The sequence below is a fragment of the Gemmatimonadota bacterium genome (assembly GCA_026702745.1).
Lineage (GTDB): Bacteria > JAAXHH01 > JAAXHH01 > JAAXHH01 > JAAXHH01 > JAAXHH01.
On sequence record JAPPBT010000030.1, the window covers coordinates 1 to 46,849 of the forward strand.

Here is a 46,849-nt window from a genome sequence, read left to right on the forward strand (position 1 = left end):
GTCCTGGCCAGCAGGGCGTTGCGCTCGAACACCTTCTCCCAGATGACCAGGTTCACGAAGCCGGTCTCGTCCTCCAGCGTCATGAAGGTGACGCCCTGGGCGGTCCCGGGGCGCTGGCGGCAGATGACCAGGCCCACGTAGCGGACCGAGCGGCCGTCCGGCATGCCGTTGAGTTCCCGGGCGGTGGGCAGTCCCCGGGCGGCGAGTTCCGCACGCCGCGGCTTGAGGAGGTGGCCCTGCACGCTGTGGCCGGCGGCCTGGTGGTCCCAGAGGATGGTCTCCAGGCTGTTCAGGGACTGGAAGCGGGGCTGGGCGCCGCGGGATTTCAGCGGCAAGGGGGGCGGACCGCCGGTTTCGGTCCCCAGGACCTGCCATAAGGCGCCGCGGCGGTCCGGGCGGTCCGGGCCAAACGGGCCGAAGCACGCGAAGGCGCCCGCCTCAGCCAGGGACTCAAGCTTGTCCTCGCTCAGGCCGCTCCGCCGAGCGACGTCGGCGATATCGCGGAAAGGGGCCTGCGCCATGGCCGCTTCCAGCCGCGCGCCGTCCCCTTCCCCCAGTCCGCGGACATAGCGCAGGCCCATGCGGACCGCGAAGGGGAGGCGGGGCTTGCGGCCGCCTGCTCCGGCGGGGCCACCACCCCTGTCCTCGCCGACCGCGCCGCGGCCCGAACCCGCTCCGGCCGCGCCACCACCACCTTCCCTCGCGATCTCTTCCAGCGTGCAGTCCCAGCGGCTGCGGCGCAGGCTCACCGGGCGCACCTCCACCCCGTGTATCCGGGCGTCGTTGACGATGGAGGAGGGCGAGTAGAACCCCATGGGCTGGGCGTTCAGCAAGGCGCAGGTGAACTCCGCCGGGTAATGGCAGCGCAGGTAGGCGGTGGCGTAGGCGATGTGGGCGAAGCTGGCGGCGTGGCTCTCCGGGAAGCCGTACTCGCCGAAACCGCGGATCTGCATGAAGACGTGCTCGGCGAATTCCTCCGCGATGCCTTTCTTGATCATGCGCGAGACCAGCCGTTCCCGGTGCCGCTCGATCCGTCCCGACCGCCGCCAGGCAGCCATGTCCCGCCGGAGCTGGTCGGCCTCGCCGGGGGTGTAGTCCGCCGCCACCATGGCCAGCTGCATCACCTGCTCCTGGAAGAGGGGCACGCCCAGGGTCTTCTCCAGGACGGGCACGAGGCTTTCGTGGGGATAGGTGACCTCTTCCTCTCCGTTGCGCCGCCGCAGGTAGGGATGGACCATGCCGCCCGTGATAGGCCCGGGGCGGACGATGCTGATCTCGATCACCAGGTCGTAGTAGGTGCGGGGTTTCAGGCGCCCGAGCATGGCCATCTGGGCCCGGCTCTCGATCTGGAACACGCCCACGGTGTCGCTGCGGCAGATCAGGTCGAAGGTGGCGGCGTCCTCCCGGGGGAGCGTGGCCAGGGAGAGCTCCATCCGGCGGTGCCGCCGCAGGAGGTCGAAGCCGAGGTGCAGCAGGTTGAGGGCGCCCAGGCCCAGGAGGTCCACCTTGAACAGCCCCGCGTCCTCCACGTCCTCCTTGTCCCACTGGATCACCGTCCGCCCCTCCATGGTGGCGTTCTCGATGGGCACCAGTTCGTGGACGGGGTGGTGGCCCAGCAGGAAGCCCCCGGGGTGGATGGAGAGGTGGCGGGGGAAGTCCTGGATCTCCAGCACCAGGGCGGCCAGGTGGCGCAGGGCCGGGTTCTCCGGGTCGAGGCCGGCCTGGCGGATGAAGTCCTCGTCCCAGTGCCCGTGGGACACCTGCCGGGCCAGGCGGTCCAGGCCGGTGGCCGGGATCTCGAGGACCTTGCCCACCTCCCGGATGGCGGACCGGTGGCGGTAGCGGACCACGTTGGCCACCATGGCGGCGTGGGTACGCCCGTACTTCTTGTACACGTGCTGGATCACCTCCTCCCGGCGGTTGTGCTCGATGTCCAGGTCGATGTCCGGCGGCTCGGCCCTTTCCCTGGAAATGAAACGCTCGAAGAGGAGGTTCACCTGGGTGGGGTCCACGCCCGTGATGCCCAGGGCGAAGCAGACGGCGGAGTTGGCCGCCGACCCGCGGCCCTGGCAGAGGATGCGCTCGCGGCGGCAGTACTCCACGATCTCGTGCATGGTCAGGAAATACCCCTCGTACTCCAGCTCCCGGATCAGGGCGAGTTCCTTCTTCAGCTGGGGGACCTGCGTTTCGAACTTGCCGCCCAGGCGGCGGGCCGCGCCCTCGAAGGTGCGCTCCTCCAGGTACTGGAAAGACGTCTTTCCCTTCGGCAGGCGCTCCAGCGGGTAGCGGTAGCGCAGTTCCCCGAGGGAGAAGGTGCAGCGGGCGGCCACCTCGCGGGTCCGTTCGAGGGACGCCGGGTCGTCGGCGAAGAGGCGGGCCATGTCCTCCGGCCCCTTGAGCGCGTGCTGGTCGTTCGGCCGGAGGAGCCGCCCGGCCGCGGGCAGGGTCACGCCCTCCCGGATGCAGGTCAGCACGTCCTGCAGGGGGCGCCGTCCGGGCGTATGGTAGAGGACCTCCACGGCGGCCACGGTGGGCAGGCCGAACCGGGCCGCCAGTTCCCGCAGGCGGATCTCCTTCAGGGTCTCCTCCGCCCGGCGGTGCCGGGCCAGGACCACGTACAGGCGGCCTTCGAAGGCCGCGCGGAGCGGTTCGGGGAAAGGGGCGGGGGCGGGCGGGCCCGGTAGGTTCGAGGTGGCCGCGCCGGCGTCCGGGCCCGACGCGACGACGGCGGACGTGTCGTCGCGGCCAGCCGGGCTGGCGTTCCCGGAGACAGCCGGCCCGATGCCAGCCGACCCCGTTCCCCCGATCCACAGGGCGATCAGCCCCGGGCTGTGGCGGCACACCTCCTCCCAACTCACCCGGCAGTTCCCCTTGGCGCCGCGCAGGTGCCCGGCGGTCAGCAACCGGCAGAGGTGGGCGTAGCCTTCCCGGTCCTGGACCAGCAGCAGGATCTCCGAGCCGTCCCGGAGGCTGACCTGCGACCCCACGACCAGGTGGACGTCCAGTTCCCGGGCGCGGACGTGGGCCCGCACGATGCCGTACACCCCGTTGCGGTCGGTGAGGGCCAGGGAGGGAAGCCCCAGGCTCCGGCAGGCCTCCACCAGTTCCTCGGGATGGCTGGCCCCTTCCAGGAAGGAGTAGTTGCTCTTGCACCAGAGGGGCGCGTAGGTGCTGGCGCCGTCCGGGGGCGTGGGGTTCGAAGGTGCCGGCTCCGCGCCGGGCCGGGGCGGGTCTGGAGACGCAAATCCATTCGAGGGCGCCGGCTCCGCGCGTTCCCGCATCATTCCACCCGGCCCTGGACGTACCAGCGGTCGCTCCCGTGGTCGTAGTAGATCCAGAGGGTTTCGCCCCGCGCGGTGTCGACGAAACGGTAATCCCTTCGGACCTCCCGGACCCACCATTCGCCGCTGACCAGGTGCTCCGGGGGCGGGCCGGGGCCCGAAGGCGCCTGCCAGTTCACGGGCTGGCCTTCCAGGAGCCGGGGACTGGCGTGGGCGCGGCGCACCAGGGCGCGCACGGTGACGGGCCGGGGGGAGGCCGCGGCGAGCTTGCCGAAGGGCTGCCACCCGAAACGGGCTTCCGGGAGATGCCCCGACGCCAGTTGCGCCGTGAGGACCGAACCGGGGCCGAACTCGGCCCGGACCCGCGCCAGGGCCCGCATGGCCGAGCCGGTGTCGCGGTCCGGATTCTCCTGCAGGAGGTTCAACTTGTCAGCGGTGACGGGCACGCCCTCCACCTCGAGAGCCAACTCCACCGGGGGGAAGGGGAAGGAAATCGTTTCCAGGCGCAGGCCCACCAGTTCCAGCAGGACCCTGGCATCCAGCGTCGGTTCGGCCGCCTGGACCCGGCAGCTGTGGCGCGTGCCGTTCTCCTGCCGGAACGCCAGCCGGAGGGCGGCGGCCGCCTGGTATCTTTCGCCCGCGGCCTTCAGCAGGGGCGCCAATAGCTGGGACACCCGGAACTGGAGGCCCCGGGCGTCCGATTCGTTCGCGTCCAGTTCCATCCGGGCGCGGAGCGGTTCGGAAAGGCCCCGCGGCTGCAGGGGCAGGGACCGGTCTCCCGCCGCGAAGCGGTAGAGGGCCCGGGCCTGCTCGCCGAGATGCCGGGCGATCCGCTCCCCGGGAAGGGCCAGGAAATCCCCCACGGTATACACGGCCAGCTTGTCCAGCCTTTCCCGCAGCTTCGGCTCGAGTTGCAGATCGAGCAGCCGTACCTTTCGGCTCTCGGCTTCCTCGGCCGCCACGGTGGGGAGCACGGCCACCGTGTCCCTCGCCTTGGCGACGGCATAGGTGCCGAAGCGGCCGAAACCGACCGCGATGCTCGCCGGCAGTTCCAGCCCGGAGAGGGCGGCGTGCATCTGCCCGGCCCAGTCCTCGAGCGACGCGTAGAGCCGGTCCAGGCCTCCCGCGTCCACCCAGAAGATCCCCGGCTCCTCGGCGCTCGGCTCCACCCGGGGGCTGAAACGGCCCAGCGCGCCGTGGACCTGCCGGACCGCCGCCCCGACCTCCTCCTCCGAAACCGTCCCGGCGCACAGGCCGCGGTCCAGGGAGAGGGCCGCGGCGTACTTCATGCCCGGCCGGATCCCGCCCCGGACGGCCGCGGCGTTGAGCCACAGGATGGGACTCAGGGGCTTATCCTCTTCCACCACCGCCACCGGCCGTTTCCGCCACTGCGGATGGCTCCTCAGCAGGAGCCGGAGCGGCAGTGCCCGGATGTTAATGCAGGCCGTTCGGATGTTAATGCAGGCCGTCCGGCCCGCGGCAGATTTCGGTGTGGCGCCAGCCCGGTCCATGACGTTTGTCCTTCAGGATTTCGATTTCGCATTGAAAACGGTCCACCGCCAGGCGGCGGCAGGAAGTCTGGCCCCTCAGGGTGACCATCGGCCCCAGCGAAGGCGCCTCGCGGGACTTGGCGGTGAGGCACAGGAGGGCGGCATGGTGGTCCCGTGCCTGCCGGGCCAGGCGCACCTGCAGGGGCACGGGGACCCTGGAATCGGCGTGCAGGTCCATCACCACCAGGCCGAAGCCGCCCGAACGCAGGACCCGGTCCGCCGACCGCGCCGCGGCCCGCGCGTCCGGTACGCGGATGACCACCAGGGCGTCCAGGTCCACACCGCTCTCCGCCGCGTCCGGCGCGAAGAAGGTGTCCGGCGTCGCCGTGATCCAGGCCGCCGGCTCGCCCTCGAGCTGGGCGTCCAGCACCAGCCGGAAGGCGGCCGTCAGCAGGGCGGCCCCGGGGACGGACGAGAGCTCGCAGAGGCGCCCGGCCAAATGCGCCCGCGACCAGCACGGCCGCTCCTCCCGCTTTCCGGCGGGCATCCGCGTGAAATAGGGTTCGAGATCCTGCAGATCCCGGTCCTGCAGATCCCGATCCTGCAGGGACGACATGATGATTCCTTCGTTGTGCGATGTGTTGTTTTATTCGACGCGCCGGCCCGGCCGTCCTACTCAACGCTCCGCCGTATCTCGATGACCTTGCCCAGCAGCGAAAAGGGGGCGCCGTCCTCCCGGGGGATGATCGGGTCGAAGGCCTCGTTCTCCGGATGCAGCTCGACGCGGCCGTCCCGCTCCCGGTACCGCTTGACCGTCGCCTCGTCGCCCACCAGGGCCACCACGATATCCCCCGGACTGGCCGTCGGCTGCCGGCGCACGATCACCATGTCTCCCGGCAGGATGCCTGCATGAAGCATGCTCTCCCCCTCCACGGTCAGGGCGAAGAGTTCATCGTCGTCGAAACGCGTCTGCACCATGATGTACTCCGGCGGATCCTCCATGGCCTCCGTCAGTTCGCCCGCCTGTACGCGCCCCAGCATGGCGATCAACTGGGTGGGACTGGCCTTGCCGAACTCCGGAAGCCGGTAACCCCGGGATCGGCCGTCCACCTTGGCGAGTTTCCCCTCGAACACCAGCTTCTCCAGGTGCTGGCGGGCGGACTGGACCGCACGGAACCCGAAGGCGCGCTGCACGTCCCGGGTCGTGGGCGGGGTCCCGCTCAGGATACGCTCCCGCACGAAATCGTAGATCTTCTCCCTGGTCTTCCCAGGCGATGTGTAGGCCATGATGATCTCCTCGGTCCGGGGATGAGGAAAACGGGACGGCGCGCCAAAACGCACCGGATCGCGCCAAAACGAGCGCCTGAAAATCCATAAAACAGACATTTGTCTGTTATGTCAAGCAGTTTTTAGGGAATTGGGGATTGGAACAGGTGAGCGCCATTTGTGGAGTAGTGGAGTGGGAAACTACAAAAGCGAGTCGGGAGCGGCTTATGGAATGGCAATCATGCGTTAATGGGCTATTTCAAGGTAAGTGGATTTAGCTGTGGGCTCGGGTATGGGATACCCTTCTTCTTCATCCTGTCGAGATGAAACTCGATACGGTCCGTAACGAACGCCGACACTAAACCAGTGACGCGACGTCTTGATCTCTCTTCGCGTCACAAACCAAAGGCATTTTTCAATAATACGCCTTGTCAATTAACACAATTAACGTTAATTATATCAATATGATGACAGAATTATACATTCCTCAGGCGCAACTCTCCAGGCTCGTACACCTGGTCATACCGGGAAAAGTCGTCGTGGTCTACGGTCCCAGAAGAGTGGGCAAGACCACGCTGATCAAACGCTACATCCGGGAACACGACCCCGACGCCCTGCTCGTGACGGGGGAGGATATCGTGGTCAGGGAGTATCTCGAGAGTCAGTCCCTGGCTAAATTGACGTCCTTCGTAGGCCGACGCCGTACACTGATCATAGATGAAGCGCAGCATATCCGGGAAATCGGACTGAATCTCAAGCTGCTCGCCGATCACGTCGAGGAGCTCCAGATCATTGCTACGGGCTCGTCCTCTTTCGACCTGGCTCATCAAACCGGAGAGCCCCTGACCGGCCGCAAGTATACCCTGTTGCTACTGCCCCTCGCACAACTGGAAATCCAGGAAAGGGAGTCCGCGCACCAGACCAGGGCCCACCTCGAACAAAGGCTGATCTACGGGTCGTATCCTGAAGTCGTCCTCATGGACTCGAACGAAGACCGGCAGTTCTATATAAAGGAACTGATCGCATCCTATCTTTTCAGAGACATACTCCAGCTGGAGGGCATACGCCATGCGGACAAGCTGCTCAGGATGCTGCAACTGGTTGCTTTCCAGATCGGCCACGAGGTGTCGACTTCCGAACTGGGTACACAGTTGGGCATGAATTCAAACACCGTTGATCGCTATCTCGACCTGCTGGAGAAATCCTATATCCTCTACAGCCGCCGTGGATTCAGCCGCAATCTGCGTAAAGAAATATCCAAAAGCCGGCGATACTACTTCTACGACAACGGCATTAGGAACGGATTGATCAACAACTTCAACCCACTGACCATGCGGGATGACGTTGGGGAATTGTGGGAAAACTACGTCCTGGTGGAGCGATTGAAGTACAACCTGTACAACGGCCGCCTGGCCGAAAGCTACTTCTGGCGTACCTACGACCGCCAGGAGATCGACCTGGTCGAGGAGTGGGGGGGCAAACTTCTTGCCGCGGAACTGAAATGGCCTGCCAAATCAAGCCGGGCACCGAGTGCATGGCGCAAGGCCTATCCGGACAGTTCGTTCCAAGTCGTTCATCCGGAGAACTATCTCGAGTTTATAACAGGCTCCTAGCTAATTACTGGCTTTGCGCAATAACCGTCTCCGCCTCGTGATTCACCGGACAACTCACGGACCGGGCGATGAAGCACATAGCGTTGGCCTTCTCGTGCAGCCGCTCCGCGACGGCCGCGTCGCTCTCCGCCGAAATCGTAACGCGGGGCCTGAGGGTCACGCGCGCGAACTGGCCCGAGCCGTCCGGATTCAGTGCCAGCACGCCTTCCGCGCGGTCTTCGTAGGCGGTCACCACGACCTTGCTCACCGTGCAGAGATGGAGATACCAGAGCATGTGACAGGCCGAAATAGAAGCCAGCAGCATGTCCTCCGGATTATGGCGCGCGGCGTCGCCCTGGTAGCCGGGGTCCGCGGAACCCTTGACCACCGGCTTGCCCTCGCATGCGATGTCGTAATCCCGCGTATAGCCCCTGTACGAACTCGTGCCATCACCCTGATTACCCGTCCATGTTATTCCGACCTCGTATGAATGTTGCCTGTTCATGATGCCTCCGATTATCAGCCGGATAAACCGGGCCGACTGTGACCGACGCGTTGTACCAATCATAACTCATACCGTTCTGGCTTATCCCAATTAGGCGGCATGTTGATGATTTTGAAAGTATATTGGTAACATGGAATCAAAAGACAGACAGGAAACCTGGACGCAGACCAACAGTCTCCTGCTCCTGGGCATAGTCGACCTGCTCGAAGAGAAAGGGCTGCTGGACAAGGACGGTTTCCTTGAGCGTCTGGCCGCGTTCAAGGACGAATCCATCGATATCGGCCTCTTCCGGAACACGGAAGACGAACTGAGGGGAGACGCGGGTTATCACTGCGGCGGGCAACAGGCCACGTTGCGCATTGCTGAGCGGATCGGCCTTTCATCGGAAGACCTGGTGCTGGATGCGGGGTGCGGTGCGGGCGGACCGGCCAGACACCTGGCGGAAGCATGGGGCTGTTCGGTGATCGGACTGGACCGGGAATACGACCGGCTTCTCATCGCGACCGTCCGTACGCGCTTGATGGGCCTGCTGGACAAGGTACGTTTCAAGTTTGGAGATGCGGCCGCGATGCCCTTCGAGGACAACCGCTTCGACGTGGTATGGAGCCAGGGGGCCTTGCCCTTCACCGGCGATGTGAAGAGGATCTTCCAGGAATGCTATCGCGTATTGCGACCGGACGGCCGACTCGCGGTACAGACTTCTTTTTTCACCGCCCGCCACACCGCCGAAGACGATCGGCGCCATCCCGATTTCCTGCCTATAGGACCGCGGAACTACCTGGAACCGACCCTGGACTCCCTGAAAGCCGTGGGTTTTCACCAGGTCGAATCCGAATGGGTTGAGGAATCGATCGCCTTCTACAGCGAAAGGTATCCTACAGCGTCCGCCTGGTTCCGCGATCGAAAGTACGGTTCGTACATGGTAACCGCGAAAAAGTCCTGAACGGGTGAGGAGATGATGCATAAAACCTCTAAGAACCAGGTATGGGGAGTTTCCGTTACGACAGCGCTCCTGTTGATGTGGGGAGGATGTATCTTCAGCCCCACAGAGGCCACCGAGCCCATCCCAACCACGATCAATGTTTCTTCGACGCTTCTGTACCTTGGAATCGGCGAATCCGTTTCCATTGAAGCCGTCGTGCAGGATGAGAACCGATTGCCGATCGAGGACGCGCCATTGAACTGGTCAAGCAGCGAGCCCGAGATTGTCAGTGTGAACAACCAGGGGGTTCTTACCGTCCATTCGTTCGGGAGAGCGGACATTACCGTGAAGTCGGGTGCCAGTGAAGCGCCCGTCGTGGTGATCGTCAGCAAAGACCGGGCGGCGCTGGTTGCCATCTACAACGCCCTGGGGGATCCGCCTGGGAGAACGGCGCGAACTGGGCGAGTTCGTTTCCTATCAGCGCCTGGCATGGTGTGACCGTCAGTCCGGACGACCGTGTAACAGAATTGAATCTCTGGGGCAACGGTCTGAGCGGGGAACTTCCGGCGGCGGTGGGAGACCTTGAAGAACTCAGAATCCTGGAACTTGGCGGGAATTCGATCACCGGGAATATCCCCGGTGCCGTCGGGCAGCTTCGCAACCTCGAGGAATTTCAGATCGCCCACGCCAATTTAAGTGGTGAGATACCCGCGTCCCTCGGCAACTTTCCCAAACTTCGGATATTGGCTTTAGGTAAGAACGATCTAAGTGGTTCAATTCCTTCGTCATTGGGTAACCTCGTCAATCTCGAGGGATTATGGTTGTACGAGAACGCACTGAGTGGAGAAATACCGGGATCTATAGGCCGACTAGAAAACCTTGTTGAATTATCTCTAACATCCAACCGCTTAACAGGAAGTATTCCTTCGGAGATGGGTAACCTGTCCAGGCTACGGTTCATGTCACTGCAGAATAACGGGCTCAGTGGACAGATTCCCCCGGAATTGGGTAACCTGGCGGTGCTCGAAAGGTTAAGACTTTCGAATAACCTGCTATCGGGTTCGATTCCTCCCGAATTGGCCAAGTTGGGTAACCTGCGGTTACTGGGGCTCTATAACAATACACAACTGACGGGGGCCTTGCCGTTGGAACTCACCGGACTCACCAGGCTCGGGGGGTTTGATTTAAGAGGCACCGGACTGTGCGCGCCAAGCCACCCCGATTTTCGCGCCTGGCTGGAAATGGTAGAAGGTGAATTTAGCGGTACGGTTCGAGGGGTTGTTTTCTGTTCGGGAAACTGAACGAATCGATAACCTGCTGCGGCTCTCCACGTATACGCCGGTAAACATCACCAGGCTCGTGACCACCGCCATTGTAAGCGCCGCATCGCGGCCGTATCCGGTGATTTCCTGAATGAGGTGTGAGCTACATAGCTAAAGGAGCGACTACATGGAAATCTGGCGTGAAACCACCTTTAATGTCGAGTCTCAGGAAGCCGCTGCGCTGGTTATCGAAGATGATCGTGCAGATGTCATCCTCGATCCTCTACGCTGGCGTATCCTCGAGATCCTCGAAGCGGGAAAATCGATCACGGAAATCTCGGAAGCCCTCGATGTTACGGATGCCCGGGTACTGTATCACGTGCAGAGGCTGGCGGAGACGGGCGTCGTACGTCTGGTAGGTGATGGAGCGGAAGACTCCCGTGAATGGCGGTGTCTGCCCGCGGCGGGAGGGATCCGCGTCCGGGCGGAGCGGGCGGCGCACAGCCAGGCGGAATACGCCATCCCAGCGGACGTGGCCGACCAGTTCAACCAGGCACTCCGCGAAGTGGCCGAAGGGATGTATGGACCTTCCTCCCAGGTGTCGATCAACCACAACCGCGCACGGCTGTCGGAAGTCCAGGCCGCCGAATTCAACCGCAGGCTGCTTGCGCTAATCGAGGAGTACTTCCCGCCCGGAAAAGGAGACCAGTCGGGCGTCAAGTACGGATTTTACGGCGTGTTCACGCCCATTGATCTGCACCCGTTTGGGGATGCTGTTTCAGATGACTAGTTGGACCTGAACGGCAACGATCCTCAACGAGGAAGCATCTCCCGGAAAATAAAAACGTCAGGCAGCCGGATTTCCCATCCATCTCGCACCTCACGGAAGGTCATTGCTGGTGCTCGACCGCCTGCCGGCGCACCTCGTCATTCATCAGGACATCGGCGACGATCGCCACGATATAGAACTTTCCTTCGAGCAGGTGTTCGTTGCTGTAAATGGGTTCCAGTTTGATCCACCTTCGAAGATTCAAGTTCCCCCGGACCGTGTTGAAGATCACGTCGTAAAACTTCTGTGTATCGTCAAACACCCAGTCCTTCGTAAAAATGATCCAGAAACCGATCTCTTCCGGTATGCCGTCCCAGTCGTTCGCGACCGCCCAGTTGATCTCGATTTCCGGGTCGCTGTCGTATTTGATGGATTTCGATTCCGTGCCCTTGACGATGCGGATATGCAGATCCATATCGTTGATCCTGCTGAGCACGCCGTTCACGTCCTCGATGATGGCCATTTACGCTCCCTGGTAAGTCAGATTCATCCGATTCACGGTCCTTCCCACGGCCGTATCCTCGGTATCCAGCGCGGCACGTTTGCCTTGTACAGCCGGTAGGGTTCACCGAAACGGCGCTCCAGGCCCGGTTCCTCGTGGAGCGGGAAGTAGATCGCGCACACCACGAAGAACACGCACATCCAGCCCGCCAGGTGCCATGAGCCGAAGAGCAGGGCCTCGGCGCCGAGGATGAGCAGCATGCCCGAATTCATGGGATTTCGCAGATGGCGGTAGGGGCCGAGGACGACCAGCTTCTCGGGCGGTGCCCAGGGCGCCGGCGTGCCCTTCCCGATCCGGTCGAACAGTGCCATGGTCCAGGCTGCCAGAACCAGGCCGTCCAACGCCATCGCGATCCCGATCCAGAATCGGAACTGGTTGGGCTCCGCCGGCGATACCGCGCCCGGTGTGTCGGCCAATACCCACAGTATCAAGCCCGGAACGTAGATCGTAGCCGCCGCCGGAAGGAGGACGACGGCTTTCGCGGTGGTCCATTTCACCGGTAGCGCTCCTGTCTGAATTCATGGTATTCGACACGTGCATGGCGACCGTTTTTTTCCAATTGCCCACCGGCCGCCCGATGAAATTCGATCGCGGGTTCCGGCACCCATGACAAAGAGGTAATAAACGGCTCATGTCAAGCGATTGTAACCGTGTGACTTGGCCCTCGGCCTTGTCCCTCAGCCTTGTCCCTCAGCCCGGTCACCTGAAATAAACGACTTGCAAACGTTTGTCATTCATGGCAAATTACTTCATTCAATCTAACTTATACGGGCGGAATGCCTTAATCCGGGCACCGGAAGCAAGTGCGGTCCTGATTGCCAATCCTTCTCCGATCCACACAGCCGGGGGTAAAGCGTGCAAAATGCCGGAAACGACAATCCATTGGAATACGAACGGACTCCTGCAGACGGCCAGGACGAACAGACACGTGTCGACGGCCTGGACCGGGCGGACCCGGCGGACCCTCCGAACGGACAACACCAGCCGGCCAAGGCGGAACAGGCTGTTGACGATACGATCCGGCTGAACTGGCGCGAGAAGTTGGTCGAAGGTGGCCTGGTAATGGCGATGGCCATGGTCGGGACGCTGATCGGGGTATTGGTTGCTGTGACTTCTCTGATCGCCATACGCAATACCCTGGAGGATTTGGCGCCGGGTCTCACGGAGGCGGGATCGATCCCGTTCATCATCCTGGTCGTCGTGGCCGTGGCCATTGGCAATGTCTGTTCGTTCAGCTGCGCGCCTTACATCATACGTCTCCTCTATCGTGGCAACGAGTTGAAAGATGAGCGGATGGACCGCGCCGTGAAGCACTTGATATCCGTGACCGGAATGGACATCAGGGCCGAAAGGATCTACGCCATAAAGGGCAAGACCGCCAACGCCGTCGTGGCCGGTCTTTTCCGTAAGGGCCAGTACATCTTCTTTACCGACAAGCTCCTGGAACGAATGAGCGAAGGAGAGATCATGGCGGCCCTGGCCCACGAACTGGCCCATGGGCGGCACCGGCACATGACTTGGATGTTCCTGGTTCTCCTGCTATGGACCCTCGTCGTCCAGGTATTCCTGAGTCTGATCGACTATTATGCCTACTTCGATTCGATCGGAGAGTCCTGGAAAATGTGGGTATTTTCCGGAATAAACTTAGTGAATATCTACCTGCTTATGTTCCTCGTCCTGTTCCCGCTTTCGAGGCGTAACGAATACCAGGCGGACGCGACCGCCGCCCTGTGGGTGGGCACGGCCCTGTACAAGCAGGCCCTATACCGGCTGCATCAGATCAACGACAAGTTGAAACCGCCGCGAAAGTTCCTGGCGAAGCTGGGCACCCATCCCACGTTGCAGGAGAGGCTGGAGCGGGTGGGGAGCCTTGGATAGTACGCGGTTGGCGCGCTCCGCAGCCGATTCGCTCGGGTTTTCCAGGTTCACTCCTGGTTCATCGCATCCACCGGACTCAGTTGCGATGCCTTCAAGGCCGGATAGATACCGGCGCAAAGGCCTATGGCCAGTGAAATCGCCAGCGACACGAGGATGTTCGAAACCGAAGCTCCGCTCGAGAAAGCAAGGTCCCACACCTGATTCAAGACAAACGAGAAAACCAAACCGATACCCAGTCCCAGCGATATCCCCAGTATCCCGCCTAAAGCGCTGATACAGGTGGCTTCCAGCGTAAACTGATTCACGATATCGACATGTCTTGCCCCGACTGACTTCCTGATGCCTATTTCCCGCCTCCGTTCAGTGACAGAGACCAGCATCATGTTCATGATCCCGATTCCGCCCACCATCAGCGAGATGCCCGCTAATGCGGCAATCGAAGATTTGACGGCGTTGATCACGCCTCCGATCTGGTCCATGGCGTCCTTCCCGCTGACGATGTCGAATCCGGCCTCGTCGCCGTGGATTGCTTTCAAGGCTGCCTGGATGTCGCCCACCGCACGGTCCATGACACGCGCATCCGCCACCTTGATGGACAGAAGATCGAAGCCTTCATGGCCAAGCATCCGTTTCTGGACCGTTGTAATCGGTGCGAAGACCCGGTTTCCCCAGCGCTCATTGAAAACCGTCTTTGGCTCCATGACGCCGATCACGGTAAACCGCTGACCGTTCAGTTTCAGTTCCTTGCCGACCGGGTCGGCATCGTCAAACAGTTTAGTGGCCAGCTCATCCCCCAGCACGCATACTTTGCGCCAGCGTATTACGTCGCGGTCGATAATGAACCGGCCCGTGGAAACCGGCCACTGGTACAGGTCCGGAAACGTTGGCGTCGTGCCGTACACCATCCCGCCATAGGACGTTTTCGCGTACCTGAGATCCGCGTTCAGCGTCGCGGCCGGGACCACCTGGCGCACGGCATTCGATCTTGTACTGATTTCCAGCACGTCCTGCCAGACGAGATGTTCGTAATCCGGTACCTCCAGCCACTGTCCGTCCCGGTTTACGAATCTCGATGGACTCACCCATACCATGGTGCCGCCGTGCACGGATTCGAACTCCTTCATCACCATGTCGTGAAGCCCTTCGCCGATCGCGATGATGGCGGTTACGGCGCCGATGCCGACCGCGATCCCGAGCAGCGTCAGGACTGAACGCAACCTGTAGTGGGCGAGATTGGCAAACACGGTCTGGATATGGTGCGGTATGGACACGGACGACAGGGTCCTTTAAGGTTAAGGGTGTATCGCGGTCAGCGCGGCATGAACCGCTCGGGCATCCAGTGCGATGTGCGCGCCGGGTTCAATACCGGAAAGGATCTCCACGTTTTCGGTCGATTCGATACCGATCTCGACCATGGCGGATACCAGGTACGATTCCGGACACCTCTTCAATTCAGGGTCCGCCGAAGTGCAACGATAGACCATGTGCCGCTTGCCGGGTACTGATCCGGTCGATGCAGGAACGCCTTGTTCATTGGACACACCCCTGTAGTCGTCCATTTCCATGACGGAAGAAGCGGGCACGAGCACCGCGTGGTCGTTTTGCTCCACCACGATGTCGATATCGCAGGACATGCCCTGCTGCAGTTCCATCGATGGGTCCGATATCACGATTTCGGCATCGAACGTGACCAGCGTGCTGCCAGGCCTGCGTACGCCAACAGGCGCGACGCGCTCCACCTGGCCGTGGTACACCGCGTCCGGGTAGGCATCGACACGAATCCGCACATCCTGTCCCGGCCTGACCCTTCCGGCGTCTATCTCTCCAACGGCCGATTTTACGATCATCCGGTCCGGATCGCCGATCCGGAACATCTCCGTGCCGCCGGTATACGAAGAGGTACCAGATGCTACGACCTCGCCTTCCTCCACCGCGCGGGCAATGACGATACCGTCCAGCGGCGACATGACCCGCACGGCGTCATGGGTTTGGTCCGAATCCACCTCGACGTTCACCTTCATTTCCAGAATCCTGAGTTCGAGCTCCGCCATGTCGAGATCGTGACGGGCCCTTGTATGTGCAATCCTTGCCTGATCGAATTCCTCGGCCGATATCAGGGACCGCTCGTGAAGCTCGCGCTTTCGCTCGAAGTTCAACGCCCTTTCTGAAAGATCGATCCGGGCGCCGTCCACCCGGGCGCGCTGACGGGACAACTGAAGGGACTGGGACGGGTCCGGCTCGATCACGGCAAGCACGTCCCCCGCTGAAACCCGATCCCCGACATCGGCGTGAATATGCCTGACTTCCCCGGAAATCGTGGGCTTGACCATGACAGTCCTGACGAACTGGATGGTTCCCGTCTCCGCCAGGACCTCGGAGATCGATCCGTGTTGTACCTGGTGGATCGGAAACGTGGCGTCCCGAGCCGTGGAACTGAACACAAAATACAGCAGAACGGCCACGAGGCCGCAGACCGTTACAGAGGCAATGGCTATCCGTTTTTTCATGACCGAAGTGGTTTCCAATGGCTACACGTATACCGTACCGAGCAGCTCGAAAGTCCTGCGGATGACAATCCACATGCCCCACACCAGTCCCAGCGCGAGCCAGGTGAGACTGGCCGATCCCCGGAAAGTCCGTGCCAGGCCGAGTCCCAGCAGAAAAAGAAACCAGATTCCGAAGAAATCGACGCCTGGCAGGAACAGGCTCCAGAGGGTATCAGGGTCCGCATCACCGAGAAACACACCAGGATGGATTGGGGGATCGAGCGAACCGGACAGCAAGACCAGCGAGGTCTTGACGATGGTTTCGGGTACGAGTACAAGCGAGGCATAGCCGGTAATCGGAAGGACCTTGCGGTACGGCAGCAGCTTGCCGAAGATCAATTCACCGCAGTGTTTTCCCACCACCGACCACGCGGCGACCATGAAGCAGACGCTCGCCGGCATGATCAAAAGGCCGATGAGCTGACGATGGTCGAATTGCACGGCCTCGCGTAGAATGACGGATTGTTGATTTGCATTCAGATCCGAATAGGACTGGAATTCGGTCTCGATCAACGTCCGTTCCCTATCCAGCGCCACGGGCAAAGTGACGATTCCGGCGCACAGGACGACCGACATGACCAGGATCAGTATCCCCATCAACTCGGCGGTGGAAGGCGCTGTTTCAAGATCCGCGAAGGCCTTCCCCGGCCTGTAGAAAACCTGGAGCCACCGCCCGGCATATCCCGCCAGATCCGTGGAAGCGTTCATGGACATAGGTCCCCCATGATGACCAGATGGTAGTAGCTGTGTCCGCCGCCCGACCAGAATGGACTGTCCCAGGGCCAGAACCTCCACCAGACCGGTTTCGTACGGGTATATGCACCCCGCCTGTAGCTCTCCAGGAACGTGCTGATGTGATGCGCCGTGCTCGTGGACAGATGCCGGCCGACTCTCCTGGGATGGGATTCAACGCCCAGGTAGGATCGAATCATCAGGCTGCGCTCATCGATCGGAAGCGCGTTGACATTCGCGACGTACCACTTGAACACGTAGTAGAAGTGGTTTATGAGGAAATACTCGACGTTCGACACGTAGAAGACGGATACGCTCGTATCGTGGGTTTCGGCGAAAGTGCCGATGGCCCTCAGCGCCTTCCCGCCCGCGAAGTTCCCCACGACGGGAACAATCAGGTTCCTTAGGTGCAGGTGCTTTACAAACCCGTATGCATCTTCGGTACTCAGGAAACTGGCGAATTCCCCTTCTTTCGTCGTGCCCGCCATCAGGTCCCTGACCGTCGGATAGGACAGGCCGTTTCCCAGGCGGGTTTCGGCGTACCGGATCGAAAGCTGTTTTTCGTAGAACGACTGGTAGATGTAGAGCATCTTGTCGAGATCGTCCCGGTCTTCGATCCCGTACCGCCTGACTTCCCGCCGAAGCCGCTTCCAGTTTTCTTCAAACTGCAGGGAGTCGGCCGCGGTCGACGTTTCGATGTAATCCAGGACTTCGGTAACGAAGGCCGTGCGTTCCGGTCCTCCGATCGCAACCGTGTCGGCTTCCCGGTTCTGCCTGCTGAACAGCAGCATCAGGAAGGACGTGCGGTCCGGGGCCAGGGCAAAAAGGGCTTTGTAGAGGAGATGCTGGAGCAGATTCTCGCGACGGATGTCGACGATGAAAGCAATATCCGGTCTCGAGGCGGCAATGTAGGAGAAGTTCTGCTCCGTACCGACGCCGATGTAGACGCCGCCGCGTCTGCCCCGTTCGGTTACCGTGGGAACGACGTGCAGGTAGGACGATTCATTGGTAACGAAGTTGTCCCCGGGGAAGTGACCGGGCGCTTCGGAGAACGCGGTCATGATCCTGGCGAATTCGGACAGCGCCAGGGAGTCCGGCACCGCCCCGTGCGAAGCAAGGCGCAGGTCGAGCAGGACACAAAATGCCGTCAAAACTAAAAGTCGATGAAGTTTCAATGTAGGGGGGTTTCCTTTTCATCGTATTAAAACTCAACTATTTCGAGTTCAACTGTGCTACTCGGTCGAGGCGGTCTTGCAGGGTGGGGTGGGTCAGGAATACACGAGCGAACTTCCGTGGAGCCTTCATTCGGTCATTCAATTGATGCAGGCGGTAGAGGGCCCGGCTGTAACATTCCACCCCCACCCATCCGGCCGCGGTAGTATCTGCTTCATATTCGTTACGTCTCGACAGGGGAAGCATGACACAGACCATAACGAGCCATACATTCGCACCGCCCATCAAGCCGGACGCCCACACCTTAAGGGACTCGTCCAATGCACTGTAGTAGGCGTTGAAATCAATCAAATACAAAATGATCTGAATCACGCAAATCCACAGAATCCCAGACAACAACATCGTGAATAAATGCCTGTGGCGAATATGCGCCACTTCGTGGGCGAATATCGCCAGGATTTCGTCTTCCTTCATTTTCTCCAGCAGTTTGTCGGTAAAGAATATGTACCGGCCTTTTCGAAAAAGGCCGGAAACCATGGCGTTCGCCGTCCTGCCTTTCATGGCGTATAATGTCTCTGCTGTGATGTCCATTCCGGTGACCGCCAGCAACTTCCTGACCGACCGGTTCAGACGATCATCCTGTAACTCGAAACCTCGGAATATGAACCGTGTCAGGTAGGGAAAACACAGATATCCGCAGGCGTTGCCCACGGCGGCCGAAACGATGACCAAACCTACTACTGCGATCGACCCACGCTCGAATAGACCTGGAGCCGAATCTTCCGCCACGATAATCGTTGCGATCAAGATGGCTGCAAACACGAGCGCGGCCAGAAACATGCACGCCATCGCTACGCCCATGTCCAGTCCGAACTCGACCAGTCTGTCACGCCAGGTCAACTTAATTGTTCCCTCTTCATCCGGCGGACTTTCGACGGCGTCGAAGCTTCTTTCGTTGTTGGGATCGGTCATCACAGTGTCTCTCTTAACTTTGTCCATTAGAGGACAATCATGGTTATGAACACGTGCAGGCCCGCGTAGGCCGAGAGTATCCCGGCGCATTTCAGCCGGGACAATGCACTTAACCGGTGGACCACTTCGCAGGCAACTGCCAGGGTAAGGCCATAAGCTAGATTACGACCAAGTCGTAACCAACTAAACCATCCCGAATCCTGCATTTTACCGATTTCAACGGGTAATTGTTCTATCGTGGGAATAGAAGCCAACCCCTCGTGGGTCAATGCGTCGGAGAATAACACCAGGAACATTATCGCACACGCTGAATACAATGCGAGCGGCAAGTATCCGATACTCAGCCAGCCGAACAAAGCGCGGTGATTCCGTCGACCGTTCATTAGCATTACAGCGATGACAATGAACGCCCACCCCAGTACAAAGGTGACGATGTCACCGAATACGACTCCCACCGACGTGCTGATGCTCATAATCGTTAACACCTGATCATACGCACTGGCCAGTTGTTCGGGAATCTGTTCTATGATCGAGCGAAACATCATGTATACGGTCAGTACATTGGTAATAAGGTAGGTTACAAAAACGCTTAAACCGATCCAAATGGACTCCGTCACTCCGATCGTTGAGATTCTGTCAACAGTCCAACCGGGATTTCGCATAATCGTTCCTTCAATTGAATCCGGCCGCAATCTGACCGGTTAGGTAGGTTTCCACCATGGAGGCTGCAAGCACAAGCAAGAGCCCCGCCGTCAATCTTCGAAAGTTCAGTGATATCCTGTCCATACTGAACGACCAGTCATCCAATCTCAGTTTTCTATATATGATGATAAAACCTTCGCAACCCACGGCCGCTATCATGGCGAATCCAGCGAGTTCCAGCAGTCCATGAGGCACTGTAAGGGCGGCCACCCTCTCCAATGACACGCCGGATACCATCGCACTCCGAACAACCCATCCGATACTGAGTCCGATCCAGGCCAGATTCACCATGCCTATGAATCCCAGCGACAGAATCCCCGTCAGTAACACGGCGCAGACTTTCAAATTCGTTCCAATGATGTATTCCCATTCATCATGCCCATCGAGGAAAACGCGGGGGAACAGGGTATTCGCGTCTGAAGCATGGTCCGGAGCACCGGCAGGTCCCGTGTCCATGGGAGACGATCTGCCGATAACAAAGCCGGCAAGTATACAACACACAGCGAGTAGAAATGGGACTTTGTTGAGGCGGTATTCGTTCATCGGCTTAGTCAAGTACCAGGATTGTCTATGGTTTCGGTTTCTGGTTAGCTAACGCGATGTGTTATCAATCTGATCGAATGCCAATTGAGGCGAGGAGGGGGCGTTGCGCCCCCTCCTCATTACCTTAAGGACCTAAACACCGAGTGCAAAGCCAGCAACTAGACCACCAGCGCCGAGTCCTGTGCATGCGACAAGGCCGAGACCGACCTTTAAACCCCACCCACCGGCTATGGCTGCCAATGCACCGGCGGATGTGTTTATGATATCGTGGCCCGTAATGCAGTAGATCAGGTTCGGCGTCGCTACGACACCGGGCGTTTCACCCAGCGATGCGTTGGCCGTCGAGTTGACGCTTGCGCCCGCGATCAGGGCGAACATGAATACGGAGAGAATGAGCTTTTTCATGATGATCTGTACTCCTCTAATGCTGGTTTGATCGAACGTATATCAAGCGAATAACAAACGTGTGTAATTGACCTTTCGAACGCAATTGAAATTCCGTGAGCCTCCTTTCCTCTTCGATTCAGGTTCCATCCTCCGTTCTCCTTCGATGCGGACCTCATTTCCTGCGCTGGTACCAGGGAACTCGGTTACGGGTCTCGGAGTGCGCGGTTCCGAGAACGCTTCGATCGTCAAACGGAAACTCGACCTGATGTGGTCACTGAATCCAGCATCTGCCGCGCGGTCTAAATGGATTAGTCCTTCGGAATTTTTCGATTCTCGCGATAAATCTTTTTTTGTTGCAATAAAAAAGCCCGGCGATCGTTCCGCCGGGCGTTCGAAAATCCGCTCGCAGGCTTGTATACCAGGCTATCTGGCCTCATCCTCTCCTTTGATTCATTCGCTTTTTATTTTGTCTTTCGAATTCACGCAGTTCCTCCTTATCCGCCTCCACCTCCCCGGCTAACTCCTCCTGGGTTGCTTCTCCCGTGTGCACTTCCATCAGTCGCCGGATCGTCCTGAGCTCGATCATGGTGTTTATCAAGGCCGGCCCAAGTTGACTCATCCAGCCGATGTCTTGCTGGATCAGGCTGATGTCCTCACGGATCCGGCTGATATCGTTCCGTATCTGTCCCAGATCCTCTTCAAACTGCATGGGGCCATCGGGCAATCCCAGCATTCGCTACCTCCCAACAGTACAAGATGAGTAAAATCCCGCGGGTGAAGGCAGCGTACGGAGCAGGCCAGCTACTCCCCGTCCCCCTCACGCACCGCCTCCAACAGCGCTTCCCGCGTCATGCCCGCGGGAGGCGTGTTCAGGCCCGATTCCTCGCCCGGGTCGGCGACGAGCCAGATGCCGCGTTCGAGGGCGTAGCCGCCTTGATCGGCGGTTTTACGCAGGAGATCCTGCAGGTCTTCACCGCCCATCAGGCCCAGCAGCCCGACGGGGATCACCCGGGCGGAGACGCCCCGGTCGCGCAGGAAGGCGGCGTACCAGTCCGGCGGACGTTCGTAGGAGAATACGAGGAAGGGGCGTTCCGGCGTGCCGGCGCCTCTCCAGAAGCCCAGACGATACCAGTTCGTTCGCAGGGAGCGGACGAAGGCGCCGTGGCGCAGGACGGGATTGAATTCGTCCATGGACTGCCGGTAGAGCACGCCGAGGCGCTCGGCGTTGACTTCCTGAAGCTGGATGTAGGTCTCCAGGTATCCCGATTTCAGTAGCCACTCGAACCGGTCTTCCCGGTCCAGTTCCATGAGCGACCTGAACTCGTCGCCGTGGTACAGTCCGTTCCGGACCAGATGGCGGATGAAGTACCGAAAATGCAGGTCGTCGAAAGCGTCGGTCGCGGCATAGGCCTCCGCGGGGCGCGTGATATGGGGCTCCCAGTCGTGCACGATGGCCTTCAGGGCCTGTTGGCCGCGGCTGTGCCGGGCGATGGCGCGCGCCGGCTCGAAGAGATAGCGGTTCAAGTAGGCCATGTCCAGCCGGGAGGGCAGGCCGACCGCGTCCCCCCGGGCGTCCCGGGCGGCTTCGTAGTCGCCGGTGATCTCCCTTTCGCGCGGGGCGCTGACGCCGGCGTACCAGGCCGTCGACGTGCCCCCCAGGCGGTTGAGGATGGGCAGCGCCCACGATTCGAAGCGCACGTCGCCCGTCGCAACGGCACCCCCGGTGTAGCTGGCGGCCGGCGCCACGGTCCAGAGGAAATCCATCCCTAGGCCGGGCAGCATGCCGGCGAGATCGCCCATATGCTCATGCCGCCTGGCGACGAAATCCCAGACGCCTCGAAGCGGAATGGCAGGCTCCACGACGGCAGGCTCCGCGCCAACGACCGGGCCGGAAACTGATTCGGCGTTCGCGGCCGCGGCCGGACCGGACGCCGCGCTACGTACCACCCGTACCCGTTCGGGCAATACCGGACCTACGGATACGTTGTTGAGAGAGATATCCGGCTTCCGGTTGCCGGGCATCTGGGCCGTGGCGTACCCGTGGTCGGGAGACCAGTCCCCCGGGGAATCGACCAGTGCGCGCACGTACCGCGCGATTCCGCTCAGAAAACCATCCAGGCCTTCGGTGCCGGACCCCACGGGCAGGATGCCCAGGGGCGGCAGGGCCCGGTCGAGTCCGGACAGCACCTGCCGGTCCACGGTCAGGACGAATCCCTCATTCAGCCGCCCGGTCCGTCCCGCGGCCGCCACCGCCAGGCGGCCGAAGGTCTCTTCGTCGTCCCGCATGGACGCCAGGTCTTTTGCGGACTGGATCTCTTCCCGGATCTCCCGGTCGGCGAAGGCGGCGGCGATGCCCCCCACCGGAACGCCGACCAGCGCGTATTCGGATCCCCAGCGGTTGCCGGGCATGCGAACGGTCAGCGTGTCCTTAGCGTCCGACACGACTTCCACCCTGCCCCTGAATCTCGCCGTGGTCCAGTCCACCGGCACGGGCCGTTCCCGGTTCCGGTAGTACAGGCTGGGCCGCAGTTCCTGGTCGCCGCGCAGCAGCAGCTCGACCTCTTCCCCCGGCACCGCGCCATCCGGAGGGATGCGCAGGGTCCGGCGGACCACGCGGTATTCGGGTTCGGGCGCGGGTTCCGCTTCGATCTCCTCTCCGGGCGGCGGACCTTCAGGTTCCACGAGCAGCGGTTCGGCGTCGTCGCCCACGAGCAGGCGGGTGCCGGCCCGGGCTTCCACGCTGCCGTCCAGGCCCAGTCCGGCCGGATGGCCGGCGGCCAACTCGAATTGCACCACAGGATTCAGGACGGGACCGGTTTCATGGTCGGCGTTCAGCGCGTGCAGGTTGATATCCAGGCGGGCCAGGACCTCATTGAATTGGTAACGGTCGTGGACACCGGGATTTACCTTCCTTCGTTCGCCGTAGGGCCCGTCGGAAGGCATGGCCAGAACGAGCACTTTGCCGCGCGAGACGAAGTTGATGGCCAGGTCCACTTCCTGGATGCTCATGCCCGGACCGCCGCCGCCCAGCAGCACGATGGCGTCGTAATCCCGGGCGTCCCGTTCCACCATGGCGGGGTAATACGGCCGGTAGTCGACGTCGAATCCCGCATCCGAGAAAGCGCGGATCATCCCGGCGTGCTCTTCCGGATAGGCCATGGCGTAGTCGACGACGAGCAGGCGGGTACCGGCGTCCTGCGGCGCGCTCGTCTCCTGGCGGGCGGATGCCTCCTGCCCCATGAGCGCTTCCTGCCGGGCGGACATCTCCTGCCGGGCGGACACCTCCTGCGGCGCGCTCGCGGCGTGCAGGGGCGACAGGCAGCATACCAGAAAAGCATTCAGGAAAAAATACCGAATGATCTGCATGAAGTTCATTCCGGGGTGTTGTTTCAGGCCGACATACCAAATTACAGCCATACCAGGGTGATCACAAGACGATAAACTGCGCAACGCCCGGCAATCACAGGACCGAGCTCTCCCGCGTAGTCTGGTGGACATTGGCCCGTTGCCGGCAGCATGTACATGCCGTCACCGGTTACGCTAAATGAAAAACCAAAGGCAGGTTAAAAACCAGTTTTTTGGTGACAAACGTTTGTAATGACTGCGATATTCAGAGACAAACACGCGGTTTCACGCATTTTGCGGAATAGCGCGATGGCAAGCGCGTTTGCAGAAAACCGTTTCGAGTCCGTTTGGCCGGCAGGTCGAACTTTCGCAAGGGACGGAACGAACGCGTGGTGGACGACCATGAGAGGTCAGACTATTGAGTGCACGTGATGATCCGTTACGGGAGGTAGAAGCGCTGCGCACACGCAACGCCGCGCTCAACGAGGCGATCCTGCGTATCAGTGCCAGCATGGACTTCGAGACGGTCCTCGAGGAGGTCATGGACAGCGCCAGGTCCCTAACCGGAGCGCGCTATGGCGCCATCGCCATCGTCGACGAGGCCGACATCCTACAGGATTTCTTCTCGACCGGTCTCACCGACGAGGAGCATCGGCGACTGTCGGCATGGCCCGATTGGCCGCGATTATTCGCACACTTCCGCGACCTGACCGGGCCGCTGAGACGGGCGGACTTATCGGAATACGTGCGTAAGACCGGCTATTCGGCGGAAATGCTGCCGGCCGCCTTTGCCTTCCAGGTCGCGCCGATGCGTCATCGCGGCGCGTTTGCCGGAAACCTCTTTCTGATGGGAAAAGCGAACGGCGGGGAGTTCACGGACGAGGACGAGGAGATCCTTATTCTGATCGCCTCGCACGCGGCCGCCGCGATTGCCAACGCGCGCAAGTACCGCGTCGAGCAGCACATCAGGGCCGACCTCGAGTCGCTGGTCGAGACTTCCCCGGTGGGCGTCGTGGTGTTCGAAGCGGTGACCGGCAGTACGGTGTCGTTGAACCGGGAGGCGAAGCGGATCGCGGAGAACCTGCGCCTGCCGGGCAAACCCATTGAAGCCATACTCGAGGTGGCGACCTGCCGTTTCGCCGACGGACGGGAAATCGCGCTGGACCAGTTCTCCCTTGTCCAGGTGCTCCGCACCTCCGAGACGGTGCGTGACGTGGAGGTCGTGATTACCATACCCGACGGCCGCAGCGTGACAGTGCTCGTAAGCGCCACCCCGGTTCGCAGCGAGGACGGCGCGGTGACGTCGATGGTGGTCACCATGCAGGACCTGGCGTCACTGCAGGAACTGGACCGGACGCGGGCCGAGTTTCTCAGCATGGTGAGCCACGAACTGCGTGCGCCGCTGACCTCCATCAAGGGATCGGCGACGACGGTCCTGAACGCCTCGCGGGAACTGGATCCGGCGGAAGTACGCCAGTTCTTCCGGATCATCGATGAACAGGCCGATCTCATGGACAGTCTCATCGGCGACCTGCTCGATGTGGGACGCACCGATACGGGCACGCTGTCGGTCACCCCGGAGCCCTCGGAGGTGACCTTCCTGGTGGACCAGGCCCGCAACACCTTCCTGTCCGCCGGCGCCCGGCACAACGTCCTCCTCGACCTGCCGCCCAATCTGCCCTCGGTGCTCGCCGACCGAAAACGCATCGTGCAGGTGCTGAATAACCTGCTGTCCAACGCCGCCCGTCATTCGACGGCAACGGCACCCATCCGAATCTCGGCCGAGCGGGACGGCGTGTACGTCGCGGTCACGGTGGCCGACGAGGGCCGGGGCATTGCACCGGAACTGCTGGGGCGGTTGTTCCGCAAGTACGGACGCAACGAAGTAGACTCCGGTGTGTCCGGTGGACTGGGCCTTGCCATATGCAAGGGGCTGGTCGAGGCCCACGGCGGGCGCATACGGGCGGAAAGCCCGGGCGTGGGCAAGGGCACGCGCTTCATCTTCACGATTCCCGTCGCGGATACGGGCGTTGAAGATGCCGCGGCCGGCGATGTCCGGCACGTCCCGGGTCAGGTTTCCGAGGGACGCCAGCCGACAACGGTGCTCATCGTGGACGACGACCCGCAAACGCTGCATTACGTGCGCGACATCCTCGCCGACGCTGACTATTCCGCCGTGGTGACAGCCGACCATCGGGAAATCTCGCGCATCATCGAAGCGGAGAAGCCCAAACTGGTCCTGCTCGACCTGATGCTGCCGGGTACCGACGGGATCGAACTCATGCGGACGATTCCCGAGCTCGCCACCCTGCCGGTGATCTTCATTTCGGGCTACGGACGCGACGAGACGATCGCCAGGGCGCTGGAGGCCGGCGCCGAAGACTACATCGTCAAGCCATTCTCGCCGACCGAACTCACGGCCCGGATCGGGGCCATCCTCCGCCGGCGGGCCAATCCGGATCGTTTCGTGCTCGGTGAGCTGGCCATCGATTACGACCGCCGCGAGGTCAAACTCGCGGGTCGGCCGGTGGCGCTGACGGCTACCGAATACGAGGTGCTGCGTGTGCTTTCGCTATGCACGGGTCGGATCGCCACCTACGACACCCTTTTGCGCGAGATCTGGGGCCGGCGCGGCCTCGGCGACACGAGGCTCGTGCGGGCCATCATCAAGCGACTTCGAAGAAAGCTCGGTGAAAGCGCCGACGACCCGTCCTACGTCGCCAACGTGCGCGGCGTCGGCTACCGCCTGATCCGGCCGGGGGATGAGTAGAGGGCACGTAGATCGCGTAGGCCGGGTGACGTGTAAGTCAGCAACCCGCCGTTACACCGCTACCAGTCTGCCGGATCGGGAATCCCGGTGCTGACGATGACCTCGAGGCCGGGTTCGGGCAATGTGCGTCTCGCGGCCTGCTGGGACGCACCCTGTTCGGGCCAGTCATCCAGGACGCCGCGAAGTTCGCCCGTGTAACGATCGAGCAGGAGCGCGGTAGACCGGCCGTCGTCCCGAGTCATCACCGCGAATCCCTCGGGACCGTACAGTTCCAGGTGTTCCAGCCGGCCGAACCAGTCCGGCCGAACGGGGACCGCGAAGACGAAACCGCCGCTTTCACCTTCGCCACAGTCGTTTTCCTCCATTGAAAAACTCAAATTGAAAAGGGTGTTTCCGTCGGCGTCTCCCGCGGCAAGCCGGTATGGTCCACGTTCCCCGGGAAGGGACGGCGGCGCGTCGACGACGAAAGCGGGCTCGAGGTAGAGTTCGCCGTATTCGTCCCTGCCACCCCAGACCAGCAGGCTTCGCCCGGATGGCGGTTGCGGTAATGCGAATACCGGTTCGCCAGCCAGGATCAGCCTGCGGTTCATCATCCTCACAAAGCTGTAGTCGCTGGTCCAGTCAGGCGGTCCGCAATAGGACATGAAATCGGGCATGGACGAGGGTACAAGCTCGTTGTTCCTGTGATCGTACCCCCAGACGCCTATGTTTCCGTCCAGGTACGGAAAGTCGTGTTCGAGAAACGACCGGGTACCGCAGGGCGCGTGCAGCATGTTCAGATTGTGCCCCAATTCGTGCGCCATAAACGCATCGTTCAGCTCGGTTACCGTTACAGCACCAGGTCGCCGGCCAAGTCCCCCGCCACCGGTGACGATGCCCATGTAATAATCGCTCGAACCGTCCATGGTGCGAATCATCGCCACCCTGTCGAGGGTTTTGACCGAACTGATGGGATCAAAGGAGACCGCCACCGGGCTGCGGATTTCGACATTGAATTCATTCACGGGAAGGCGGTCTTTCGACGCGTTGAAGTACTCCGATTCCTCCGTAAGGCCCTGTACCGTAGACACCAGACCCATGTCCGGGTTATCCATCCAGTAGAAGGGCACCACAGTCAGATTGAAGGGCGGCATGTCGACGACTTCCACGGGCCGCCGGCCCGAGGCGGGCAGGCGGCCCGTGGAACCCAGCTCGATGACCATCTCCAGTCCCGGCTGGATGATCGAACCGGGTATCGGCGCGTTGGACGTGGCCTCGATGTCTCCCACATAGACCAGTGAGGGAATGAATCGGTCTGCATTCTCCATTTCCGCGGTAAAAACTTCGACACCGGAATGAAAGAAACGCGCAGTGACACGAGGCATGGGGGCGATGGTATCCGTTTCCGATGCGATGAAGACACGTAGCAGCGCGTCTCTTCCCGCCACCAGGGGAACGGAGGCATCGAACGTCTGGATCGCCTGGATGAGCACAGTCTTCGTCTCCGTCAAAAAGCCCCGGCAGAAGTCTACGTTGGCCGTGGGATTTGCCTGCAGCCAGTCCCGGGATTCGTCATCCTCCCACAGGCACAAACCGGTTCCCCCAATCCGCAGTTCGTCCAGCATCAACTGAAAGATGGATGACGGCAGTACGCCCGATATACCCCCATTGCCGTACAGGTGAAGTTTTCTCAGTCTTGCGAGGCTTCCCAGGGACTCCGGTACGTTTCCGGAAAGGTTGTTATAATAAAGATATAGTTCCTGCAGGTTTTCAAGATCGCCCAGCCCTTCCGGGATGGCCCCGCTCAACTGGTTCCGGTGCAAATCGAGTGTTTCGAGCCGGACAAGCTGGCCCAGTTCAGGCGGGATTTCGCCGGACAATCCGATATCGCCCAGATAGTCCCGCAATCCGGTACCGTAAAGAGAGAGATTCCGCAGGTTTTCAAGATCGCCCAGTTCAGGAGGGATCTGGCCCGTAAACGCGTTTCCGCCCAGGGACAGGATCTCCAGGTTTTTGAGCTGGCCCAGTTCAGGCGGGACTGCGCCGGTCAACCGGCCGTTGGTGATATCCAGCCACTCCAGGCGGACAAGCCGGGCCAGTTCAGGCGGGATTCCCCCTTTTAACTCGTTTTCGCCCAGGGACAGGATCTCCAGGTTTTCAAGCTGCCCCAATGCGGATGGAATGGCACCGGACAACTGGTTGCCACCAATCCCCAGGTGCGTAAGTTTCACAAGCTGGCCCAGTTCGGAGGGGATCTCGCCGGTCAACTGGTTATGGAATAAATCCAGATACTTCAGGTTTTCAAGCCGGCCCAGTTCGGGTGGGATTTCGCCGGTCAACCGGTTGTAGATGATGTCCAGCCACTCCAGGCGGACGAGGCGGGCCAGTTCAGGAGGGATTTCGCCGGTCAACTCGTTACTGTGCAGGGACAGGGTCGTCAGGTCTGCAAGCCGGCCCAACTCGGAGGGAATAGGGCCGGACAACTGGTTGTCGGGCAGCTCTATCCCAATTACCCGTCCGTTCTCGTCGACGCCAATCCCGTGCCAGGTTCCCAGCGGTTCTTCACTCAACCAGTTCGTGTTGTTCGTCCAGTTCGGGCCGTCCGTGGCGTTGTAAAGCGCGACCAGGGCTTCCAGCACCGGATCCGGGTCCGTATCCGAAACGATAATCGCGGCCGTGGCCGATGCGTTTCCCGATCGGGCGGTGACCCGGGTCCTGCCTTCTCCGGCCGCGGTCACAAGCCCCTCCGGACTGACCGCGACTACGGTCGAGTCACCGCTCGACCAGGTTGCGACGGCGCTCATTACAGGATGATCGTTCCGGTCCAGCACGGCCGCGGTCAGTTGAATGGTCGCGCCGATGGACAAGATGATGGAAGGACCCGGTTCGATGACGATACGGTACGCCGCCTGCGCCACCGTGACGTCCACGTTCGTCTGAACATTCCCCGAATGGGCCGTGACGCGCGTTGTCCCGTTACCCGCTGCGGTCACCAGGCCCTGGCTGGAGTCAACGGACGCGACAGCCGCGTCACCGCTAGACCAGAACACCGAAGCGGATGCCATGACCGTGTTGTACTGGTCATAGACCGTGGCGGCAAGTTGCTGCGTCTGGCCGATGGCATTGAAAGTGAAGGATGATGGGGTTATTACGATCCGGGTCGCTATCGACGTCGCTGGGGGAGGCGGGGGAGGTGTGGGCGGGCTGGTCTCTGTCGGACCGTCTTTGCCGCACGTTGTACTTGCGAGCAAAGCCAGATGTACAAAGATCACAACACCACAGCGACGAATGCTGTTCATGATGGCTAAAGCTGAAGGAGAAGAGCGTGTTACATGGGATGTTCCTTTAGAATTTATAGTAAATTTAATGCACTTTCCCTGGCCCGGAAAGTCAACTTTTTAAACTGTTTTGTTTTTAATTAGGCGGTGGGGCTGACTGGCGCAGATCAAGGCAGGATGTTTCTGCGTCGTACCTTACTTTGTTACACCGCCGCCAGCCGCTCCAGCAGGTCCACGCAGCGGTTGGAGTAGCCCCATTCGTTGTCGTACCAGCCGCAGATCTTGACGAGGTTGTCGTCGATGATCATGGTCAGCTCGGCGTCGAATATGCACGAAGCGGGATTGTGCACGATGTCGACGGAGACGATGGGGTCCTCGCAGTACTCGAGGATGCCGCTCAGGGGGCCCTTCGCGGCGGACGCGAAGACGGCGTTGACTTCCTCGGCCGTGGGCACGCGTTCGACCTGGGCCACGAAGTCGGTGAGGGAGCCGTCGGGTACGGGCACGCGGACGGCCATGCCGTTCAGCCGGCCGTTGAGCTCCGGGATCACCTCGCCGATGGCCTTGGCCGCGCCGGTGCTCGTGGGGATCATGGACAGAGCCGCCGAACGGGCGCGCCGGGGGTCCTTGTGGGCGAAGTCGATGATCTGCTGGTCGCTGGTGTAGGCGTGTACCGTGGTCATGGATCCGCGGACGACGCCGAAGTGCTCGTGCAGCACGGACACCATGGGGGCGAGGCAGTTGGTGGTGCAGGAGGCGTTGGAGACCACGCGGTGCCCGTCGTTCAGGATGCCGTCGTTCACGCCCATGACGATGGTCGCGTCCACGTTGGTCGCCGGCGCGGAGATCAGCACCTTCTTCGCCCCTGCCGAAAGGTGGGCCGAGGCCTGTTCCCCGTCGGTGAAGATCCCGGTGGACTCCACCACCAGGTCCACGCCGCGGTCGCCCCAGGGCAGGTTCGCCGGATCCCGTTCGGAGACGATCTCGATCTTGTCGCCGTTCACCGCGAGTCCGCCGTTCACGGCCTCCACCGGATGGTCGTACCGGCCGTGGACGGAGTCGAATTTAAGCAGGTGGGCCAGCGTCGCGTTGTCGGTCAGGTCGTTGATCGCGGCTACGTCGAAGCCGCCGCGTTCCGTCATGGCGCGAAAGACCATGCGACCGATACGGCCGAATCCGTTGATTCCGACCTTGATTCCCATGATGCGCATTGCCTCCAAAAGTTTCGGGAAACCGTCCCGCGCGTACGGGCCGATTTCCCTTAGTCCAATCCGGCTCTGGCCGGTTCGTTATCTACGTTATTTAAGGCGCGCGGCCGCTATTTAAGGCGCCGGACCGCTATCTTACAAGGCGCGCGCTATGCTCCTGTGTCTTTCCGCCGGGCAGCCGCGCTGCTCAACCCTCCAGCAGGCCCCGCAGCACATATTGCAGGATACCGCCGTGGCGGTAGTACTCCACCTCGACCGGGGTGTCGATGCGCACGATGGTGTTGAATGTCCTCGTGGCGCCGTCCGCGGCGGTCACGCAGACACGGACGCGCTGCCGGGGGGTGATGCCGCCCTCGATCCCCTCGAAATCGTAGGTCTCGAAACCGGTCAGGCCGAGCGATTCGGCGCTCTCCCCTTCCTCGAACTGGAGGGGCAGGATGCCCATGCCGATGAGGTTGCTGCGGTGGATGCGTTCGTAGCTTTCCACGATCACGGTCCGGACGCCGAGGAGGTTGGGCCCTTTGGCGGCCCAGTCCCGGGACGAGCCGGACCCGTATTCCTTGCCGGCGATTACCACCAGGGGCGTGGCCGATTCGCGGTAGGCCATGGCGGCATCGTAGATGGCGACCGGTTCGGCGTCGGGCGCGGTCTTCGTCCAGCCGCCTTCCGTGCCCGGCGCCAGGCGGTTGCGCAGCCGGATGTTGGCGAAAGTGCCCCGCATCATGACTTCATGGTTGCCCCGACGGGCGCCGTATGAATTGAAGTCCTTCGGCGCCACGCCGCGCTCGACCAGGTACCGGCCCGCGGGGCTGTCGGCCTGGATCGAACCGGCCGGCGAAATGTGGTCCGTCGTGACGGAATCGCCGAGTATCGCCAGCACCCGGGCGCCGCGGATGTCTGTGATATCGCCGGGCGCCATCGACATGTCGTCGAAGTAGGGCGGGAGCTTGACGTAGGTGGAGACTTCGTCCCAGGCATAGGACTCGTCGTCCGTCGCGGCAAGTTCGGCCCAGCGGTCGTCGCCCGTGAAGACGTCGGCGTAGATCGACTGGAACATCTCCCGGCGTACGGAGGTTCGCACGGCCTCCCGCACTTCCCCGGGTGTGGGCCAGATGTCCCGGAGATAGACTTCGTCGCCCTCGGGATCGGTTCCAATGGGCTCGTTGTACAGGTCCACGTCCATGCGCCCGGCGAGGGCGTAGGCCACCACGAGCGGCGGCGAGGCCAGGTAATTGGCCTTCACGATGGGGTTCACGCGGCCTTCGAAATTCCGGTTGCCGCTCAGCACCGCGGCCGCGACCAGGTCGGACTCCCGCACCGCGTCGCCGATGGGGGCGGGCACGGGGCCGCTGTTGCCGATGCACGTCGTGCAGCCGTAGCCCACGACGTGGAACCGGAGCTGCTCCAGGTAGGGAAGCAGGCCCATGTCCTCCAGGTACCGGGTCACGACCTGCGAGCCCGGCGCGAGGCTGGTCTTCACCCAGGGCCGGGTGGACAGGCCCCGTTCGACGGCCTTCTTCGCCAGGACCCCGGCGGCCGCGAGCACGGCCGGGTTGGACGTGTTCGTGCAGCTGGTGATCGCCGCGATCACCACCGAACCGTGTCCCAGGTCGAAGGACGATCCGTCCATGTCGACGGGCGCTTTCTTCGTCAGCGTGCCCAGTTCGCCGGGCGCGTGTCCGTTGCCGTCCACCCACTGGTCGACGGTCTCGTCGGACAGGTCCGGGTTCTCGTCGGCCAGCATGGCGGCCAGTTCCTTGCGAAACGACGGCTTGACGCTGGACAGCGATACGCGGTCCTGGGGCCTGCGGGGGCCCGCCATGCTCGGTTCGACGGTGCCGAGGTCGAGTTCCAGGGTATCGGAGAAGACCGGGTCGGGGGTGCCGGGCGTCCGGAACAGGCCCTGTGCCTTCGTATAGGCTTCCGCCAGTTCGATCTCGCCTGCGTCGCGGCCGGTCAGTTCCATGTAGGACAGCGTCTCGCCGTCCACCGGAAAGAACCCCACGGTGGCGCCGTATTCGGGAGCCATGTTGGCGATGGTGGCCCGGTCGGGCAGGGACAGGCTGTCCAGCCCGGGACCATAGAATTCGACGAACTTGCCGACGACGCCGTGTGCCCGGAGCATCTGGGTCACCGTCAGGACCAGGTCCGTCGCCGTGGCCCCGGCCGGCAATGCGCCGGTCATCCTGAACCCCACCACGGACGGGATGAGCATGGATACCGGCTGGCCGAGCATGGCCGCTTCCGCCTCGATGCCGCCCACGCCCCATCCGACCACGCCGAGCCCGTTGATCATGGTGGTATGGGAGTCCGTCCCCACCAGGGTGTCGGGATAGGCGATCGATTCGCCGTCCCGCTCCCGGGCGAACACCACCTTGGCCAGGTACTCGAGGTTGACCTGGTGCACGATGCCCGTGCCGGGCGGGACGACGCGAAAGTTGTCGAAGGCCTGCTGTCCCCACTTGAGGAAACGGTACCGCTCCAGGTTCCGGTCGAACTCGCGGTCCACGTTGGCCGCGAAGGCCCGGCGGGAACCGAACTCGTCCACCTGGACGGAGTGGTCGATGACCAGGTCCACGTCCTGCAGGGGATTGATGCGGTCGGCCGCGCCGCCTAGCTTCCGGATGGCGTCCCGCATGGCGGCCAGGTCGACGACGGCCGGCACGCCCGTGAAGTCCTGCATCAGCACCCGCGCCGGCCGAAAGGCGATCTCCCGTTCGGAGGGCCCGTCCGCGACGCTGCTGGCGACGGCGGCCACGTCTTCGGCGGAAACCGACACGCCATCTTCGTGGCGCAGCAGGTTCTCCACCATGACCTTGAGGGAAAAGGGAAGGCGCGAGATGTCTCCGGCGCCGCCTTCCTCGGCCCTTGAAAGCGAATAGTAGGTACTGGCGCTACCGCCCGCGTTCAATGCGGCTTGGGCACCGAAGCTGTTCAGGTTACGCGGCACTGTTGCCTGTCTCCCGGTCTTCAAGTCATGGATTTTCCAAGAATCCTCAAACTAACGGCTTAACACACGTGGTGTCAAGGACATTCCCGTAGCCGGCCACCCCCGATATGCCCGTTCCATCGGGGTTCGCGGCAGGTACAGATGCCTTGACACCGGGTGGGCTCCGTCCTATCATCGGTACGCCCTGAATCCGGGATGCCGGATTTCACCACGACGAAGCCTTAACAGCGCTATATCGTTCGTAACCCGTTGATATCATGGCGTTTATATCCACTATCCTGCGTACGTTCCCGTGGTTCGCCGGCATGGGGGTTCTTTCCCTCGCCGTCAGCCCGGTCTTTGACGCGGCGGATGCATCCGGCGGGACCTGGCGCTTCGCCGCCCCGCAGCAGCGGCTGTTCCGCCCGCTTCTGGCCGACCCGACCGAAGCGCGGCTGGCCATAACGTCCAATCTGGGCGACCGGCTGAACGGTGACATCGGCGGTTCCTGGGAGGCCGCCGACTATGCGTGGGGCGCGGACGGCGGGCTGCGGTTCCGGACCGGGATCCATGCCGGCGTCTTCTCGAAACTGCGCCGGTCGGGAACGACCTTTCCCCTCGAGACCGCCGACTACCTGATCGGCTTCCACGCGGACCTGGGCAACGGCAGGTACACCGGGCGGTTCGAATACGCCCATGTGAGCGCCCACCTGGCCGACGGGTACGACGGGCCGGAAAGGGCCATGACCTACAGCCGGGAGTACTTCACGGTGTACGGCGCCCGCGAGTCGCGCTTCGCGCCAGGATCCGCCGTCGGTACCACGATCGGTTCAGCCCGTGTCTACGGCAGCCTGCGGTGGTCGAACCACGCCATCCCGGACGTACGGCGGTGGCGGGTCCAGGGCGGCGCCGAACTGGTCTTCCGTCCCCTCTCGGGCGAGGGCGGCACAACCCGGGCCTACCTGGCCTGCGACGTGCGGCTGTTCCGGGACGGGGACATCTCGGTCAACCGCACGGCCCACGCGGGCCTGCTGTTTCACAACGAGGCTTCACGGGGCCTTCGCATCGCCTTCGTATACCACGGGGGCCGCAGCGAGCACGGACAGTTCCATCGCCAGGAGGACGACTACGCAGGGATCGGGCTGTTCTTCGACCTGTGAGTCTGAGGCGGGAGCTGACAGGCGCTCCGGGTCGCAGAGACCCATAAATCCCACGGACGGAAACTTCCATGAGCTTTCTCATCGATCTGGAATGCAGCGACTGCGGCAAGCGGCTGCCGGCGGACCGGTTGCGGAACCTGTGCCCCGACTGCGGACGGCCGCTGCTCGCCCGGTACGACGCCGAAGAAGCCGGCAAGGCACTGACCCCCGATGTCCTGGCGATGCGCGAACCGACCCTGTGGCGCTACCGCGAGATGCTCCCCGTGCAAGACGAGTCGGCCATCGTTACCCTGGGCGAGGGCGGCACGCCCCTTATGCACGCCCGGCGACTGGGTGAACAGCTGGGCATGGACGGGCTCTACATCAAGGACGAATCCGTCAACCCCACGGGCTCGTTCAAGGCCCGTGGCCTGGCCATGGCGGTGTCCCGCGCCCTGGAACTGGGGGCGGAATCCCTGGCCATACCCTCCGCCGGAAACGCGGCGGGCGCGCTGTCGGCCTACGGCGCCAGGGCGGGCATCTCCGTGCACGTGTTCATGCCCCGGGACACGCCCCTGCCCTTCATCGTCGAGTGCCGGGCCCACGGCGCGGCAGTGGAACTCGTGGACGGCCTGATCACGGACTGCGGCAAGCAGGTGGCCGCGCGGAAGGACGCGGAAGGCTGGTTCGACGTCTCCACCCTGAAGGAACCCTACCGCGTGGAGGGCAAGAAGACCATGGGGTACGAACTGGCCGAACAGTGCGGATGGGTCCTGCCGGACGCGATCCTCTACCCGGCGGGGGGCGGGACCGGACTGATCGGCATGTGGAAGGCCTTCTCCGAGATGGAAGCCCTCGGTTGGATCGGACCGGAACGGCCCCGGATGGTCGCGGTGCAGGCCGCCGGCTGCCAGCCCATCGTCCGGGCCTGGGAACAGCAATGGCCGGACGCCCCGGAATGGGAGAACGCCCGCACGCTCGCCAGCGGGCTGCGCGTACCCGCCGCCGTGGGGGACAAACTCATGCTGGCCGCGATCCGGGAGAGCGGAGGAGACGCGGTGGCCGTACCCGACGGCGACATGGTGCGCGGCGTGCGGGAAATCGGGGCCTGCGAGGGCATCTTCGCGGCGCCCGAGGGCGGCGCCGTGCTGGCCGGACTGCGGAAGATGATCGCGCTGGGACGCATCGACCGGTCCGACCGGGTCGTGCTCTTCAATACAGGCAGCGGGCACAAGTACGTGGACAACCTGGCGGCGTTGCACGGCGATCAGGACGCCTGAGGTTCATTGCAAGAGGACTTTTTTATCGCCCCGGTCGCTAGATTGTGGTTCACGCTCCGACTACTCATTATAACAGGGCCTCAATAACAGGCCTTAACGATCTGTTTCCGTTGACCATGGGGAAAACCCGCGTCATATTTTAACCAGCGGACGGTGCCGCTGGGCTGCTTCCTCCGGCCCGCATGGTCAGCATGGCCCGCACGGTCCGCGCAATCGAAGAGAAGATGAACATGAAGACCAGAGTTACCGTTGTCATAGAATCCGACGGCGAACAGTTCCATGCGTTCTGCCCGGCATTGCCCGGCATCCACAGCAATGCGCCCACGTTCGAGGAAGCCCGTGATCGGACGATACCTGCGATAGAACGGTATCTGGACTTTCTGGACGAGCAGGGAGGTCCGAATCCCGTGGGGCCGGACCTGAATATGGATGCAGGCAGGGAGATCATCCATATTCTGCCCAGTTCGACCGAATCGACCATCCAGAGCGTCGAGGTACCCTGGCCGTCGGACGATCCTCGCTAGCATGACGGCTCAATGAATCGTCCTACCGGTCCATCCTGCCATCATCCCATACGGTAAAACATGCGTCGTCTGACCCTCCTGTTCGCACTGCTCTTCCTCCTGCCGGCCCCAGCCAACGCCCAGAAGATGCTCATCTTCATGGACCTGGAACAGCAGGACCACCTCAAGGCCTACGGCATCGCCTTTCAGGCACTGGAACAGGGGTATACCGTCGAATGGCTGCTGAACTACCGCGGCGGGTCCTTCATCATGGACCCCACGGCCGACCGGGTGCGGTCCTGCCACCTGCGGGGCGTGAGCTTCCAGGTGATCGACGGCGCGGAACTGGTCCGGATCTACGCTCATATCGAGGAAAACAACATGGACCGGGTGCTGCTTGAAAAAGAGCCCGAAATCGCTGTATACACCCGACCCGACCAGCGGCCGTGGGACGATGCCGTGACCCTGGCGCTGGAATACGCCGAGGTGCCCTACGGCAAAATCTTCGACCAGGAAGTGCTGGACGGAACGTTGAAGCAATACGACTGGCTGCACCTGCACCACGAGGATTTCACCGGGCAGTACAGCAAGTTCTACAGCTATCACCGCACGCCCTGGTACCAGCAGCAGCAGGCCACCGACGAGGCCCTGGCGCGGAGCCTGGGGTATCCCTCGGTCGCGGAGGCCAAGAAGGCCGTGGCGCAGGGCATCAAGTCCTACGTGGGGAACGGCGGGTTCGTCTTCGCCATGTGCGCGGCGACGGAAACCCTGGAGATCGCACTGGCCTCGGTCCACACCGACATCGTGGCGCCGGAGTACGACCACACTCCTGTCGATCCGGATGCCCAGTCCATGCTGGACTTCCACCAGACCTTCGCCTTCGAGAACTTCACGCTGCAGCTGAACCCGCTCATCGGTTCCTTTTCCAACATCGACGTGAACCAGGTCAACGCCGGCAAGGTGCTCACCGGACCCTTCACCCTCTTCGATTTCTCGGCCAAGTACGACCCGGTGCCCACCATGCTCACGCAGAACCACGTGAACTACATCGCCGGCTTCTACGGCCTGTCCACTTCCTTCCACCGCGACGTGCTCAAGCGCACCGTGGTCGTCCTCGCCGAAGAAGCCGGGACCGACCACGTCAAGTACCTCCACGGCAACTACGGGATGGGGACGTTCACCTTCTACGGGGGGCACGACCCGGAGGACGAGGAGCACCTGGTGGGCGATCCACCGACCAATCTCGCCCTTCACAAGAACTCCCCCGGCTACCGGCTCATCCTGAACAACGTCCTCTTTCCCGCGGCCAAGCAGAAGAAGCGCAAAACCTGACTACGCGCCCCGCGCCGGGTAAGAAAAACTCAAAAACACTTGCAGGCCCGCGCCGCATCGGATATAATGATGGTTACCTCACACAGGTTTCCAGCAAAGTCATTTTAAAAGAACCTTTGCTATACCATAGGGAATCCTGCTCCGGGTATCGATGGCATGCCTCACCAGAACGGAGGACGTCAGAACTGCCCGGGGGGACAACCACTGTTCCGAACAGGTTCTCCTAAAAATACTTATGCTCGCCTGTGTGGGGTATTTTATTGCCTGGCGTGGACCTAATCGTATAGTATGTGGCTGATGTATCCCGACTTATCGACTACGAAAATCGGTTCCTGATCTTCACCGACGCCACAGGATAACTCAGGTCTCGACGCAGTCTTTGCACTCACCTCTGCAGACGTTCTACCATACACGAAATACGCATCGGCATGTGTGACGTCGACCCCATAACCCAGATCGGCCAGGGACTGAACCGTGATCGCGCTGAGCGCTCCTTCTCTCTGAGGACCTGGCAGCATGATTTCACCGCTTAGCACAACCGTTCTCCAGTGGGCTCCGATTCGTCTCTCAACGGGTACCTTCTTCCCCGGGTAGTCCCGTCCTCCTGCCTCGTCGAAAGCGGCAACTGCCCGTTCGCCGCTGAAGTAGGTATCAAAACTCTGGTCATCCGTACCGGACAGATCTCCTAGTAAATCGGCTTCCCGCCACAAAAAAGTACCAAATCCAAGTGCATGCCCAATCTCGTGTAGTGCTGTTTGCCATACGATTCCAGTATCAAGCCGGACCTGAATACAACCGACGGCTGGCAGACGGGAAGATTCTCGAACCAGATGTGGCGCACCTTTTCCAAGGGAAGTCGTAGATTCTAAGCCGGTTGTTACATAGATCCTCAGATCGTCTATCCGTTCTCCGGCGTGGATCTCATACGAATTGCCTCCACACATACCGGAGAAGCTTTCAGAAAACGCAAAGTCAGGCAGGTCCTCCACGATAACCGACATCCATCGATCCGCCGCATCTTGGAACAGACCTTTTTGAGACTCAAGGACATCGTCGAGAAAGACAAGTTCAATATCGAAATCAGCCTTGAGAAACGAGTCAAATAGCACTCGGACACCATTGCTTTCAAGATCATCAATGATCGTTTCAGAGGAATCGTTCAGCGGATTTCCTCTAAGATCCAGCACAAGGTCTGTCAACCCGGCCAATTGAGTTATATCCATAAGATCATTGAACTTTAGATCCAAAAACCCCAAACTGGCCAGGCCTGTCATCTCTGGTACAATAGAGATCTTGTTGAATGATACATCTATTGTTATGAGACGTGTCATCCTGGCCAACGGTGACGCATCCGTGATTTTATTGGAAGGAATATCCAGCAATTGGAGGTTGGGTAGTTCCGCTAGCGGCGACAAGTCCCTGATTTCGTTTTCACCGATAAACAGAATGTTCAGGGCTTTCACACTTGCCAAAGGAGCGATGTCTTTAATGTCGTTTCGCTGAAGGTACAGTGATAGAGAACGGGAGCTCAGGTTGGATAGTCCTGCCAACGGTGAGATATCAGTAAGTCTGTTCTCACGAATATCCAGGTGATTCAGGTTTTCTAGTCCTGCCAAAGGTGAGATGTTTTCAATGACATTGACTCCAAGAACCAGGTGTTCCAGGCTGGATAGTCCCGCCAATACCGAGATGTCTTCAACGGCGTTTCCCCAAAGTCCCAACTCCCTCAAATTGGCCATCCCGGCCAACGATGAAATATCTTTAATTCCGTTGTTTCCCAGGTGCAATGTCGTTAGTTCGATCAATGGCGCCAATGCCGCGATGTCCGTGAAGCCATTCCCTCCTACATTAAGGTATTTCAGGTTGGTCAAATTCCCGAGTGGGGAAAGATCTGTGAAACGGTTACATCCAAGACTGAAGGTTTCCAGTTTGGTCAAGCCGGACAGCGGCGAGATATCCGTGATGCCATAGTTGTATTGAGTGTCCAGTAAAGTCAGGTTGAGCGCAAACTCCAACCCGGTTAGATTTTCAATATCCCTGGCTTGCAAAAAAAGTTCAGTCAAAGCATACATTTCAGCTTCATTTATCGGCGCGCCACTCGGTTTATTCAAAGCTTCTTCAATGGCAGCACGCAGGTTAGCGTCGGGAATGGTAACCTGCTCACTACCGCTGTTTTCGCAATTGACTTCGATGCTTGTCGTTACGCTGCCTGAACGCGCCGTAATCACTACGATACCGTTTCCGATCGCGGTAACCAGGCCCTGATCGCTTACAGTGGCTACCATATCGTCACTGCTTTGCCAGACGACCACAGCGCCGGACACCGACTGGCCGTTCTGGTCCAGCACTGTGGCCGACAACTGCACCGTCGCGCCGAGACCCGTGAGGGTAGCCGTCTGCGGCTCGATGACGATGCTCCCCGCTTCCTGCATGACCTTTACCTGGATCTGGGCAGAGGCGTCCCCGGATCTGGCCGTGATGGTGGCCGCACCGTTTCCGATCGCGGTGACCAGGCCCTGATCGCTTACAGTGGCTACCGCCTGGTTGTCGCTTGACCAGTTGGCGACGGCATTGGCCATTGGCGCGTTGTTCTGATCAAATACGCTGGCTGTGAGCTGGACGGTTCGACCGATAGCCATCAGTGAAACCGATGTTGGCGTAATTGTAATACGGGTAGGTACTGGCTGAAAAGGAGGCGGGGACGTAGGTTCGGGAGGGGTAGGTGTTGTCGAACTATCCTTGCCGCAGGTGACCAGGAAGGCAACGGCTAAGCACGTCAGAATAATGGGCGTAAATCGTACTAAGGTGCCAGGCATCTGTAGAGTTATTCTCGTTTATGGCGTCCCGATTCACGGAAAGAGAGACTAACCTTTGGATTTCCATAGTACGCTTATAGTAATAAACATATTTAACTATTTGATATGCAATGTTTTTGCAATTACCACACCGATATTTCTCTCGATTTAACCCGATGTTATCTATAGTATCGTGTGTATCAATAAATCGATTGGATTAGCCGTTTCTTGGGTCATGCATCAATACCATAACTGAAACGCCCAGTTTAGCACCTGGTTGTATTTCTTAACCGTTAAGCCTTGAACTCCCATGCTCCAGCACCTTACGCTGGGACAGTACTATCCCGGCGAGTCTCCCATCCACCGCCTGGACCCGCGCACCAAGCTGTGCGGCGCCCTGGCGCTGATGGCAGCGCTGATCTGGGTTAAGGCCCTGCCGCTGTTCTTCTTCATGCTGGCCGTGGTCGCGGTCCTGGTGCGGGTCTCCGGCGTTCCGCTCCACCTGCCGATGAACAACCTGAAAGCCTTCCGCCTGATCCTGATCATCACCTTCGCGGCGCATGCGTGCTTCACACCGGGAGAAGCCGTGGTTATCGCGGGATACGCCGTGCCGGGACCCACATGGGAGGGGATGTTCCAGGGGGCGGTGTTCACCCTGCGCCTGGTGGTCATCATGCTGATCGCGGCGCTGCTGATGCTGACCACGGCGCCGCTGGACGTATCGGACGGCATCGAGCGGCTGCTCAAGCCCCTGGAACGATTCGGACTGCCCGCCCACGAACTGGCCATGATGATGGTCATCGCCCTGCGGTTCATCCCTACGCTGGTGGAGGAAGCGGACCGCCTGCAGAAGGCCCAGGCCGCCCGGGGCGCGGACTTCACCGGCAATCCGATCCGGCGCGTCCGGAAAATGACCGCCCTGTTGGTGCCCCTCATGCTCTCGGCCTTCCGGCGGGCGGAGGAACTGGCGGTCGCCATGGAATCCCGCTGCTACCGGGGCGGCGCCGGACGCACGCAGTTCCGCGTCATGGCCCTGGCCCGGAACGACTTCGTGGCCATCGCGGCCGTGACGGCCCTGCTCGTCCTCGGCGCGGCCGTCAACAGCATCGGCACCGCCGGTCTACTTTTCTGATCCGCCATGCGCACCCTGGTCCTCACGATCGAATACGACGGCACCGACTTTCTCGGCTGGCAGCTCCAGCCCGAGGGACGGACCGTGCAGGGCGTCCTGGAGGAGGCGATGCGCACCATCCTGCGGTCCGAGCTCCGGGCGACCGCGGCGGGCCGCACGGACGCCGGGGTGCACGCCACCGGGCAGGTCGTCCACTTCAGGACGGATTCGGACATGGTGGTGGACCGGCTGAAGAAGGGGCTGAACGGGGTGCTGCCGCCGGACGTGCGTGTCCTCGAAGCCACGCAGGCGCCAGATGATTTCCACGCCCGGTTCAGCGCGGTGGGACGACGGTACGCCTACCGGATCATCCGGCGCCCGAGCGCCATACGACGGCACCAGGCCTGGTATGTGGCCTACCCGGTGGACGTGGACGCCATGCGTCGGGCCTGCGCTCCCCTGGTGGGACGCCACGACTTCACTTCCTTCTGCCAGGCCACGTCGACGGCCGACGGCACGGTTTGCGAGGTGCGGGAACTGGAATGGATCGAGGCGGAGGACGAACTCATTCTGCGCATCGAGGCGAACCGCTTCCTCCACCACATGGTACGGACGATCGTGGGCACGTCCGTGGATATCGGCCGGGGTCGATGGCCGCAAAGCGTCATGGCGGAGATGCTGGCGGCGAAAGACCGACGTGCCGCGGGCGTCAACGCCCCGGCCCACGGGCTCTGCCTCGAGGCGGTGCGCTATCCTTCCGAATTCGGGATCTGAGGGCCGGACTGATCAGGCTAATCGGACTGGTCGGGCTGATCGGGTGCGTCCGGCGGGCCAGGCGGACCGGGCGGACCAGGCGGGCCGGAGGATTCCGCCTGACCGGGCGATATCGAGCGGCGGTCCACGAACGCATCGATCTCGTCGCATACCTTGTGCAGCACGGCAACGTCGCGCTGCTCCAGCCGCAGGCTGCGGCGCAGGACGCGGCGGATGGAGCGAAGAAAGGTTTCCTCGTTCGGCGTGGACTCGAATCCGAGCCGGAGCAGCGTCTCGTGCACGCGCCGGGTAACGCGCTCCACGGCCCGGTGCTCCGCCAGGCGCACGTCGGACGGGGGCGGCGCCTCTCCACCATCTACATTCTGGCGAAACAGTTCGTACGCGCAGACCATGACCGACTGGGCCAGGTTGAGGGAAGGGTAGGACGTCGCCGCGGGGATCCGGGCGATGACGTTGCAGCGCTGGAGTTCGTCGTTCAGCAGGCCGCGGTCTTCCCGCCCGAAGAGGATGCCGCAGGGCTGTTCCCGCGCCACGGCGGAAAGCTCGGCGCAGGCTGCTTCAATGGGCTGTATGGGGCTTAGCCAGATCTCGCGGGTGCGGTTGGTCGTGCCGACGACGAGGGCTAGATCATTCACCGCCTCGTCCAGCGCCGGGACGACGCGGGCGTTGTCGAGGATCTCCCCGGCCCCGTGGGCCATCCAGCGGGCCTCGGCCTCGTGGCGGAATTCGGCCGGATTGACCAGGACGAGGCGGGAAAGTCCCATGGTCGTCATGGCCCGGGCGACGGCGCCGATGTTCCCCGGCACTTTCGGTTCTACGAGAATGATGTGAATGTGCGAGAAATAGTCCGGCGCGATACTTTCCGTTCGATCGGCCATGGGTCAGGTCCGGGTCAAGTCCGAGTCAAGTCCGGGTCAGGTTCGGGCCAGTGTCAGGCCGGCGTCAGGCCAGCGTCAAGCCCGCCCCTCCTCTTTCGACTCCAGTTCCTCCACGGCGGCCTTCAGTTCGGCGATTTCCGCCTCCAGCTTCTTCTCGCGGCCGGCGATTGTGAAGAGGTACAGGAACAGCCCGACCCATATCAGCGTGTAGGCGGAAAACAGGTACCAGAAGTTCTGATCCACGGTTCAAACGCTCCTTTCAAATCCCCACGGTGCCGGGATGCCGATGCTCCACGCGTTCCCGCAGGGCCTCGGTCTCGTCGCGCAGCCGCTCCAGCGCCATCCGCCGGCTCATGAGATAGAAGAACAGGAGGGTGAAGACGACCGCCGACACGCCCAGCGCGATGCGCATGTCCACTTCCATGCCCGCGCCGAGGCCTTCCTCCGTCATGACCAGGGAGTCGGGATGCAGGCCCCGCCACCACAGGGTCGCGAAGTGGATGAAGGGGATGTCGATGGTGCCGAGGATGCCCAGCACGGCGAGGAAGGTTTTCACCTGCGGCAGGTCGTCGCCGTAGACGCGCAGCATCAGGTAGGCGACGTAGATGAGCCAGAGGATCATGGAAAAGGTGAGCCGGGGGTCCCAGGTCCACCACGTGCCCCACACCGGCTTGCCCCAGATCGGCCCGGTGATCATGACAAAGCAGCAGAAGACGAACCCGACTTCCGCGGCACTGTAGGCCACGATGTCCCACCTGCGTTCCCGCAGCCACAGGTAGATGACGCTGGAAACGCCCACCAGCACGAAGGCGAACTCCGCGATCCAGGCGGAAGCGACGTGAAAATACATGATCCGCTGCACGTCCCCCATGACCCGCTCCCGGGGCGCCCAGATCAGCGACAGGTACAGCGTGGCAATAAGTCCCACGAGACAGATGAGGCCGAAGGGCGTGATGCGCAGGCGGGTGGCTAGGCCGGCCATATTCATTCCTCCACGATGTACTCGAACAGCATGACGGACGCGATCAGGAACACGACCGTGAACACCGAAAGCAGCCTGATCCAGTTCGTCATGTCCTGCCAGTCCCCGCCCTCGAAGGTGGTCCGCGTCGTTTCCACCAGCGCGATCAGCACCGGCGAGGCGACGGGCAGCAGCAGGACCGGCAGCATGACGTCCCGCATGCGCGTGTTGACGGCCACGGCCGCGAACAGGGTGGCGACGGACGAGAATCCGACGGTGCCCAGAAAGAAGATCACCAACAGTTTAGAAAGATACGGCAGGATTGTCATGTTGAAAAACAGGACGAAGAGGGGAAGCACCGCCAGCTGGACCAGGCCGATGAGCGTGACGTTGCCCATCAGCTTGCCCAGGAAGATGGATCCCCGGTCGATGGGCGCGAGGAGCAGCCCTTCGAAGGTGCCGCGGTCTTTTTCCGGTGAAAAGGACCGGCTGGCGCTCAGCATGCCCGCGAAGGCGAAGGCCACCCAGATCATGCCGGGCGCCACCCGTTGCAGCACGTCCGCCCCCGCGTTGAAGGCGAAGTTGAAGATGATCACGACGATCAGCGAGAAGACGAACATGGTCACGACCCGCTCGCGGGTCCGGTACTCCACGAGCATGTCCTTGCGGTAGATCTGCCAGGACTGGGCGAGCATGGATCTCATCGTTGCGGTAACTCCCTTTACGTTCCTACACCGCGTGATCGCGGTAGGTCTGTTCGAAATCCGATGCGGAAAGCTCGCTCGTCTCGGCCTCGAACACCAGGCGTCCATGGTTCAGGATGGCGACGCGGTCGGCGGATTCCAGTCCGCGGACCAGGTCGTGCGTCACCAGGAGGATCGTCTTGTTCCGGGCGGTCAGGACCGTCTTGAGCATGACCATCGCGTCCTGGTCCAGTCCCGAGTAGGGCTCGTCGAGCAACAGGATATCAGGATCGTGCAGCAGGGCGCGGGCCAGGGCTACCCGCTGGCGCATGCCGCGGGACAGCGTCCGTACCGGACTCCCCAAACGGGCCTCCATGCCCACCGTCTGCAGCAGTGAACCAATCCGCTCCTCGCGGTTTTCCACCCCGAAGAGCCTCCCGTAGAACCGCAGGTTCTCCAGCACGGTCAGTTCGTCGTAGAGATAGGTCTGGTAGGACAGCGCGCCGATGCGCTTCCCCAGGGCTTCGTCGCGGTCCTTCGTGATTTCCTCACCGTCCAGGAACACCTGGCCGCGGGATGGGCGCACGAGCCCGGCAATGATGCCCAGCAGGGTCGACTTGCCCGCGCCGTTGGGACCGAACAGGGCCAGGAAGGATCCCGGGGCCACGTCCAGGTCCACCCGGTGCAGGGCCCGGAAACGCCCGTAGGTCTTCGTCAGCTGGCGGACGCTGATTCCAGGGGCGCCAGAGGTGACGGGGGCACCGGCGGCACCATCGACACCGGGGGCGCCAGCGACGCCGGATGCGGATCGATCACCCATCGCCGCTCCCGGGTTGGCGCAACCGGAGCGCCCGGTCCTTGAGACGGGCGCGGCGGGTCCTGTAGGCGTCCGGGTCCAGTCCTCCCACCGCGAACTGGTCGTCCAGGGCGGCCAGGGCCTGGACGATCGCGGCGTACTTACGTTCGTCCTCCGGCGAGAGATCGCTCAGGGCGGGCGGTTCGTCCGGCTGTTCGGGCTTGACGCGGATGCCCACCACCAGCCCCGCGGCCACGATGAGCAACACGAATCCGAGCATCCCCCACTTCATGACGTCCTGCCAGGCCAGCACGCGGGGGAAGGCGACCTCCACCGACATGCCCCTGCCCACGCCCACGCGGTTCGAAAGCACCAGGTATTCGTCGGCGGCGATCTGCTGTACGCCATGGTTGGTCAGATTGGTGGCGGTCACCGTTTGGGTGCTCGGTGATACCAGCACCTGGACGCGTTCGACGTCATAGTCCATCTGCCTGTTGAACCGGTGA

At 61.7% G+C, this 46,849-nt stretch carries 40 protein-coding genes; 13 read left to right on the top strand and 27 right to left on the bottom strand.

Annotation, left to right across the window (positions count from 1 at the left end; genetic code table 11):
• From OXH56_05550 to lexA, 4 genes are all read right to left on the bottom strand, one after another.
• Window positions 1-3,284: error-prone DNA polymerase (locus OXH56_05550; protein MCY3554769.1), on the bottom strand; the 3,284-nt coding region annotated here is incomplete at its 3' end.
• Window positions 3,281-4,792, bottom strand: a complete 1,512-nt coding sequence (locus OXH56_05555; GenBank protein MCY3554770.1) for a DNA polymerase Y family protein — start codon at window positions 4,790-4,792, stop codon at window positions 3,281-3,283. The genes OXH56_05555 and OXH56_05550, both read right to left, overlap by 4 nt.
• Complete coding sequence (locus OXH56_05560; GenBank protein MCY3554771.1) at window positions 4,737-5,387, bottom strand: recombinase A; 651 nt, start codon at window positions 5,385-5,387, stop codon at window positions 4,737-4,739. The genes OXH56_05555 and OXH56_05560 overlap by 56 nt, the downstream gene beginning before the upstream one ends.
• A 56-nt stretch (window positions 5,388-5,443) precedes the next feature.
• Complete coding sequence (gene lexA, locus OXH56_05565) at window positions 5,444-6,058, bottom strand: transcriptional repressor LexA (protein ID MCY3554772.1); 615 nt, start codon at window positions 6,056-6,058, stop codon at window positions 5,444-5,446.
• Between the two features lie 443 nt (window positions 6,059-6,501).
• Here lexA and OXH56_05570 point away from each other — a divergent pair, with 443 nt between their 5' ends.
• Complete coding sequence (locus tag OXH56_05570) at window positions 6,502-7,650, top strand: ATP-binding protein (GenBank protein MCY3554773.1); 1,149 nt, start codon at window positions 6,502-6,504, stop codon at window positions 7,648-7,650.
• Between the two features lie 4 nt (window positions 7,651-7,654).
• Here the strand turns inward: OXH56_05570 and OXH56_05575 are convergent, their stop codons facing one another.
• Complete coding sequence (locus tag OXH56_05575; GenBank protein MCY3554774.1) at window positions 7,655-8,134, bottom strand: OsmC family protein; 480 nt, start codon at window positions 8,132-8,134, stop codon at window positions 7,655-7,657.
• Window positions 8,135-8,264: 130 nt separating this feature from the next.
• Between OXH56_05575 and OXH56_05580 the strand changes: the two genes are divergently transcribed.
• From OXH56_05580 to OXH56_05595, 4 genes are all read left to right on the top strand, one after another.
• Complete coding sequence (locus OXH56_05580) at window positions 8,265-9,077, top strand: methyltransferase domain-containing protein (GenBank protein ID MCY3554775.1); 813 nt, start codon at window positions 8,265-8,267, stop codon at window positions 9,075-9,077.
• Window positions 9,078-9,089: 12 nt separating this feature from the next.
• Entirely contained in the window at window positions 9,090-9,554 is a 465-nt protein-coding gene (locus tag OXH56_05585; GenBank protein MCY3554776.1) for an Ig-like domain-containing protein, read from the top strand.
• 29 nt (window positions 9,555-9,583) lie between these two features.
• The gene (locus OXH56_05590; GenBank protein MCY3554777.1) at window positions 9,584-10,357 is read left to right on the top strand and encodes a Two component regulator three Y domain protein; all 774 of its coding nucleotides are present in this window, start codon (window positions 9,584-9,586) and stop codon (window positions 10,355-10,357) included.
• Window positions 10,358-10,505: 148 nt separating this feature from the next.
• Entirely contained in the window at window positions 10,506-11,108 is a 603-nt protein-coding gene (locus tag OXH56_05595; protein ID MCY3554778.1) for a helix-turn-helix domain-containing protein, read from the top strand.
• Window positions 11,109-11,208: 100 nt separating this feature from the next.
• Here OXH56_05595 and OXH56_05600 read toward each other — a convergent pair whose 3' ends face one another.
• The gene (locus OXH56_05600; GenBank protein MCY3554779.1) at window positions 11,209-11,610 is read right to left on the bottom strand and encodes a hypothetical protein; all 402 of its coding nucleotides are present in this window, start codon (window positions 11,608-11,610) and stop codon (window positions 11,209-11,211) included.
• A 32-nt stretch (window positions 11,611-11,642) separates the two neighbouring features.
• A complete protein-coding gene (locus tag OXH56_05605; protein ID MCY3554780.1) occupies window positions 11,643-12,146 on the bottom strand; it encodes an isoprenylcysteine carboxylmethyltransferase family protein in 504 nt (167 codons plus the stop codon).
• A gap of 358 nt (window positions 12,147-12,504) precedes the next feature.
• Here OXH56_05605 and OXH56_05610 point away from each other — a divergent pair, with 358 nt between their 5' ends.
• A complete protein-coding gene (locus tag OXH56_05610; GenBank protein MCY3554781.1) occupies window positions 12,505-13,527 on the top strand; it encodes a M48 family metalloprotease in 1,023 nt (340 codons plus the stop codon).
• Window positions 13,528-13,574: 47 nt separating this feature from the next.
• Here the strand turns inward: OXH56_05610 and OXH56_05615 are convergent, their stop codons facing one another.
• From OXH56_05615 to OXH56_05660, 10 genes are all read right to left on the bottom strand, one after another.
• A complete protein-coding gene (locus OXH56_05615) occupies window positions 13,575-14,798 on the bottom strand; it encodes an ABC transporter permease (protein MCY3554782.1) in 1,224 nt (407 codons plus the stop codon).
• Window positions 14,799-14,819: 21 nt separating this feature from the next.
• Complete coding sequence (locus tag OXH56_05620; GenBank protein MCY3554783.1) at window positions 14,820-16,034, bottom strand: efflux RND transporter periplasmic adaptor subunit; 1,215 nt, start codon at window positions 16,032-16,034, stop codon at window positions 14,820-14,822.
• Window positions 16,035-16,055: 21 nt separating this feature from the next.
• Window positions 16,056-16,781 (bottom strand): YIP1 family protein, encoded by a 726-nt coding sequence (locus tag OXH56_05625; GenBank protein MCY3554784.1) that lies wholly within the window; start codon window positions 16,779-16,781, stop codon window positions 16,056-16,058.
• Window positions 16,778-17,956, bottom strand: coding sequence for a hypothetical protein (locus OXH56_05630; GenBank protein MCY3554785.1), 1,179 nt, complete (start codon window positions 17,954-17,956; stop codon window positions 16,778-16,780). The genes OXH56_05625 and OXH56_05630 overlap by 4 nt, the downstream gene beginning before the upstream one ends.
• Window positions 17,957-18,017: 61 nt before the next feature.
• Window positions 18,018-18,950 (bottom strand): M48 family metallopeptidase, encoded by a 933-nt coding sequence (locus tag OXH56_05635; protein MCY3554786.1) that lies wholly within the window; start codon window positions 18,948-18,950, stop codon window positions 18,018-18,020.
• 26 nt (window positions 18,951-18,976) lie between these two features.
• Window positions 18,977-19,612, bottom strand: coding sequence for a hypothetical protein (locus tag OXH56_05640; protein ID MCY3554787.1), 636 nt, complete (start codon window positions 19,610-19,612; stop codon window positions 18,977-18,979).
• A 10-nt stretch (window positions 19,613-19,622) separates the two neighbouring features.
• A complete protein-coding gene (locus OXH56_05645; GenBank protein MCY3554788.1) occupies window positions 19,623-20,195 on the bottom strand; it encodes a stage II sporulation protein M in 573 nt (190 codons plus the stop codon).
• A gap of 132 nt (window positions 20,196-20,327) precedes the next feature.
• Window positions 20,328-20,600: a hypothetical protein gene (locus OXH56_05650; GenBank protein MCY3554789.1), complete on the bottom strand. Its 273-nt coding sequence runs from the start codon at window positions 20,598-20,600 to the stop codon at window positions 20,328-20,330.
• Window positions 20,601-21,015: 415 nt separating this feature from the next.
• Complete coding sequence (locus OXH56_05655; protein ID MCY3554790.1) at window positions 21,016-21,315, bottom strand: hypothetical protein; 300 nt, start codon at window positions 21,313-21,315, stop codon at window positions 21,016-21,018.
• 68 nt (window positions 21,316-21,383) lie between these two features.
• Window positions 21,384-23,948, bottom strand: a complete 2,565-nt coding sequence (locus tag OXH56_05660; protein ID MCY3554791.1) for a hypothetical protein — start codon at window positions 23,946-23,948, stop codon at window positions 21,384-21,386.
• Between the two features lie 397 nt (window positions 23,949-24,345).
• Here OXH56_05660 and OXH56_05665 point away from each other — a divergent pair, with 397 nt between their 5' ends.
• Window positions 24,346-26,697 (top strand): response regulator, encoded by a 2,352-nt coding sequence (locus OXH56_05665; GenBank protein MCY3554792.1) that lies wholly within the window; start codon window positions 24,346-24,348, stop codon window positions 26,695-26,697.
• A gap of 59 nt (window positions 26,698-26,756) precedes the next feature.
• Here the strand turns inward: OXH56_05665 and OXH56_05670 are convergent, their stop codons facing one another.
• The 3 genes from OXH56_05670 to acnA form a co-directional block, all read right to left on the bottom strand.
• On the bottom strand, window positions 26,757-29,975 hold the full coding sequence (locus OXH56_05670) for an Ig-like domain-containing protein (GenBank protein ID MCY3554793.1): 3,219 nt from the start codon (window positions 29,973-29,975) through the stop codon (window positions 26,757-26,759).
• A gap of 182 nt (window positions 29,976-30,157) precedes the next feature.
• Window positions 30,158-31,156: a type I glyceraldehyde-3-phosphate dehydrogenase gene (gene gap / locus OXH56_05675; GenBank protein MCY3554794.1), complete on the bottom strand. Its 999-nt coding sequence runs from the start codon at window positions 31,154-31,156 to the stop codon at window positions 30,158-30,160.
• Between the two features lie 193 nt (window positions 31,157-31,349).
• Window positions 31,350-34,112 (bottom strand): aconitate hydratase AcnA, encoded by a 2,763-nt coding sequence (acnA, locus tag OXH56_05680; GenBank protein MCY3554795.1) that lies wholly within the window; start codon window positions 34,110-34,112, stop codon window positions 31,350-31,352.
• A gap of 257 nt (window positions 34,113-34,369) precedes the next feature.
• Between acnA and OXH56_05685 the strand changes: the two genes are divergently transcribed.
• The 4 genes from OXH56_05685 to OXH56_05700 all read left to right on the top strand — a co-directional run bounded on the left by OXH56_05685 (window position 34,370) and on the right by OXH56_05700 (window position 38,345).
• On the top strand, window positions 34,370-35,251 hold the full coding sequence (locus tag OXH56_05685) for a DUF1207 domain-containing protein (protein ID MCY3554796.1): 882 nt from the start codon (window positions 34,370-34,372) through the stop codon (window positions 35,249-35,251).
• Window positions 35,252-35,319: 68 nt separating this feature from the next.
• Window positions 35,320-36,510, top strand: a complete 1,191-nt coding sequence (locus tag OXH56_05690) for a threonine synthase (protein ID MCY3554797.1) — start codon at window positions 35,320-35,322, stop codon at window positions 36,508-36,510.
• Between the two features lie 230 nt (window positions 36,511-36,740).
• Window positions 36,741-37,034, top strand: coding sequence for a type II toxin-antitoxin system HicB family antitoxin (locus OXH56_05695; protein MCY3554798.1), 294 nt, complete (start codon window positions 36,741-36,743; stop codon window positions 37,032-37,034).
• 60 nt (window positions 37,035-37,094) lie between these two features.
• Complete coding sequence (locus tag OXH56_05700) at window positions 37,095-38,345, top strand: asparagine synthetase B (protein ID MCY3554799.1); 1,251 nt, start codon at window positions 37,095-37,097, stop codon at window positions 38,343-38,345.
• Between the two features lie 275 nt (window positions 38,346-38,620).
• Here the strand turns inward: OXH56_05700 and OXH56_05705 are convergent, their stop codons facing one another.
• Window positions 38,621-41,161 carry a leucine-rich repeat domain-containing protein gene (locus OXH56_05705; protein MCY3554800.1) on the bottom strand — a complete coding sequence of 847 codons (2,541 nt, stop codon included), beginning with the start codon at window positions 41,159-41,161 and terminating at the stop codon, window positions 38,621-38,623.
• 289 nt (window positions 41,162-41,450) lie between these two features.
• On the opposite strand from OXH56_05705, the gene OXH56_05710 reads away from it, so the two are divergent.
• Window positions 41,451-42,272: an energy-coupling factor transporter transmembrane component T gene (locus tag OXH56_05710; protein MCY3554801.1), complete on the top strand. Its 822-nt coding sequence runs from the start codon at window positions 41,451-41,453 to the stop codon at window positions 42,270-42,272.
• Between the two features lie 6 nt (window positions 42,273-42,278).
• On the top strand, window positions 42,279-43,025 hold the full coding sequence (truA, locus tag OXH56_05715) for a tRNA pseudouridine(38-40) synthase TruA (protein ID MCY3554802.1): 747 nt from the start codon (window positions 42,279-42,281) through the stop codon (window positions 43,023-43,025).
• Window positions 43,026-43,042: 17 nt separating this feature from the next.
• Here the strand turns inward: truA and OXH56_05720 are convergent, their stop codons facing one another.
• The 6 genes from OXH56_05720 to OXH56_05745 all read right to left on the bottom strand — a co-directional run.
• Window positions 43,043-43,903 (bottom strand): RNA methyltransferase, encoded by an 861-nt coding sequence (locus OXH56_05720; GenBank protein ID MCY3554803.1) that lies wholly within the window; start codon window positions 43,901-43,903, stop codon window positions 43,043-43,045.
• A gap of 75 nt (window positions 43,904-43,978) precedes the next feature.
• Window positions 43,979-44,146: a CcmD family protein gene (locus tag OXH56_05725; GenBank protein MCY3554804.1), complete on the bottom strand. Its 168-nt coding sequence runs from the start codon at window positions 44,144-44,146 to the stop codon at window positions 43,979-43,981.
• Window positions 44,147-44,162: 16 nt separating this feature from the next.
• On the bottom strand, window positions 44,163-44,885 hold the full coding sequence (gene ccsA, locus OXH56_05730; protein ID MCY3554805.1) for a cytochrome c biogenesis protein CcsA: 723 nt from the start codon (window positions 44,883-44,885) through the stop codon (window positions 44,163-44,165).
• Window positions 44,886-44,887: 2 nt separating this feature from the next.
• The gene (locus OXH56_05735) at window positions 44,888-45,568 is read right to left on the bottom strand and encodes a heme exporter protein CcmB (GenBank protein MCY3554806.1); all 681 of its coding nucleotides are present in this window, start codon (window positions 45,566-45,568) and stop codon (window positions 44,888-44,890) included.
• A gap of 25 nt (window positions 45,569-45,593) precedes the next feature.
• Window positions 45,594-46,367, bottom strand: a complete 774-nt coding sequence (locus OXH56_05740; GenBank protein ID MCY3554807.1) for an ABC transporter ATP-binding protein — start codon at window positions 46,365-46,367, stop codon at window positions 45,594-45,596.
• Window positions 46,360-46,849: hypothetical protein (locus OXH56_05745; GenBank protein MCY3554808.1), on the bottom strand; the 490-nt coding region annotated here is incomplete at its 5' end. The genes OXH56_05740 and OXH56_05745, both read right to left, overlap by 8 nt.

Bases quoted from the DNA above. Each gene is read 5' to 3' on its own strand.
- OXH56_05595 (MCY3554778.1), top strand. From the start codon at position 10,506: ATGGAAATCTGGCGTGAAACCACCTTTAATGTCGAGTCTCAGGAAGCC.
- ccsA (MCY3554805.1), bottom strand. From the start codon at position 44,885: ATGGCCGGCCTAGCCACCCGCCTGCGCATCACGCCCTTCGGCCTCATC.
- OXH56_05600 (MCY3554779.1), bottom strand. From the start codon at position 11,610: ATGGCCATCATCGAGGACGTGAACGGCGTGCTCAGCAGGATCAACGAT.
- OXH56_05645 (MCY3554788.1), bottom strand. From the start codon at position 20,195: ATGAACGAATACCGCCTCAACAAAGTCCCATTTCTACTCGCTGTGTGT.
- OXH56_05740 (MCY3554807.1), bottom strand. From the start codon at position 46,367: ATGGGTGATCGATCCGCATCCGGCGTCGCTGGCGCCCCCGGTGTCGAT.
- lexA (MCY3554772.1), bottom strand. From the start codon at position 6,058: ATGGCCTACACATCGCCTGGGAAGACCAGGGAGAAGATCTACGATTTC.
- OXH56_05570 (MCY3554773.1), top strand. From the start codon at position 6,502: ATGATGACAGAATTATACATTCCTCAGGCGCAACTCTCCAGGCTCGTA.
- OXH56_05620 (MCY3554783.1), bottom strand. From the start codon at position 16,034: ATGAAAAAACGGATAGCCATTGCCTCTGTAACGGTCTGCGGCCTCGTG.
- OXH56_05560 (MCY3554771.1), bottom strand. From the start codon at position 5,387: ATGTCGTCCCTGCAGGATCGGGATCTGCAGGACCGGGATCTGCAGGAT.
- OXH56_05660 (MCY3554791.1), bottom strand. From the start codon at position 23,948: ATGCAGATCATTCGGTATTTTTTCCTGAATGCTTTTCTGGTATGCTGC.
- OXH56_05575 (MCY3554774.1), bottom strand. From the start codon at position 8,134: ATGAACAGGCAACATTCATACGAGGTCGGAATAACATGGACGGGTAAT.
- OXH56_05695 (MCY3554798.1), top strand. From the start codon at position 36,741: ATGAAGACCAGAGTTACCGTTGTCATAGAATCCGACGGCGAACAGTTC.
- OXH56_05710 (MCY3554801.1), top strand. From the start codon at position 41,451: ATGCTCCAGCACCTTACGCTGGGACAGTACTATCCCGGCGAGTCTCCC.
- OXH56_05580 (MCY3554775.1), top strand. From the start codon at position 8,265: ATGGAATCAAAAGACAGACAGGAAACCTGGACGCAGACCAACAGTCTC.
- OXH56_05625 (MCY3554784.1), bottom strand. From the start codon at position 16,781: ATGAACGCTTCCACGGATCTGGCGGGATATGCCGGGCGGTGGCTCCAG.
- OXH56_05650 (MCY3554789.1), bottom strand. From the start codon at position 20,600: ATGAAAAAGCTCATTCTCTCCGTATTCATGTTCGCCCTGATCGCGGGC.
- OXH56_05685 (MCY3554796.1), top strand. From the start codon at position 34,370: ATGGCGTTTATATCCACTATCCTGCGTACGTTCCCGTGGTTCGCCGGC.
- OXH56_05670 (MCY3554793.1), bottom strand. From the start codon at position 29,975: ATGAACAGCATTCGTCGCTGTGGTGTTGTGATCTTTGTACATCTGGCT.
- OXH56_05555 (MCY3554770.1), bottom strand. From the start codon at position 4,792: ATGGACCGGGCTGGCGCCACACCGAAATCTGCCGCGGGCCGGACGGCC.
- OXH56_05640 (MCY3554787.1), bottom strand. From the start codon at position 19,612: ATGCGAAATCCCGGTTGGACTGTTGACAGAATCTCAACGATCGGAGTG.
- OXH56_05655 (MCY3554790.1), bottom strand. From the start codon at position 21,315: ATGCTGGGATTGCCCGATGGCCCCATGCAGTTTGAAGAGGATCTGGGA.
- OXH56_05720 (MCY3554803.1), bottom strand. From the start codon at position 43,903: ATGGCCGATCGAACGGAAAGTATCGCGCCGGACTATTTCTCGCACATT.
- OXH56_05700 (MCY3554799.1), top strand. From the start codon at position 37,095: ATGCGTCGTCTGACCCTCCTGTTCGCACTGCTCTTCCTCCTGCCGGCC.
- OXH56_05735 (MCY3554806.1), bottom strand. From the start codon at position 45,568: ATGAGATCCATGCTCGCCCAGTCCTGGCAGATCTACCGCAAGGACATG.
- OXH56_05690 (MCY3554797.1), top strand. From the start codon at position 35,320: ATGAGCTTTCTCATCGATCTGGAATGCAGCGACTGCGGCAAGCGGCTG.
- OXH56_05635 (MCY3554786.1), bottom strand. From the start codon at position 18,950: ATGACCGATCCCAACAACGAAAGAAGCTTCGACGCCGTCGAAAGTCCG.
- OXH56_05705 (MCY3554800.1), bottom strand. From the start codon at position 41,161: ATGCCTGGCACCTTAGTACGATTTACGCCCATTATTCTGACGTGCTTA.
- gap (MCY3554794.1), bottom strand. From the start codon at position 31,156: ATGGGAATCAAGGTCGGAATCAACGGATTCGGCCGTATCGGTCGCATG.
- truA (MCY3554802.1), top strand. From the start codon at position 42,279: ATGCGCACCCTGGTCCTCACGATCGAATACGACGGCACCGACTTTCTC.
- OXH56_05585 (MCY3554776.1), top strand. From the start codon at position 9,090: ATGATGCATAAAACCTCTAAGAACCAGGTATGGGGAGTTTCCGTTACG.